Here is a 57,671-nt window from a genome sequence, read left to right as displayed (position 1 = left end):
CTGAGCCGCTACGGGAGCGGAAAGTATCAAGCCAGTCAATAATGCAGCTAATGTCTTTTTCATTATTAAGATCCCGATGTTGGCAAGCCATAAAACGGCAAGTCGTTAAAAACGAAGTGAGAGGCAGGTTAAACCGCCATCCATTTTTTTAAATTCGCTGGTATCAAGCTGCACAATTGGCATCCCCAGCTTTTCAATTTGTGCCAACGTATAAGGATATCCTCGCGGGGTAATCAGCGTGTCATTGATCCATAAGGTGTTTCCGGCGTATGACTCCGCTTCTGGAATCACAATAGTGTTAAAGTCTGCAAAGGCGGGATGGTGCTGATAATCTTCTGTCAGCAATAAGGTATTGCGGCCCACGTAATTGACAATCGATTTCAGGTGTAACCCGGCACTCACTTCAATCGCGGTCACTTTATAGCCATAGCGCCCTACCGCAGCACTGAATTCGCTAATGCCCGCCTCATCGGTACGCGACGTCAGCCCGATGAAAAACTGCTTATCCACCAATAACACATCACCACCATCAAGGTGTCCGTGGTGACTCATGCGGAAAACCGGGCGGTCGGTAAACAGCGGCTCAATGGTGTCCACTTCGCCCTGCCGGCTGGGTGCGCCGGGGTGAGTTATCACCGCCAACTCCGGCATCACCACCGCGGTATCTTCGACAAAATGCGCATCAGGATAAGCAGGTGCGGCGGGTAAAATGGTCACTTTCAGGCCCAGATGCAGCAATGTATCCACATAAGCCAAAAATTGTTGGCCGGTGATAGCAATGTCCGGCGCGCCCAGTTGGGAGGTTGTCTGGCCGCGACCACAGGTATCAGCAGGAAGTCTGGCAATGGCTTGAGTAAAGTGCATAAGCGGTTCTCATGATTGGGGGCGAAACTATTGATCTGATTATTAAACAGATACTGTCACCAATCAGGTTGAATAAGCTCACTGCGGCTATACATTTGCGCTGTATATTGTCACCAAGGCGACCTATTCAGCTGTCGCGCATGACAGAACAGTCGGCCTCTAGCGGCTTTAGTTATATACTGAAGCTATATACTGAATGTTATGACACAAAGCTGTTTATATTGACCTAATAAGGGCATCAAATGAAAAAGTTAACCCTCGTGATGCTAACGCTATTACTGGTGGCCTGTGCCAATACCGGCCACGTCGGGGTGAGTGGCGGTTCGAGCGGCATATCCAGTATCAGTATTGGCACCGGCGTTCGGAGATAGGCTGGTTTCCCAGCCCCACTAAATCGCCGGATACTTTGCCCGTTATTGCACGGGATATTAACGGAACGGCGGCTCGTTAAAGGTTCGTAATTTACGAGAATGCAGTTGGTCACCTTCTGCGCGCAGTAAATCTATTGCCCGAATACCAATCTGCAAATGTTCGGAAATAGCGCCCTCATAGAAATGGTTTGCTTGCCCCGGTAATTTTATTTCGCCATGCAGCGGTTTGTCTGAGACACAAAGTAATGTGCCGTAAGGCACTCTGAATCGATAACCTTGCGCCGCAATGGTGGCACTTTCCATATCAACCGCTACCGCCCGACTTAGGCTAAAACGCAGGGCCGAGGCGGAGAAACGCAATTCCCAGTTGCGGTCGTCGGACGTGACCACGGTTCCGGTACGCAGCCGCTGTTTAACTTCAACACCCGGCATTCCACTCACGGCTTTGGTTGCGTCATATAACGCGCGTTGGACTTCGGCAATGCTCGGGATCGGGATATCCGGTGGCAACACCGCATCCAACACATGGTCATCACGCAAATAAGCATGCGCCAGAACGTAATCGCCAATGGCCTGACTTTCGCGCAAACCGCCACAATGCCCTATCATCAGCCACGCGTGTGGCCGCAGCACCGCCAGATGGTCGCAAATAGTTTTGGCATTGGATGGGCCGACCCCAATATTCACCAGCGTAATACCGTGCCCGCTTTCGGCGATTAAATGATAAGCCGGCATTTGGTATTTTTTCCACGCCAGGTCAGAGGTGGTCTTCTCGGGATCTGCATTTTCCGCGGTGATAAAGCTGCCACCGGCGCAGGATAAGGCTTTGTAAGGGCTGGAGGGGTCGAGAATCTGCTCGCAAGCCCAACTGACAAACTCATCTACATAGCGGCTGTAATTGGTAAACAGAATATAGGGCTGAATATGCTCAGCCGGAGTGCCGGTGTAGTGTTTGAGCCGGGCTAGCGAAAAATCAGTTCGCAGTGCATCAAAATGCGATAGCGGGAAATCGGCACCGGCAATATCAATACCATCCGTAATGCCATCACCGATTTTGGCCAGATCAGTGGTCGGGAAATGCTGGGCCAGCCCTGCGGTCATTGACCGGTCAAGAATAAGGTCAGAGCCATCGATAACAAAAGGATATGGCATTTCTTGTTGTGACGGTGTCACTTCGAACACTGCACCATACTCAGTTTCAAGCAATGTCAGTTGCTCGGTGAGATATTCTCTAAATAATGCGGGCCGGGTTATGGTGGTGCTGTATTGGCCGGTGCGCGAGAAACGCCCGTAAGCTCGAGTGCGCTGATGGTCACGGAATCGGCCATCCCAACTGACACTCAGTTGGGGATACGAAAATAAACCTTTCGCCCTGTCACCAACATCCGGCAAAGCGCCATCACGAATATAGGCACTGATAGCATCACGCAATGCTGCGAGCGCCGCTTCGTATAACGTTTCCAGTTTTTCTATCGCCTCAACGGCCGAGAGATGAGTTGTAGCTTGTGATTGATTCAAGGTATCTCCTTTCAATACGTGTCAGGCGGTGTTCAGCTTACTCAATAAATACAGATAGAAATAGAAATATGCGCGTTAATCTGTTCACTGTGTCACTTCTCATAAATAACGTACCATTTTGGCACTTATTCCCGCGTTTGATTCCCTCTCTACGGCACTAAAATAGTCGCTGTCGCAGATAAAACTTTATTTTCTGCTTTGAAAAGGTCTCTTTTGCGTGGCGAAATCATTTTTACGCAGTGGTAGTTTGGACGATATTCTGGCGTTGGGTGAGAACGGGCAGCCCGTTTATGCTTCCGCACTTCAGATTAGAGAGGCGTTACGCCTTAAAAAACAGCAACCTATTGCTGATTGCTTGGCTATTCCTCAGCTCAATGAGCAAGGCGATCGTATTGACTGGTATGCCCCGATTGAAGGGAAAGTGACTTCATGGATTGCGGCCAGTACCACTGAGCGAAAATCCGCCATCAAGCAACTGGCGGCCTGTTTATCCAGTGCCAATGAGTTATGCCAGCGCGCGCAAAAATCTGATAACGCCGCCCAGCGGCTATTGGGTGTGTTGCTGGCCAAAACCCTGCAATTTCCCGACCCAAATCATGTTTACTTAGTGGCAGGCAAACCGGTACTGACTTTCTGGGGATTTGTTGGTCAGGATCAGAAAACCCGGACTGACCCCCTTGATTGTTTACGACAAACGGCTGAAGCAATCGAACCGGCTTTCACCCCCCTGAGTGCTGCGCCCTCGGCACCCATAACGTCATCGGCACCTGTAATACCGCCGGTGGCCGCAACCGCCGAGCCGGTGCCACAAGCCGATATTGCCGCTGCAATACTCCCAGCACCCGCCGCAGAATCAACACCGCCAGCCACAACAGAAAAGAAAAATGCCCGATGGTGGCGATTAAGCTGGATATTGCCGGTTTTGGCATTAATCATCGCCTTAATCGTCCAATTCAGTGGCGGAATGCCAGAAACTGCTTCGGCGGCTCCAGCGCTTAAACCGGCGGTGGTAGCTGAAGAGAAAGCCGAGCCAGAGCAAGCCCCCCAAGTGCAACAAGCCGCTCCGGTGGTCAATCGCCCGGTCACCAAGGTTATTCAGCCCGCGATTGAGCCACAACTTCCGTTGGATAACGCCACTATCATTCCCCCGGCCCCCGTCGTCACCGAACCTGTTGCGGAGCTCACGGCAGCACAAATCAAGAGTGCGCTAATACTCCCGTCGGATGCCGTAAAAGTTGGCTCAACCGCATTCCTTAATGGCAATTGGCGCGTTAGCCCTGATATTAAAGCCGCCCAGACAGGTAAAGCGCCGAGTCTGAAGTATCAGATTAAAAATGGCAAAGGCACCGTAAAAATCACTCACGGTGACAACGTCACCTGCCAAGCAAATATTACCGCCGGGCTAATGAAATCGGGCAATTTGGTGATTAACAGCCGTTATAGAGCGCAGTGTAGTGATGGTTCAAAATATCAAATGCCTGAGATCGTCTGTAAGCAAGGCGTTACCGGTATTGCTGATTGCAAAGGCCGTTACGATGCCAATACAACACTTCCAATGACGATGAAGCGTGAGACTAAATAATATTATGCTGGCAACGATCACTGACTATAAACAGAAAATCACACTGATTCAGAATAGTGGCATCCAGTTTTTGGACTTCGCATTAAAACCTGAATTAGATGGCGAACTACCGAATAAATTTGTGCGTAAAAGTGCCAATGGCCCATTACTGCGCCTCAATTATCATGAAAATAATGGTAAATATTCGCTATTAGTACCCGGTGCTGCCCCAGAGATTGTTAAACCGGAATTTAGTTTTCCAGTGGAGCAATCACTAAAACTTCTGAATAAAATTTGGTTACCGCTGCCTTTTTTGCGCTTTAATCCGCCGCGCTCATTTGTTAATGGGCCGGATAATTGGGCCAGAGTACAAATTTTAGTTTTGGATAGCCCAGACCAAGATGGTAATACATTGCGGGTCACGATGGCCTTTGACACCAAAGTTTATGCTGAAGGTCATGCCAATGAATATCTGGCCCCCAATGAAAACGACATCAAAACCGGATTAAGTTTCGCATTGGCTTACCACAATGAAGAATTAGCCGAGTTTCTTGACTTAACTTGGGTCGATGGTTGGTTGCGGGAAGTCTTTATTCAACAAGCTTCCGCGCAGGAAGAACGAACAGCTCGTCATATTAGTGCATCGTTGCGCGAATTCGAATACCAAGCTCACTACCTTAACTTGCTGGAATTACTGGGCAGCCAAGTGGGTGTGCCTGAAATAAAAATAAATACCAGCACGTTGCAAGAACCAGCGGTTAGCGTTGATCTTATTTTGGATGTCGGTAACTCACACACCTGCGGTATTTTGGTGGAAGACAGTGCCGATGAAAGTCATGGTCTTAAACAAACCTATGAATTGCAAATTCGCGATTTGAGTGAACCTCACCATCTCTATAACGAATTATTTGAAAGCCGAGTTGAGTTCGCGCAAGCGAAATTCGGCAAGCAGAATTTTTCCGTAGAAAGCGGCCGTGATGATGCTTTTATCTGGCCGTCAATAACTCGTGTTGGCAGCGAAGCCAGCCGCATGGCATTACACCGTTTGGGTACTGAAGGGTCTACCGGGATTTCCAGCCCACGCCGTTATCTGTGGGATGAAGAAACCTATACCCCAGGTTGGCGATTTAATGAAACACAAAACGAACAAACACATGAGCCGCTGGCGACCGCATCGCCGCTGACTAATCTTGTTAATGATGATGGCCAGCCCCTGTATAGCATGCCGATGGATGAACGGCTGCCGGTATTCTCGCCGCATTATAGCCGCAGCTCATTGATGACGTTTATGTTATCCGAGCTATTAGCGCAGGCGCTGATGCACATTAACAGTGCCGCCCAGCGCTTGAAAATGACTCATGCCAACGCCCCACGGCAGCTACGGGCCATTATCCTGACCTTGCCCTCAGCCATGCCAAAACCCGAGCGCGAGATTTTCCGCCGGCGGATGAATGAGGCTATTGCTCTGGTTTGGAAATCAATGGGTTGGCATCCGGCAGATGATAATTTTGTGTCCGAACAAGACCGCGCTAAATGTCAGGTTCCGGTGCCTTCGGTCCAGATGGAGTGGGATGAGGCCACCTGTGGCCAGATGGTGTATCTGTATAACGAAACGCAAGTTAACTTCGGTGGCCGTACTGCTGCTTTTTTTGCCAGTATGGCGCGGCCCGATAAGCAACTTGATGCCGGAGAAACCGCCGGAAAAACCTTACGCATCGCGTCAATTGATATTGGCGGCGGCACGACAGACTTGGCCATCACCCAATATTGGCTGGATGATGGCATGGGGAATAATGTCAAAATTAGCCCTCGTCTGCTATTTCGCGAAGGGTTTAAAGTCGCGGGCGACGATATTTTATTAGATGTTATCCAGCTTTATATTTTACCCGCTCTTCAGGCCCGACTTAAGAAAGCGGTCGTTGCCAATACTGATGTTCTGATGGATAAGTTATTCGGCAATGATGGCCGGATGGATGGGCAATCGGCATTGCGTCAGCAAGCTACGTTGCAGATATTTATGCCAGTAGGACGGGCAATTCTTGAAGCCTATGAAAGCTTTGACCCACTGGATATTAACGCAGAAATAGACGCCAGTTTCGGTGAGTTATTATCCCAGCGCCCCACCTCGAAAGTATTGGAATATATCAACAGTGAAATCCAGCGCGAGCTATCAGCCGACGCGGGAGAATTTGATATTTTGCAGGTGCCGCTGGTATTGAAATTAAGTAAATTACACGGCGAGTTTTTATCTAACCGGATGAGTATTACGCAAAACCTGCGCTCGTTGTCCGAGGTTGTATCGCTCTATAGTTGCGATGTGCTGTTATTAACTGGCCGCCCTTCGCGCTTCCCTGGGATTCAGGCATTATTTCGCCATCTACAACCGCTGCCAAATAACCGTATTCTTTCTTTGGATGGATACCATACCAGCGATTGGTATCCATTTAATAAACAAGGGCGGATTGATAATCCTAAATCTACCGCCGCTGTGGGTGCCATGCTGTGTTTGCTGTCACTTGATCTACGGCTGGCCGGTTTTTATTTTAAAGCCGGTGATTTTCAGCCTTATTCGACCATTCGTTATCTGGGGATGTTGGACAGCAGCGAAACACTGACAGATGAAAATGTTTATTATCGTGATATCGACCTGGACAGCACTGATTTCACTCTGCCATCCGACACTCGTTTTCAAGTAAGAGGGACATTGTGCCTTGGATTCCGCCAGCTTGATAATGATCGTTGGCCGGCATCTCCCCTCTATACTTTGTCGATTGTGGATCAAGAACTGGCACGTAAAGTCGCCGGTGACAGTGCATTGCATGTCAGATTGAAACTGACTAAAGCGGATAAAAACGTTATTGATAGAAGCGTTATTGATAAAAATAGCAGCCCGGAACGTTTTGAGATAGCCGACGCGGTACTGCAAGATGGCAGCCGTGTTCCATTGCATCATCTGCGTCTCAAGCTAAACACACTAGCCAGCAATGGTTCAGCATCAACCCATTATTGGATTGATAGTGGGAGCGTATTTAAAAAATGAAATCATTAACCAGCCGACAGCTCAATAGCCAGCTTTTACAGGTTACCCAAGGCATTGATCAGACGATTGATTGGATTAACCATACGCGCCAACATGCCCTCCGACTGGATATCGAAGCCGACCAATTGGTGGTCAAATTACGTCGCCATCGTAATAAAGCACGCCATCTGTCTGACATGGCGTTAACCCCCATGAGTATTGGATTTATAGGGCAATCTTCTGCCGGGAAACAGCATCTGATTTCTGCATTGATTGCTGACGAACACGGGCAATTGGAAACCACTCTCGCGGGAAAAACACTCAACTTTTGGCAGCAAATTAAGCCCGGCTATCAATCCAGTGGGCTGGTTGTCCGTTTTAGCCATCAAACGGCGATTAATCATGACAGCCATCCGGTACAACTGTCTCTGCTCAATGAAGTGGATGTTGCTAAAATTGTGGCGAAGGTGTCCTTACAGGATAATCAACAACAAACCCGTAAGCATTCACCGGATGAACAGCATATTACCGACCATCTGCAGCAGTTGGTGATGCGCAAGCAGCCGCAAGCCATTGCCGGCGTTACCCGTGATGATGTCATCAGCCTTTGGGATTATTTAGCTCGCCATGACGCAGTGCGCCAGCGGAGTTTGGATTCGCATTTCTGGCCTATCGCCATTGAATTGGCACCTTATTTAAGTATTGATGACCGGGCTATTTTATTCTCACTACTGTGGGCGGAGTCAAAGCCGCTGACTGATACTTATCGCCATTTTTCCTATACTTTGCAGCACTTAGGTGGCGCACCGCGAATACTAGCACCTCTTAGTGTGATCGTTGACAATATGCTGTTGCCGGCCAACGGAGTCATGAATGTCGCTGCGCTTAACTACCTCAATACCCCTGCAGATACCGATATACAAGTGCTGCCGCTGAAAGACAACAATGCTGGCAACCCAGTGACGTTGTCACTTGCGGAATTAACACTCCTGTCAATTGAGTTACAGATTCCCTTGCCAATGTCTGCTGTCGAAAATGCATTTGAATCCATTGATTTATTGGATTTCCCCGATTTTAGCGACGAATTTGAGATCCCAACTCAGCTTGAGCATCAGTCGTATCCATTGGCATCTTCGTTGTCACATGCCAAGAACGCCTATCTACTTGAGCGCTATACCGACAAGCAACAAATAAACCTGTTATTGGTATGTAATGCAGCCAGCAGCCGTGCCGAAGTCAAAGCCGTGGGCAAAACACTCGATTATTGGGTTAAACAGTCTCAGGGCGAAAATACACAAGTGCGTTCGCGCCGAAATCCGGGGCTTATCTGGGCGTTGACACCTTTTGATCAGCGAATTACTTCAGATGGTGTGAAGAATCATGACGAAGCAGTACAGCGCTATGTTGGTAACCCCGGTGACAGTTGGGGCACTATGTTGGCATTAGATACTCGTGGCATTGAGCGAATGGTGGCTTATCTGACACAAGAAATTCGCCGTGACATTAAGGCTGAACGTATTTCCGAGCAACTTAATGAAATACAACGAGATCTGACAGACAATGTGCTGGCGGGCTGGTCTCAACCTGCCAGTAATGAGTTGCAACAAAAACACCGTATCGCTGAAACACTGCTTAAAGCACTACAAACCCGCACAGGCCTGCATGGCGAGCTATTGGAGCGATTGTTACCCTCGCGTGATGAGTTGCGTGCCTTATATTTGCAGCAGCAAAACCGTGCTGTAGAGCTCGCCACCCCCACCGCAATGAATAACGAGCCATTCAGTATTGGTATTGATATCGATTTATTCAGCGACCAGCCTTTATCTTCTGAACAACCCACCGCAGCGACGACACCAGCGGGCGGCGATTATGAAGCTGAGTACGCCGCGAATGTGCAGCGTTACTGGGTCAATCACCTGCGGCAGTTACCGGATAACAGCCCGCTCATTGAGCTTTTGGGTATCACCAAACCTACCATTGAGCTACTGGTGGCTGAGTTAATAACCGCCAGTATCAGATTGGATATCACCGGGCAATTGGTCAAGATACTGGCCGATAATGAGCAAGTTGGTTTGCACCGTGATACTAAAGCTGATCGCCAGGTGTCTCGTGCCCTGACGGTATTAGGTGATTTCGTTGCATGGCTGGGGTTCTTGCAAATCAATGAAGCCCAGCGGCCAGATAGTCGAATTAATCGAGGCCATAAGATTTTTGCTCAACCACCTAAATCAGTATCTCCTTTAGGGGCATCTCACCGGCTGACCAAACTGGCCCTCACCCCAACTAATAATACGGCATTTTATATTTATGACTGGTTGGTCGGCTTAGGCGAAATGATTATTCACAATGAGGGATATTCGGCCAGCACTGAAATCAGTGAGCAGCATCGTGAACATTTAGCCGCTATATTAGCGTTGATTAAGCAACCCCATATTCATTAAGCCCACTGTCACAGATTACCCTCATTATAAATAGCCTCCATTCCCGATCAGATGTTGGGAATGGAGAGCCGATATTTAGTTTGTTATAATTTCACCACTAACGCTAGGCCGGAAAATATTTTTCAACCAAAGCATAGAGAATAGCCGCCGTTTCAATATCAATATGACCACCGTAGTCCGCAGGCCGAAAGTGTAGCTGAAATGCGCGAACCAGATGCTGATAGCCATCATCACTACTGGCGATGGAAATATCGTAGCCATAAGTATTGAAGTGGCCCAGTAAGTCAGATTTAGTCGGTAATCCTTGCTGAGTAAACTCTTGAGTAAATTTTTCTTTGGTATCAGGGTCATACCAGGCACCAATGCCGTCGTTATACAATTCCAGCCAAGGAAACTTTGGCCCAGGATCACTCTTGCGAGTTGGGGCAATATCTGAGTGAGCCACCACATGTGTCGGCGATATATCAGGGTAGCGCTGTAATATATTTGCCGCCAACTGTTTTACTGCTGCAATCTGGTTTTCTGGATACGGTGGAAAATCAAAAACACCACCCTGTTCAGTAGCTAAGTTGACAATTTCAATCCCGATGGAAGTATCATTAAGATTAGTGCGCCCTGCCCAACTGCTGACGCCCACATGCCAGGCCCGCGCATTTTCATCCACCAGGTTAAATATTCGCATGTCATTAAATCCCGCTTTCTTATAACTCTCATCATTAAGGTCGGGGACTAAGTAATGAACACTGACATTATTGCCAGTTAAGGAATGGATAGAGTTTTCAAAATTCTCGGCGGTGTAGTGCAAGACTAAGAAGCGCACTCGTGAATTAAATGATTTGATAGCGCGAAAATTATTATAGTCAATCATATACATATTGAACTCCTTGTAATTTAAAAATCAGCTAATACATATCAAATAATATTATTTAGTGAGGAGAGATAATGCCAGTTTTATAGCGCTCTCAGCACGACAATCCCGGGTTTATCTTTCACATATTGAATAAAGGGCGAATCAACAACTTTCATATTCTTTTGCAACGAAGAAGCATTACGGAGCATCGGCCCATCAGGCGTCATAATAAAAATACCTGTATGAGTGACATCTAATCCCTCTATTTTGGTATAAATACCAATGTAATCACCGGTTTTTAATTGGCTAACAACAGTTTCATTAATGAACTCCGCCGGGATATAAACAACATCCCGTTTAACGATACCTAATGTCGGAATAAATTCACTACCATCCTTTTTTTGATTCAGGAACTTAGTGACGGTCACGGCATGAGAACTTATCTTTGCAGTAACATCTTGCGCATTTAATGGCGGTTGGTGTGACCAATCAGTGAAGAAATGTTTGCGATTTTTGTAGCTAATATCACTGTTAATATAGCGAGTACTTATAAGCTGCTGCACAAAATCGGTTGTATCTGTAGCCTTCCGCAGCGAGTTAACATAATCAAGATAAGTAAAACAATCCAGCCCTCTGAAATCTATCACTAATTTCTCAGGTTTTGTCGGCGATCCAATCAACATATCCGCTTTATAAGGGGTTCCCAAAAACGCAGCGGAGACTTTATTAATCACCTCTCCGGGATAGCGATGATCCGTTTGTTTAACTTGAGTTTCTATGATGTAAGTGATTCGATTAGCCGTGTAATTATCAATATCGACTTGTTCATGTGCGCTATTTTTCGCGCCACAGCCGGCTAAAACAGCAATTAAAGCCAAAGATAATGATTTATGCATAAGTCCCTTCTGCGTCTTATCAGGTTATTCCATTCAAGCTAAGAACTGCCACCTTAATGTTTAAAATTTAAACAAGGCATAAACAAAACCCGATTCCTTAGAATTTAGCCGTAACAAAAAATGAAGCCGCCTCATTTTTTTGAACTCAAACAAGGTAACAATGGCAATAATAAAAATTTAATTAATTTTGTTTATTTTCAATAGATTAAGAAATAACCTTGCAATGCCTGCTCAAGTCACTCTGTGATCAATCTTAGATTTTTGCACTCTTCTCATTAAGCACTCTTGTACCTTTTTACAAATCGTGTTTATCTTTTAAGGCTTATTACACTTATTGATGAGATACCTCGTGAACTATTCCTCTACTCATTTCGCTCTACTAAACACCGCGCATGTTGACGCGGTAGTCGTCGTGCGCGTGGTAGTGGTGGTGGTCGGCAGCGCGCCGTAACGGGTACCGAATCCAGAAAGATTCCCAAACCCCGCCGGCGCCAGCCGAGCGGGGTTTCTTTTTTGCCCCACTCTGTTAGCCACCGGCCCTGATGAAGGATATAACCATGCGTTATACAGGCGCCCAATTGATAGTTCGTTTGCTGGAACAGCAAGGCATCACCACTGTTGCGGGGATTCCTGGTGGGGCCGCGTTGCCGCTGTATGATGCTCTGGGGCAAAGCCGCATTATTCGCCATGTGTTGGCGCGGCATGAGCAAGGTGCTGGTTTTATGGCTCAGGGCATGGCCCGAGCCTCTGGGCAAACAGCAGTCTGTTTAGCATCCAGTGGCCCCGGCGCGACCAATCTGGTTACAGCGATTGCGGATGCGAAACTCGACTCCATCCCACTGGTTTGTATTACGGGCCAAGTATCATCTTCAATGATTGGGACCGACGCGTTCCAAGAGGTCGACACTTACGGTATGTCGATTCCCATCACCAAACACAATTATTTGGTGCGTGATATTAGCGAACTCGCCCAAGTTATCCCTGCCGCATTCCGTATCGCACAGTCTGGACGCCCAGGCCCAGTATGGATTGATATTCCCAAAGATGTACAAACAGCAGAAATCGAGCTTGATGCCCTGCCAGAGCCAGGTCTCGCTGATAAGCCCTGCCCAGTTGACCCGGTGGCTATTGCACAAGCCGCGCAAATGATTAATCGTGCAGTTCGACCAGTGCTCTATCTGGGCGGCGGGATAGTCAGCTCCGAAGCTCATCAGCAAGCCATACAACTGGCCGAACAAGCCGGTTTGCCAACGACCATGACATTAATGGCATTAGGCACGATGCCGGTTGAGCACCCATTATCATTGGGAATGCTGGGGATGCATGCTGCGCGTTCAACTAACCTTATTATGCAACAAGCCGATTTATTGATTGTGCTGGGGGCGCGATTTGATGATCGTGCCATCGGCAAAGCCGAACAGTTCTGCCCCGATGCCAGTATTATCCATATTGATATTGACCCGGCGGAACTGGGTAAGATTCGTCGGCCACATCTGGCGATGAATGCTGATATTAAACAGGTATTAACCCATTTGCTGCCCTTGGTTGAAACGCAAGCCCGCAGTGAATGGCGTGGCATGGTCAGTGATATGCAGCGCGAATTTCCGTTCAATCAGCCCAATAGTGCCAACCCATTGTGCCACTATGGGTTGATTCGTGCGGCCGCAGAAGCCCTGGATGACGACACTATCATTACCACTGATGTTGGCCAGCACCAGATGTGGGTCGCTCAGGCATACCCTCTGCATCGTCCTCGCCAGTGGTTAACCTCCGGCGGGCTGGGCACCATGGGGTTTGGACTGCCCGCCGCCATTGGCGCTGCACTGGCCAAACCGCAAGCAAAAGTGGTGTGTTTTTCAGGGGACGGCAGCTTGATGATGAATATTCAAGAGATGGCGACCGCAGCAGAAGAGCAACTTAACGTTAAGATTATTTTGATGAATAACCAATCATTAGGTTTAGTTCATCAGCAACAGGAATTGTTCTTCGGTAAAAGAATCTTTGCGGCTGATTACCCTTACCGCACTAATTTTATTCATATTGCTGAAGGCTTTGGCTTCTCGACTTGCGATCTTAATACTGCCAGTGATCCTTATAGCGCATTGCATGAAGCTTTAAACCGCCCTGGCCCCGTCCTTATCCATGCACTGATTGATGTAGATGAAAAAGTGTATCCCATGGTGCCACCGGGTGCGGCAAATATTGATATGATTGGAGGTGAATAATATGACTGGTCAACAAATAGCGCCACAAAAAACCACTTCAGCGCGCGTCACGCTGCTGCTCACCGTGCGTAACCACCCGGGGGTCATGTCCCATATTTGCGGTTTATTCGCCCGCCGTGCATTTAACGTTGATGGGATATTATGTATGCCTTTGGCTGGCGGAGAAGAAAGCCGAATCTGGTTACAAGTCTTAGATGATCAGCGTTTGCAGCAAATGATAAACCAGCTCGAAAAACTCGAGGATGTGCTTCAGGTTTGCCGCTTTGACTCTGAAATGCCTATTTTTGATCAAGTTGAGGATTTAGTCGCGAATCAGCGGTAATACGGCTGTTATCACTGACCGACACTGCTGCGAATAAATGGCAGTGTCGGCCAAGGGTCATATCTTCTATTATTTTTTATTTGCCGTATGCCTTAATGCTAGCCGCTCTATGGCAATAAATATCACATCAATAATAAGGGCGTTACCGACAATATATCGCTAACGCCCCTTACTTCATTAAATAGGATTGAATTACGCCAGCAGTAATTTTTGTAACTCTGCCAGTGAACTGACCTGATAACGCGGCGCAATATTATCATCCGCGATAGCACCGTTGGTATTAAGCCAGCAAGTATCAATGCCAGCATTAATACCGCCCTGAATATCCGAATGGAGGTTGTCTCCTACCATCAGAATATCTTTTTTCGCAGGGTTATTCATTAAAGTGAAAGCATGCTCAAAGATAGCAACATCAGGTTTAGCCGCCCCGACTTGCTCTGAAATAATCAGTGGGGAAAATACATTTCTCAACCCAGTGCGTTCCAATCGGACAGTCTGCAATTCTGTGAAACCATTAGTAATGATGCCCATATTCACTTTACCGATCAGGGCATCAACTAACTCGCGAGCGCCGGGTAATAGTGAACAGATATCTGCCATTGCGACTAAAAATTCACTGTTGAGGCGCGTTGCTGTCACTCCCAGCTTTTCGGCCCACATTTCAAAACGTGTATTTTGTAATTCGGCTGCCGATATCTTACCATCTTGATAATCAACCCAAAGGGGTTTATTAACCAACTGATAATGGTCGAAATCTTGCACAGAGAAATCTACATTAAAGCGTGAAAACATGAGCTTTAATCCTTGATAAGCATCAAAATGGAATAGAGTTTCATCTGCATCGAACAGTATCCATTGGTATTTCATTACTCTCATCTCTCAGACATTATTAGGCGCGTTATGGTAGCGATAATTGTGGCTCAGCTCAAGTCAGGCCACTTTTTCATCTCCCACCCGCTATATTAGTAGTGCGGCTGAAATGTCGCGGTTTATCACAATAGTGGCGTCACCGGTGATGAGCGGATTATCAAACGCGGCCAATACTTTCCGGTTAATATCAACCAAAGCATCATCAAGTTTTATTTCCATATCAGATGCAATATCCACCAATTTATCGCGTTCCCAAGAATCTCGTGAAATCAATAATTTCAAGAATGTTACGATACTTTCAGGCAAATCAGCCGTTATTGCCGCCAGAGATTGCGGGTTAACCTCTTGCGAGGTTTGTGCTTTGACAGCTTCAGTGACAAACAGATTCTCAAGTAAGTTGGCCAACTCCTGGCTTTCCTTTTTCAGCAGATTGACACGATCAGCATCCGTCACCACGTCAACGGCCGTTGACGGCAAACTCAATGTCATTGGTGTTGCTCGGCTATCAAGATCGGCATAAACCCATTTACTGTCCAGCGCAAAACGTTTGTATACTCGCTCGAGAAACTTCACTTCTTGTGGCGTAATTGTCCCCTCAACCTGAATGAGGTGCGCCAGGAAACGTGCAATAACACGGCGATGTTCTAGCGAGAGCGGCTCTAAATTGTTCTTCAGGGCCAACAATGTATTATTTTTTCGTATGCCCGGCTGCAAATAAGCTTTTAAGCGCATACGTTGACCGGGGCTAAGAAAGCCCCAAGCATCAATATGTTTGGTCAATATTATGGATTCAGGTTCGCCGATACGCCCATCCAACATGACCGCGGCACACGCCAGTTCGACAGTCAACATCGTGACACGGTAAGTATCAAGAGTAGCCGATTCAGCAGCCAGCGATTCAATAGGAAATAGTGCAACCGTATCTTGCAAAACAGGGGTGCGATTATCGGCTCTGACATCCGGTTCAATACCCACTTGCAAAGAAGCTAGTGCGCAGGTCAATGCCATCACATGATTGCGCGATAAACGCTCTAATGGTTTTGTCCCGCAGGCGCTACTGAGTTGAAGAAATAGCTCGCCCAACGTGACCATCAATAAACCATAGCCGACTCTGGCTTTGATACTCTCTAATTCGGTTTTTAATGGCACAGACCACAATGCCATCGGCATTAATAGCTGCCCTTCTAGTGACATTTTTTTCTTTGGATTAACACTGGCAAAGCGGTGATAAATAGCAAGATCCCGCTGACATGTTTCAAATATTGCCCGCAGTTTATCTCGATGTGCTTTGCACACTGTGACATTAGGCAGATCAGCAATTTGCTGGAAAAACTCTTGCCCCATTAAACCCGCAGATGCTGGGCGATAGAATATTTGTAGTTTGGTTTTATTGACGGGTAATAAAAATCCATCCCCATATTGCGCTTGGTAGTATTGGCAGAACAAGGTGGAAAAAATATCAGCACAATGTGCCATTGAGATATTTTGGTTGATAGCTGGACAGGCCTGCCCCCACGCAAGTGCCCATAGTGCTGGCAAGGGTTTCTGGTCAAGGGCTAATTGCCCCAATCCAACCAATAGCGCCAACGGCAGCTCAGTTGAGGCCTCTCGTATTTCTGGCGGCGCGGAGAGATAGAGTTTCTCATCTATATTCACCCTAGAGATATAAACTAATAGATTCTGCGCATAATGATTAAATGCATTATTTTTCCCGTAAATATTTAGTAGGCGGTTAATTTCAGCTTCAATGATCGGAAGTTCTTTTTTAGCAATAGGATCTATCGCGGCGTCAATGAGCACTCGATGCTCTAAGCCATAGAAAAATAAGAAAACATAGCCAATATCTGCTGCGGGTGATTTACGGCCTTCCGATAACCACTGTAAATACGCCTTTCTTGCTTCCGGTGAACAAGTTGAGTAATCCGGTGCATTTTCAATCAGTGGTAATGAGATATCTATTTCTTCTGTTGCAACTTCCATGGAGGGGTTAATAAATGCAGGCTCGGCACCGGTACGATTGCTTTTATATTTATTACCAATGTAAATCATACCATCAGGTAAGTTTATTCCCGCAACCACCGCCAACTCACCGGGACGAAGCCACGAGGCGCGGGCTAACGAACCCCGTGAAACGTCGGGCTGTTTTACTTTAGATTTCTTGGCATCGTCAGCAGGCGATTTATTCGCAGACTCATCGGGTACAACCGATTGTTCTGGTTCCAACTGAGACGGGGCAACCTGGTAATCCCCAAGGTCGGGCACCGTCGAGGTTTTTTGCATATCAGTATTAATAGACGGGCGTGGATGCCTCTTAGTGCCCTTAAGATTTTGCCAGACAAAATACATGCATAAGATAGCCGCACTCAGTGCAATCCACACCTCTCTTGGGATACCCGTAATAAGCCCTAAAACGACTATCAGTAGGATAACCCAGCCGGTACCAGTAGATTTTCTCTTAGCCACGATGGTTTATATGCCCCTATCTTAAAATAATAATTTTTATTCTGCCTTTAATGGCAATTTTTAATAAATAACTCTTCTTACCGAGACTTTTCACACAAATAAAGCACAGAAGAAACCTATAAATTGCACTTAAGTCCAATTTATAGGTTAAATAATAAGTCAGAATTTTATTTTAATAATGACTCGTTTGGCAGAACAGCGTACCAAAACGTTCAATAAATCAATTATGCCAGTTCATTATGCATTCAGCTAGCAAAGACTCTGCAACCACTGAATAAACTCCATCGCCTTCGGTTTGTCCAGTGTACGTTTAGGATAAATTAAATAATAAGGTTTGGTTACGGGCAATCTGTGCTCAGATAATTGAATTAAACTGCCTTCAGCTATTTCTTTTTTAATCAAATTTTGCTGCCCCAGTAAAATGCCATTACCCGCTATTGCTGAATCAATTGCCATTGACGTTAGATTATAAATTGGCCCGCGATTAGGAACACTCGCGCCCCATTTTGCTGATAAAAGCCATTCATGCCAATCAGGCAAAAACTGCCCTTCTTTACCCCAATCAACATGGATCATTGGATAATCAATCTTGCGCTGACTCTCTGACCAAGGCGCAGTTAATAAGTTGGGGCTGGCAACAGGAAAGACCCAATCTTGAAATAAAACCGTTTGCTCTTGCTGAGGGTAATGCTCATTACCAAAAGCCAGATAAAAATCAGCAGCAGAACGATTAAAATCTACCGCTGAATGTGTGGCGTGAATATGGATGTCTACATCTGGATATTGTGACAACCACTGTTTGAGATGTGGATTAAGCCATCGACTGGCTAACGCGGGTAATGCAAATATATTTAAGGATAAGTCACCTTTATCCCGCGCAATACCTTGTTGCGCCATACGCAATGTTTCAAATGCTTGTTGCACATAAGCCAAATAAGCACTGCCTTGCGGTGTCAATTCAACACCCGTTTTGGAGCGAGCAAAGAGTTGAATGCCTAAATGCTGCTCTAGCTGGCGAATTTGTTGACTTACCGCAGCAGGGGTTAATGATAGACGCACCGCTGCACTGGCCAGGCTGCCAGTATTAGCTGCGGTTTCAAAGGCTAATATAGCGGTTAATTTTGGCAAGCGAACCGCAGCTGGATTGTTCATTATCCGATCCCTTTCCCATAGCGCATGATGGTGATATCGATAGCCAAACTTAACCTATCAGTAACGTTTTATTGTTATTTTAGCTACAAATTATCCTATACAGTTGAGTATGGAAGCCAAGTAACATTTCGCATTACTGTGGGGAAATATGCAGAAACTCGCTGAAATAATTAATATGACCGCCAATCCTATCAACGACCCGACATTCATTGCACAAAGCAAAAGCACCTTAGAAGCATTCGGGGCATTGGTTTTATCTGATTTCCTATTACCGCAGGCACTGGACAGTATTAAGTGCGAAGGGATAAATCATAAACATCTGGCCTACTACACAGCAAATAAACACAATGTTTACCTGACCAAAATTGATCCGGAATTTGCTGTTGATCATCCTCGGAATAGATTGATAACCTCATCAAAAGGTTGTATTACCGATGAGGACATCCCCTCAAATTCTGCGCTGCGAGCGCTGTATAACGCGACCGACTTTCAAGATTTTCTGTGTGCGGTCTTAGGTGAAAAAAGACTCTACCCTTATGCCGATTCTCTGTCTTCCATCAATTTACATTACGCCAGTCAAGGCCAAGAACTAGGATGGCATTTTGATAACTCATCATTTGCCATCACCTTATTGGTACAAAAACCTTTGGCGGGTGGCGTTTTTGAATACATTGAAGAGATGCGGGATGCCGATAAAGGGGAGATGAATTATTCGGGAGTAGAAAAACTATTAAACCACCAAATTACACCTAAAACGTTAGGTATTGAAGCGGGGGATTTAGTGCTATTTCGTGGCAGGAATGCCATTCATCGAGTCACACCAACACAAGGTGATATCACCCGAATGCTGGTGGTGCTGGCTTATAATGCGCAACCTGATATCTCATTATCTGAAACGGCGCGAATGACATTTTATGGCCGTATTTAGTCTCTAAGGTTGCGGGCATCCTTGCCCGCGATAATAAAACCAACAACTTATTTTAGACTACCCCGGTGGTGACGCTAAAATGACGACTTTCTCCCGGCGGTAACATCAGCAATGTGCCCTTTTCTTTCGCAGCTAAATACCCTTCAGGGCGACAGGTGGCAGGTAAAATAAATGCGGCCACTTTCTGATCACCATTATAAAGTATCCAGCGAGTTCCATAATTAAACTGCTCAGTTGAAAACCGCGTGACAAAGCGATGCCCTTCCGGAGCCAACATAAAGAATTCTGCTTTATCAACATATTGCGAAAGATCATCAGCAAAGAAAACAATTTCCGGATCATAGAACTCGGGTTCATTCAGGTCAGTTAGCCCCGCCGGACGCTCCCTTAATTGCTGATTATATTGCAACCATTGGGGCGTTGGATGAACATGCGCAGGGACTGTCTCACGTAATTTTAGGGCTGAACCCGGTAAATTTTGACGGAAAGTGGCCCCTGGAATATAAGCGTAATTCATATGACACATATATTGGAGAGGCATAGCAATACTGGCTAAATTAGTGACCTTCATTTCAATATCGAATTGCGCGCTACCCGCAGTCAGTCTGACTAACGGCTGAGCGCAATAATGGTCACCAAACCCTTTCACATATTCCACACTGCCCGTCAACGCCAGCTGATCACCGTTAATAAGTAACCAGGCTTGATCTATTTCGGCACAAGGCATTTCACCATGTAATACATGGTCATCTTCAGGTGATGGACAACCGTTACGCAGCAAACCTGAATGGAAAGCAAAACAACCGTAAGTATCGACAATATTCTCTCCGCGCTTGGGCTGAGAAAACATGTTATCCATCTTCAAGTTATGACCATCAAATTCTGCATCCCAAATCATCTGGCCATAATAAGGTAAGACAGTGACATAACCCCGAGAGTTGGTCATTTTTAATGCTTCAATACCTGATGCATATTTAAAACTGGTCACAGTAAAATTATCGCTATGATAAATTTCCTGCTCATGACGACTGAATTGTTCACGAAACAGCGCTATTTTGGCGGTCATTTATGATTACTCCCCGTATAATTAGGATTCATTGTTTGCCAATGTTGCCGCATTGACTCGCTGCTTATTGCGCAGTTCACCCCAAAAATAGAAACCAACGTAGACGAAACACAATAATGACACCATAAAGGCATGTTGCATTGAACCCAAATGGTCAGAGACAAAGCCTTGCAATGCCGGTACGACTGCGGCACCAACGATTGACATGACAATAATGGCCCCAGCAACTTCAGTATATTTATTGTCCACGGTATCCAGAGTGCCGGCATAAATAGTCGCCCAGCAAGGCCCGAATAAGACACTGACAAATACCGCCGCATAAACTGCGGTAAAGTTAGCGACACAGACCACATATAGCAGGGTTAACGCCCCTAAGATGGAATAAGCAATTAATACTTTCTCAGCTTTAAAACGGGTCATTAAGAAATTAGCGACAAATTTACCAATAAAGAAACAAATAAAGCTGTAGATCATAAAGTTTGAAGCATCTCGCTCATTTGATGCACCCAGATTTAATGCCAAACGAATAGTAAAGGACCATACCGCGACTTGCATACCCACATAAAGGAACTGAGCCACAATTCCTTTTTTAAAACGGCTGTTTCCCGCCAGGTATTTCAGTGTTTCTTTTAATGAAGGTTGCGCTACTTTCTTATTACTATCATCTTGCGGTTTGCAATGCGGATAACGCGTAATAACAAACAGCAGCATTACCAGTAATAGGACGAAAATCAGGTATTTATAAGGTTCTAATGTATGTTCTAGCATGCTAAGACGGAATTCATGAATCTGTTCTGGTGTCATGGATGCCATCTGATTTTGTAAACTGTCCCCTTCCTGAAATACCAGATATTTCCCTAATACTATTCCCATCAATGCGCCGATGGGATAAAACGTCTGGCTGATATTAAGCCGCAACGTCGCATAGTCTTTATGACCAATCATGGAACTGTAGGTGTTCGCCGCAGTTTCAAGGAAACTTAGGCCAATGGCAATGGCAAAAATAGCAGCCAGAAACATGGTGTAGGTTGCCATATGCGATGCCGGATAGAACAAAGTGCAGCCGACAATATAAAGGGTTAACCCGATCAATATAGCAACTTTATAACTGCTTTTTTTAATCACTAATGACGCAGGGATAGCTATCAAAAAATAGCCACCATAAAAGGCGCTTTGTACCAGTGCGCTGGCGAAATCACTCAATGCAAAAACACTCTTAAATTGAGTAATTAAAATATCATTCAGACTGGCTGCACATCCCCAAAGCGGGAATAAGCAGGAAAGCAAAATAAACTGGAATAAGGGTGTTTTATTTAAATAGCCATCGGGCAGTTGAACGGTATTAAGGCGCATTTTATTTTCCTTGGTGTAGGGTCTTTAAAAAATCAATAAATTGCGACGCGTCAGGGTAAGAACGTTGCGTTCCTTTGCCGGTGACACTGTATGCAGCAAAAGCAGAAGCCATTTCCATGGCTTTTAATATATTTCCATGCCGGACGTATTCATGGGCAAAACAACCGATGAAAGCATCTCCCGCACCACTGGTATCAATGGCATGGACACTAACCGGCGGCACATGATGTATTTCTTCGCCATGCATCCATAAAGAACCACGATGCCCCAAAGTAATAATCAGATTATGCAGACCTTTATCTAACAAACTGCGCCCTGCCCTATAAATATTATCCAAGCTATCGACGGGCATCCCGGTCAAAATGGCCAACTCCGTTTCATTAGGCATAAAGAATTCACATTGGCAGGCGTAACCAATATCTAATGCTTTGGAGGCTGGCGCTGGATTCAAAATAACTTTGATATTGTTTTGTCGTGCAAAATCAATAGCGGCGTAGACAGTTTCCAGTGGGATTTCAAGTTGTAGAATTATCAGTTGGCAGTTTTTTAAAGTATCAGCCGCAGCTTCAACATCTGCCGGTAATAGGTGATTGTTGGCCCCTTTAATAATCAGAATACGATTTTGAGACGATTTATCGACAAAAATAGGTGCTACACCACTGGAAGTTCCAGCAACCGCTTTGACATGCTGAGTATCAACCCCCGCTTGTTGCAGATTTCTTATGGTGTTTTCAGCAAAAAGATCGTCACCTACGCGGGTAACCATCATCACATTTGCCCCTAATCGAGCCGCCGCGACCGCCTGATTCGCGCCTTTACCTCCACAGCCGATTTCAAAACCGGGTGCTTCTAATGTTTCCCCCACTTGTGGCATTTCATCAATGTAGGTAATCAGGTCAACCATGTTCGAGCCAATGACTGCAATATCCATTGTCCATTCCTCTGTGCTATTTTTTTATTTCTCAATGTTATTTCAATAACATTATCAGAGCTTGAATGTTATGTGTGTGACAAAGATCGCACCAATGAAAGTGAACAATACCGATTAATGGCCTTGGGGGTGAGCTGTCATAATGTTATTATTATAACAATTGGTAAGCGATCATGATGTGAATCGAGGATATTCGTAGGTGAAGGCGCAATAAACAAATAGCAGAAATGAAAAATCCCGGCCATTGCTGCACCGGGACTCTCTACAAGATAGATAGGTATTTATTTAATGGCCATTGCATCGCGCATGGTGAAGAACAGATCAGTTTGGTCGGTCAAGCCAACAACATTTGCAGCATGTGGACCATAAGCCGCTATGCGTAATTGCGTACCGGTATGCCCTTGAGAATCATCTTCAGAATTACCATAGCTGATAGCCATCACTGCGCCATCTTTGGTGGTCAATGCCTGAGTTAAACCTGGAGCTTTGGCATCAGCTTCAATAATTTGGCTGGAATGCGCATGGTCCGCAGTCACGATAACCAGCGTATTGCCGTCAGCACGGGCAAATTCCAATGCTTTTTGGACCGCTTCGTCTAAATCAACAGTCTCGCCAAACTGGCCACAAGGATTGGCTGCGTGATCTTGCTTATCAATAGAGGCCCCTTCAACTTGCAAGAAGAAACCATTTTTGTTGGTTTTTAGTAGGTCAATAGCCTTTTCTGTCATGACAGCCAAGGTAGGGATATCTTTAGTTCGCTCAGCATTGTTTTCACAAACAACTGGCGGTTTGTCCACATTGCCATGATAAGACGCTTTTGGCCCCTGCCAACGAACAGGCATGTTCCCTGGGCTGAATAGACCTAACAGCGGTTTTTGTTGGTCGGCGTGCTTGATTGCATTCAGATCATCAAGGTTTTCGACAATGACATAACCACGGGCCAGAGCCTGATCACGCAATGATTTATCTTTCCATTCACCGGCTTTAGCTAATTGACTGAATGATTTCGAACCGCCGCCTAATGTCACATCTGCGCGCCCTTCAATCATTTGCTCGGTAATGGAGCCACGGCCGCCATTCTCTAATGCGTTAGTGCTGCACTTCTCACTGGTTTCTTCCGGACCGTAACATTTGCGACCAGTAACATGGGCGAATTGTGCCGCAGGAGTCGCATCTTGCAATTCAGCTGTTGAAACGTTACCGGTGGCTTTACCCGCTTTTTTAGCCAGTTCCAATAGCGTGACGTGATCTTTACCAAACACATCCACGCCCAACGCACCATTATAGGTTTTCACACCGGATGACCAGGCGGTAGCAGAAGCCGCTGAGTCAGTCACATAGTCTGGTTTCTGTGTTTTTTTATCTAATGAATAGTGCGTGTATTGCCCTGTCAGCGGCAATGCATCAATCCCTTTAAAGAAACCACCGGCACCCATGGCATAGTTACGTGCAGAAGTAATTTCTGAGTCCCCCATCCCATCTCCAATCAGCAGAATGACATTTTTTGCTGTTGTGTTGGACAGTGAATCACGAAGGGCCTGAGTTTGATCTTCTGTCAAACGGCGAGCACCACCAAATTGGGTAATATCACCGTGGGCGCTGCGATCATATAAACCGGTGGCAGCAGCAACAGCATTGTGGGCGAATAGAGAGCTGCTTAGTATCAGGGTTGATAAGGCTATGCCGGACAAAGTGGATACGCGGTTCTGCATCAGTAGAGTTCCTTGTTGTAAAACAGTAATACAATTTGTATTGATTGGTTACAACGGATACTAGAACAGGCGAATGACGCTTTTATGACAATCGCAATTAATTATTATTTCTTATCTTTCAGTACTATTTGCCCGGACTACTGGCTATCCGCCTCAAAAACAGCGCTAAATCAGGCCACCATTGGCGCGCAGGACTTGCCCATTGATCCAACCGCCATCTTTACCGACTAAAAATGACACGGCCGCTGCGATATCTTCGGGAGTACCTAATCTTTCCAGTGGTGCCATTTTTGCCATTTTCTCAATAAGTTCTGTGGATTTACCATTAAGGAAAAGGTCTGTAGCCGTTGGTCCTGGCGCAACAGCATTAACAGTAATGTTGCGGCCACGCATCTCTTTTGCCAGGATTGCCGTCATAGTTTCAACCGCAGCTTTAGTTGCTGCATAAACAGCATATTTTTCTAACTTCAACCCCACGACGCTAGTTGAAAAATTGACGATTCGGCCGCCATTTCTAAGCCGTTTCGCAGCTTCCCGCATCCCGTTGAAACTTCCTTTTAAGTTAATTGCAATCTGGCGGTCAAAATGTTCATCATCGCTGTCAGCAACAGTACTGAGTGACATTATCCCGGCATTATTCACCAAAACATCAACCCCGCCAAAAGCTGTTTCTGCTTTAGCAAATAATTGAGCAACTGCGGCGGGATCACTAATATCGCCTTTAGCACTCAATGCATTTCCACCTGCTTGTTGAATTTTGCGTACCAATTCCTCAGCTTCATCATCAGCCCGAGAGTAATTGATAAGAACGGCATAGCCATCCCTTGCCAAACGCTCGGCTATTGCCGCGCCAATTCCCCTTGATGCACCTGTCACAATAGCGACCAGCTGAGTGGTGTTCGTCATCATATTCTCCTGAGTGTAAGTTTTGTCATCTGTTTTGGTTCGCGGGCAGCTGGCCTCCCCGCGAAGAAAGGCTAAATTGCTGACGCAGATAAGTCAGGTCGATATTTTCCGTAGCATCCACCTATCATTGCTACACTTTATTGACTTTTCTCGACGGATTGGTAGATATCGATATCAAAATAGCCGTCAGTTCTGCCGTCATTGAGGTAAACCTCATAACAAGCACCTTCTGCTGGGCGATAACCACTTTGCGGCAGATGGTGGTGATACAATTCCCCCCAAGCTTTGGCATAATCATCGTCTGTTACTCGGGCGTGGTACACCGCATATAAACCAGCGGGAATTACCTGCAACTGTAGCTGGCCACTGAGCTCGGCTGGCAAGACATAATCATCAGCGACAGATAATGACACATCTGCTCGCAGCTCCGCCGGAGGATTGGTTTCCGGATTATCCCAGTAAAGTGCTAACCAATCTTTTCCGGGAATTTGATACTGGGTATAAAGTGATGACAACTGGTCAAAACCTTGCGGGATGGTCTCGTGATAAGGCCCGACAAGTCGGATACTCACAACGTGTTGCGAGGGTTTTTCAACAATTTTAAATGTCATATCGCTACCTCAACTTAATGGTTTTCATAAAAATAAGTCACTAAAGGCTCGAATCCATACGGATACTGTACATTCATACAGTATAGCGACATTTTATGACATTTGATTAATTTTTAACCTTGATTGTGAACCGCTTCGCAAAAAATCATCTGCCTGTTCAAGTTGAAGATGGCTAAAAACAGTTATTCCATGGCGGCGCAGCAATGCCGTGGTCACGCCCTGTCCCGCACGTTGAGTGCCATTAAAATGACCATCGTAAATCCGACTGCTGCCACAAGATGGGCTACCTTCAGTGAGAATTGCTAATGTGCACTGGTGCTTTTGTGCCAACTCCAATGCCTGATAAGCCCCTTGCAGGAATTCCCGGCTAACATCATTTCCCCATTGCTCAATCACGCGCGCCTGCCCCTGCAATACCGCCTCGCCATTACCTTGCTGAATTTCAGCCGGTGGACGAGGAACGGGCATTCCGGCGGCCAGCTCAGGGCAAACCAGTACCAGCCGCCCTTCATCCTGCCAGCGCTGAATAATTTCATCATGGACTGACAGAGCACTACCGTTATAACGCACGGGTTTTCCCATCAAACAGGCACTGATCAGGATACGCGCAGGTTTGGATTCCACGAGATGATTAACCTTAGTATTGTGTGATAAATATGAGTGATGAATTAGAAATAACTATAGCCACCGATAATAACTAATTAATAGTGGCCAGTCATAAACCCGGAAAAATAATTGGTGTAAAGCAGATATTTCTCGGGCAATCAATGCGCGCAACTTATTTTGAATGGTTATAAGTGGCTAAGGTTTGCGGTAGCACTCGAGCTAATCGCTGCGCCCATTGTTCCTGCCCATCTTGCTGGGTAATAAGATCCTGCCGAATTTCGATGCCAACATAAGGCAACTGCCGCTGTTCTGCATGGAATGGCAAAGTGAAATCTGTAGCATCAGTCATGGCGTAAGGTTCATTAATCCCGACATTCAGTGAGTCTTCTTGCCGTAGCAACGCCACTAACTGTAATGCAAACGCGGGGTTACGGTTAAATAAAGTGCCAATTTGCCAAGGGCGGGAAATATTTTTGAAAGAAGGTGTAAAGCTGTGCATGGAAATAATAACAGTGGGCAAGCCGCTATCACGGCGCTGATTAAGTGTCTGTGTAATTAAGTCATGATAAGGCTGAAACACCTCAGCTCGACGAGCTTGAGCCTCTTCCACTGTGACGCCAATATTGCGCGGGATCCGCGTATGTTCCGAAATTTCAGGAATGGAGCTGGCAATACCGGGGGTGCGGTTGCAATCAATAACTAAACGCGAATAACACTGATGAATTAATGTTGCATCCAAATACTGGCTAAGCCGTTGCGCAGTCGCCAGTGAGCCAATATCCCAACCAATGTGACGGTCAATTTCCCCTGCCGGTAACCCCAAATCCCCAAGTTGCGCGGGAATGCGCTGCCCGGCATGGTCGGCTAACAAGATAAAAGGTGAGCGGCCCTCCGGGCGTTCAATTGCAGCGGCGGGAGGTTCACCCTCTCGTAATAAAGGAAACAAAGTGGTATTGGACATGAATTGAGTACCTGATATGAATTAATTTTGGCAATAACAGACTTTCATCCTAGCGGTTTACGCCAACTTCGCCCACCCCGACTTTAGACCTAAACTTTATGGATTATGCGATTACCGCCTCAATAAAAGCAGGTTTTTATCTTTCAGCCCTGATAGTCATCTAATGATGTTATCTTTCATGTAATAATCACGGATAAAACTTTCATCAATCCATTTTTCATTAAATGATCTTTTATTAAACAGTAGCAGCAAGGCAGTGGAGACTTATGGAAACGTTTTTGATTGATAGGATGGCAACCCCTCAGGGTGAACTGTTGTTAATTGCAGACGAAGAAAATCGGCTACGCGCCATTGATTGGACCGATCATTATGAGCGACTGATGAAGTTGCTGCGCAATCATTACGGCGTCAACACTTTCACTTTGGTGGAAAAACGTAATCCTGGCGGTTTGTGTGACAGTATGCAGCGCTATTTTGCGGGTGAGTTGAGTGTTATCGACGATTTACCGGTAAAAACCGCCGGTACCGACTTCCAGCGTCAAGTCTGGGAACAATTGCGAAAAATTCCCTGTGGTGAAACCATTACTTATGGTGAGTTAGCAAAACGTATCAACCGCCCCACGGCGTCGCGGGCTGTTGGGATGGCGAATGGTTTGAACCCCATTTCGATTGTTGTTCCTTGTCATCGAGTGATTGGGCAGCAAGGTGCATTGACCGGTTATGCCGGTGGAGTGGAACGAAAACGCTGGTTATTAATGCATGAGGGATATCTTTTAGCACGCTAACTATTGTTGCACTTATCAGACGCAAGAAAAGATGTTAAAATTGACGCATATCAATATTAATGGGAATACCCTATGATCCCGGAAAAACGCGTAATCCGACGTATTCAGTCTGGTGGTTGTGCAATCCATTGTCAGGATTGCAGTATCAGCCAGCTCTGTATTCCTTTTACTTTGAATGAAAACGAGCTGGATCAGCTCGACAATATCATTGAAAGGAAAAAACCTATTCAGAAAGGACAGGCGTTGTTTAAGGCAGGTGATGAACTTAAATCCCTGTATGCCATCCGTTCCGGGACTATCAAAAGTTACACCATTACTGAAGAAGGTGATGAGCAAATTACGGGTTTCCATCTGGCGGGCGATTTAGTCGGTTTTGATGCTATTAGTAACTTGCAACATCCAAGTTTTGCGCAAGCCCTGGAAACATCCATGGTCTGCGAAATCCCATTTGATACGCTGGATGACTTATCCGGTAAAATGCCCAATCTGCGCCAGCAGATGATGCGTTTGATGAGTGGCGAGATTAAAGGTGATCAAGACATGATCTTGCTGCTTTCTAAAAAGAATGCAGAAGAGCGTCTGGCCGCCTTTATTTATAACCTCTCGCGCCGCTTTGCTCAGCGTGGTTTTTCACCGCGTGAATTCCGTCTCACCATGACTCGTGGTGATATCGGCAACTATTTAGGTCTGACTGTAGAAACTATCAGCCGTTTATTGGGCCGTTTCCAGAAGAGCGATATTCTGAGTGTGAAAGGTAAGTACATCACTATCGAGAATACTGAAGCACTGGCAAAACTGGCGGGTAACCCAAGACCCAGTCTGTAAATCGGAAACCAGATCAATATAATTGGTCTGGTTTGTCCCCTCACCTGTCCTCTTTCACTTTCATGGTTTACTCTTTAACTAACATACTGTTAATTCACGGTTGTAAGGAGACTCTATGGCAAAGTATCAGAATATTCTGGTTGCTATTGACCCAAATCAGGATGATCAACCTGCATTAAGACGTGCAGTCTATCTTGTGCGACGCAATGGCGGCACAATCAAAGCATTTTTGGCTATTTACGATCTGTCCTATGACATGACTACCCTGCTGTCACCCGATGAGCGCACGGCTATGCGCAAAGGGGTTATCAGCCAGCGCTCAGCATGGATAAGTGAGCAGTGTCGGTTCTATCTTGATGAAGGGATCCCGATTGAAATCAAAGTGGTATGGCATAATCGTCCCTATGAAGCCATTATTCAGGAAGTCCTGAAATTTAAGCATGATTTGTTGCTAAAAATGGCGCATCAGCATGACCGCCTTGAATCCATTATTTTCACCCCGACTGACTGGCATTTATTACGTAAATGTCCTTGCCCAGTTTGGATGGTAAAAGACCAGCCTTGGCCGGAAAATGGCACCGCATTGGTGGCCGTCAACCTCTCAAGTGAAGATCCCCTGCATGACCCACTTAATCTGCATTTAGTTAAAGAAACCAGAGAACTCGCGGAGCATGTCAATCAAACTGAGGTGCACCTGATAAGCGCTTACCCGGTGACACCGATTAATATCGCCATCGAATTGCCTGATTTTGATCCGAGTGTTTATAACGATGCCATTCGTGGTCAGCATTTAGTGGCAATGAAAGCATTACGTCAGCAGTTTGGTATTGATGAAAAATTTACTCATGTAGAAAAAGGTTTGCCTGAGGAAGTTATTCCTGATCTGGCGGAACATCTGCATGCCGGGGTAGTGGTACTGGGGACCTTGGGACGGACTGGATTATCAGCGGCTTTTATTGGCAATACGACAGAACATGTTATCGATCATCTTAAATGTGATTTGTTAGCGATTAAACCGGAAGGATTTACGTGCCCGATTGAAAGCAATGAAGATCAAGACGATATCGAGTAACCCCCTTTTCTCACATGTTATTCTGATTCTGTTCAAACTCTGATTGAGTCTAAAAAAAGGGCCACCGAAGTGGCCCTTACTCAAAGCGTCGCCATTACAACGCGCGTAAAATCGCTTCCACGCTGTCTTTCGCATCGCCAAATAGCATCTGAGTATTGTCTTTGAAGAACAATGGGTTTTGTACGCCAGCATAGCCGGTGTTCATTGAACGCTTAAAGGCAATAACATTTTGCGCTTTCCATACTTCCAGCACTGGCATACCCGCAATCGGGCTACGCGGATCTTCAAGTGCAGCTGGGTTTACGGTGTCATTAGCACCAATAACCAGCACAACATCAGTGCTTGGGAAATCCTCATTGATTTCATCCATTTCCAGCACCACATCGTAAGGCACTTTAGCTTCAGCCAATAGCACGTTCATATGGCCGGGTAAGCGCCCTGCTACTGGGTGAATACCAAAGCGCACTTTGACACCACGCGCTTTTAGTTTTGCTGTAATTTCAGCAACTGGATACTGCGCCTGCGCAACCGCCATACCATAGCCTGGGGTGATGATGACTGAGCTGGCATTTTTCAGCAGTTCAGCCACTTCTTCCGCATTAGTTTCACGGTATTCGCCCATTTCTTCAGCGTCACCCGTTGAGGAACCATCAGTACCAAAACCACCGGCAATGACACTGATAAACGAACGGTTCATCGCCTTACACATGATGTACGACAGGATAGCACCAGAAGAACCGACTAACGCACCGGTCACAATCAGCAAGTCGTTGCTCAGCATGAAACCTGCAGCAGCAGCGGCCCAACCGGAGTAGGAGTTCAACATTGAAACAACCACTGGCATATCAGCGCCGCCAATGGATGCAACCAAATGCCAACCGAAGCCCAAAGCAATCACGGTCATCAATAACAGTGCAACCACTTGCAGGGCCACGCTATCTGTTTTGACAAACATAATCATCAGTAGGAATGAAACAACCAGCGCCACTAAATTCAATTTATGGCGTTGTGGCAGCATCAGCGGTTTGGATGAAATAATCCCGCGTAATTTACCGAATGCAACGATAGATCCTGTAAATGTTACCGCACCGATAAAGATGCCCAAGAACACTTCGGTCAGATGGATATTCACCATCACGGCATCCATGACTGCCGTGCCATGATCCAGATAGCTGTTGAAGCCAACCAGAACCGCCGCCAGGCCCACGAAGCTGTGCAAAATAGCCACCAGTTCCGGCATTTCAGTCATTTCGACTTTCTTCGCCAGATAAATACCGATTGCTCCACCAATCACCATAGCAATGATAATCCAGGCAACATTACCTGAATCCGGCCCCAGAATGGTCGCGATAAGCGCGATGGCCATACCGGTTACACCGAAAGTGTTACCTTGTCTGGATGTTTCGTGGCGCGACAGCCCAGCCAAACTGAAAATAAATAAAATCGCAGCAACTATGTACGCAGCTGTAACGAGACCACTAGACATTAGTTACCCCTTTGTTTTTATATAACATTGTCTTTATAAACACTGTCTTTATAAACATTGTTTTATCCAATTAGCTTTATCAACTTGCTTGCGCTTGAGGCAAGCTCGGTTTCAGCGAAACCTAGTTTTTACGGAACATTTTCAGCATGCGTTGGGTGACGGTAAAACCGCCAAAAATATTGATGCTGGCAATCAATACGGCAATAAAGGATAAGAAACTCACCCAGCCGCCATGACCAATCTGCAACAATGCACCCACCACAATAATGCCGGAAATGGCGTTAGTCACTGACATCAGCGGTGTATGCAGCGCATGGCTGACGTTCCACACCACGTAATACCCGACCACACACGCCAGCGCAAAGACCGTAAAGTGAGATAAAAACTCTTTCGGCGCGACATTCGCTAACCAACCAAACAGCACGATAACCAGCGCCATAATGATGTATTTAGGCCAAGGCGATGAAGGTTTGGCTTCTTCTTTAACAATTGGGGCAGCTTTAGCGGCCGCAGGTTGTGCTGAAACCTGAATAGGCGGAGCCGGCCAGGTCACTTCACCGGTTTTGACCACGGTAACACCGCGAATAACGGTATCCTCGAAATCAATGTCTATTTCGCCATTCTTCTCTTTACAGAGTAACTTCAGCAAGTTAACGAGGTTTGTCCCATAAAGTTGGGATGACTGAGTTGGTAAACGGCTTGGCAAGTCGGTATAGCCAATGATTTTCACGCCATTCTCGGTCACCGTCACTTTATCCGCCACGGTTAATTCACAGTTACCGCCGGTTTGTGCTGCCAAATCAACAATCACACTCCCCGACTTCATTGAGGCGACCATCTCTTTGGTTATCAAGCGTGGCGCGGGTTTACCTGGAATCAATGCCGTGGTAACAATGATATCGACTTCAGCCGCTTGCGCTGCAAACAGTGCCATTTCAGCTTTGATAAACGCTTCGGACATGACTTTCGCGTAACCGTCGCCACTGCCAGCCTCTTCTTCAAAATCGAGTTCGAGGAATTCAGCGCCCATACTTTGGACTTGTTCTTTAACTTCCGGACGAGTGTCAAAAGCACGAACAATAGCGCCCAAGCTCCCTGCGGCACCAATTGCTGCCAACCCCGCAACACCGGCCCCGATAATCATCACTTTTGCCGGTGGGACTTTGCCCGCCGCGGTGATTTGCCCTGTGAAGAAACGACCAAATTCATGCGCAGCTTCAACAATAGCGCGATAGCCCGCAATGTTAGCCATTGAGCTCAGGGCATCCATGGATTGCGCGCGCGAAATGCGTGGCACAGAATCCATCGCTAATACAGTGACCTGACGATCGGCTAACTTTTGCAGTAATTCTGGGTTCTGAGCAGGCCAAATAAAGCTGACCAAAGTGCTCCCCGCACGCATCAGGGCAATTTCGTCCTCAAGGGGCGCGTTCACTTTGAGGATAAGATCGGATTGCCACACATCGGTGGTATCCGTAATGGTGGCACCCACATCCTGGTACGCCGCATCGTCAAAACTGGCTAAATGGCCAGCTCCGCTTTCAATCGCCACGGTGAAGCCTAATTTCAGCAATTGTTCCACCGTTTTCGGCGTTGCTGCAACACGGGCTTCATTGGCCAACCGCTCTCTTGGTACACCAATACGCATAATGATCCCTTTTACTTGTCTTTGATATAATTTCTATCTGTTTGGTTACTGACAAAACTGCTTAGTTACGGCTCCCTATAACCTACTGAAAATATGACTGATGATCCATATCTGTATGCGGTTCTGAAGCAGTTTCTGCACTAAAACTGGCAGGCGGAAAGAACTCTGTATAATTCACTATAAAAAGAATATTTACTAGCGGCTTGTCCTGCAACTTTGAGCCAAACTAATAAGCTTTGGTATAATAAGGCAACCCAGTCATAGCGCGGCATCAGGTTAGAAAAATGTAAATAAACAGCGCTTATGACGTTAAAGGCATTATTCGTAAAGCTTATCTCGATTCTTAATGTAAAGTGCTCCCTAGCCGAACTTCGGAATTCATATACTTAGTCATATAAATTGCGGAGACACCCAGCATTATTACATGTAATAATCATCTGCTATTCTGTTACACATCAATTGTTCCGCATGTATCAACGTTAATGCGCAAGGCGAAAGGATTTTTTATGAAGCTGAAATACACGATCATCGCGTCGGCATTGCTATCACTCTCGGCGCTTTCTGCTGCACATGCGGCAAAAGAGCTTACACCAGAGCAAGCAGCAGCCATTAAGCCATTTGATCGTATTACTGTGACCGGCAGATTTAATGCAATTAATGAAGCTGCTGATGCGATATCCCGTCGTGCTGATAAATTAGGTGCTGATTCCTTCTATATTCAGGATCTCAACAGCAATAATAATGGCGGCAACTGGCGTGTAACTGCTGATGTTTATCATAAAGATGCAGAGGAAGTGAGCAAAGAGACTCAATATCGTATCTTTAATGGCATCAAAGAATTACCAAAAACAGAAGCTTACGCCTTGCAACCCTATGACACCGTTTCAGTCAGTGGTTTCTTCCGTAGCCAACCTGATATCAACGATGCTATTTCCAAAGCGGCCAAAGAGAAAGGCGCCTACTCCTTCTTTATCGTGCGTCAGGTTGATGCCAACCAAGGCGGGAACCAATTTATCACCGCTTATGTTTATAAAGAAGATGCCGCCAAACGTACCGTACAAAGCCCCGATGTTATCCCTGCAGATTCAGATGCTGGCCGTGCCGCACTAGCTGCTGGCGGCGCTGCTGCTGCAAATGTTGAAATTCCGGGTGTGGCGTCTTCTGGTACGCCAAGTGCTGATGTTGGCCGTTTCTTTGAGACACAATCATCAACCGGCAAACGTTACACTGTCACTCTGAATGATGGTACGCAGATTCAAGAATTGAACAACATCACTGCCGCGCAGATGGTACCGTTTGATTCAGTTACCTTTAGCGGCCATTACAACAGCATGACCGACGTCTCCCATGAAGCGGCGAAACGCGCTGCCGCCAAGGGCGCGAAGTATTACCATATCACTCGCCAATGGCAGAACCAAAGTGGTGGTAACCTGAGCGTTAGCGCTGATTTATTCAAATAAGTTAGCGTGAATCGTCAGACATGAGGGCAGCCTTGGGCTGCCCTTTTTTTATCTGCAGCAGTCACGATTAAACAAATGACACTCGACTGAATAATTTTTTGTCAAAATCGCATAACCAATCATTGCATGATCGCGCCCCACTCCGTAAAATCTCCCCAAAATTTTAGGGCTATTATCTGTCAAGTATCGATAAATTTGCCTCACATAATGCTGCTTACAAGCCAGTAACCATTCATTAATACTCTAAAAACCAGGATCCATAATTGGAAAGAAAACTCGGCCTGACAGCACTTACCGCGCTGGTTCTCAGTTCAATGCTGGGTGCAGGTGTCTTCAGCCTGCCACAAAACATGGCTGAAGTTGCCAGCCCAGCAGCATTACTCATTGGCTGGAGTATCACCGGCGTGGGAATCATTTTTTTGGCATTTGCCATGTTGCTGTTAACTCGGCTGCGCCCTGATCTGGATGGTGGAATATTCACCTATGCTAAAGAGGGTTTTGGTGACCTTATTGGCTTTTTCTCTGCCTGGGGTTACTGGCTTTGCGCCGTTATTGCCAATGTATCTTACTTGGTGATTGTTTTTGCCGCGTTGAGCTTTTTTACCGATAAGTCAGGCCACACAGTGTTTGGTGAGGGCAACACTTGGCAGGCGCTATTGGGCGCGTCTTTCCTTTTATGGTTGGTTCATGCGCTGGTTTTGCGTGGTGTTCAAACCGCCGCCAGTATCAATTTGGCCGCAACATTAGCAAAACTATTACCCATCGGCGGTTTTATTGTATTAGCGGGCTTGGCTTTCAGCCTCGATACATTCAGTTTTGATTTCACCGGCATCGCCCTGCACACCCCGGTTTGGCAGCAAGTGAAAGACACGATGTTAATAACATTGTGGGTTTTTATTGGTGTGGAAGGTGCGGTTGTCGTTTCCGCCAGAGCACGCAATAAAAAAGATGTTGGCCGGGCAACCATGCTGGCCGTGCTTTCAGCATTGTGCGTTTACCTGCTCATCACGTTATTGTCCCTTGGCGTCGTGCCGCGCGCGGAATTAGCCGGCATGCGTAACCCCTCAATGGCCGGCATTATGGTCGAAATGATTGGCCCTTGGGGGGAAGTGATTATTGCCACCGGGCTGATTATTTCCGTATGCGGCGCTTACCTTAGCTGGACAATTATGGCGGCAGAAGTCCCGAAGGTGGCGGCGAAGCATGGCGCATTCCCTAAAATGTTCCAGTATCAGAATAAGCATAATGCTCCGGCTAAGTCACTGTGGCTGACTAACTGTGCCGTACAAGTGGCGCTGATACTTATCTGGCTGACGGGCAGCAATTACAACACCTTGCTGACTATTGCATCAGAGATGATTCTGGTGCCCTATTTCTTGGTGGGGGCATTCTTATTTAAAGTGGCGCTGAAACGTCAGGACTGGCGGTTGATTGTTGCCGCCAGTGGCGCTTGTTTGTATGGTTTGTGGTTGATTTATGCCGCTGGCTTGCTGTATCTGCTGTTATCCGTACTTTTATATGCCCCCGGTTTACTCGTCTTTATTTATGCACGCAAAGGGCATGAAGGCCTCAGGTTGCTCAATACGCTGGAGCGGGCGGCTATTTGTCTGGTATTGATAGCCACCATTCCGGCGACTTGGCTGGCTATGCATTAAATTGAGTGACGGCCAAAATAAAAGTGTAAAATCAAAGGATAAGCCAGTTAAACTGGCTGTCCGATTGGACATACATTGGCAGATAACGAGTATTGGTAAATAGCTAATTACTTTCTGTTATTGAGAGATCCACCGATAAACATTCATCTTGCTGACTGAGCCCCATCGACATTGGGAATTTTTGCTTAATCTCCCCCAATTGCACAGTTTCCAGCGGATAAGGCAATTGGATATCCAACCGTTTTATCCCTTGCTGCTCAGCTAAACGAATCAATCGAATGATATTAGTTTCATCACTAAGTTGGGTTGATAATACCTGAAGCGCCAAAGCGGTAAGCCGCTCCTGCGGAGTTTTCTCTAATTCAGTTTGAGATTTGACGACCATGCCGAAAATCGGCATGACACCATAAATAGCATCAATAAAACTCCAGCGTTTTTTGCAAGACGCGGCCAGAAATTCCGTGTAATCGAAGCAGACTTTTTCACTGTGCGCTGGGACACTAATGTGTTCGCCACTCATCCCTCAGTCCTTAGCTGATCAATACAGCTATTCATTAATCATAAGTATTGATATATAAACGATGGGCACAACTAAATAGAGATGACGATATAATCACTTTCATTAATATAATGAAATGATTTGCCAGTTGTCTACTCATCCGTCATTGGCATTAATAAAGTCACGAGCATAGTATTGCTATCAACAGCGCGCTATGCTGAATTCCGGCACTTTTATAAACTGAAAAACATGACCAAAATAGTGTTTGTCGAAGACGACCCGGAGGTCGGAAAACTGATTGCTGCCTATCTTGGTAAGCATGATATTGATGTGTTTGTCGAACCGCGTGGTGATACGGCACAAGCCGTTATTGAGCATCAACAGCCAGATTTGGTGCTGCTTGATATCATGTTGCCAGGAAAAGACGGGATGACACTGTGCCGTGATCTGCGCCCAAGCTATGAAGGCCCAATAGTGCTGTTGACCTCGTTGGACAGTGATATGAATCATATCCTCTCTCTCGAAATGGGGGCGAATGATTATATCCTGAAAACGACACCTCCAGCCGTGTTATTGGCGCGGTTGCGTTTACATTTGCGTCAGCATAATCAGCAACAAACCAAAGAAGTTATCAGCCCACCAATCACCGGGCATAATGCTATTCACTTCGGTTTACTCTGCATCGACCCGGTCAACCGCCAAGTGAATCTCAGTGATGAAGAAATTACGTTATCGACTTCAGATTTTGATTTGTTATGGGAGCTGGCAACCCATGCTGGGATAATTATGGACCGGGAAGCGTTATTGAAGAATTTGCGTGGCGTCAGTTATGACGGCATGGACCGCAGTATCGATGTGGCTATATCGCGCTTGCGCCGTAAACTCTACGACAACACCCTCGAACCGTTTAGAATCAAGACAGTACGCAATAAAGGCTATCTGTTTGCGCCGAATGCTTGGGAGTCAGTGCGGCAATGAGGAAGCTATTTATTCAGTTTTTCTTATTGCTATTCGTCTGCTTTATGGTGATGGCGATGTTGGTTGGGCTGGTCTATAAAGTCACCGCCGAACGCGCGGGTCGCCAATCATTAGATGATTTGATGAAAAGCTCACTGTCATTGATGCGCAGTGAGTTACGGAAAATTCCGCTCAAAGATTGGAATAAAACTATTGCCACACTGGACTTAAATCTTTCTTTTCAACTACATATTGAACCGCTCGATAAGCGGGATTTGGGTGAGAGATTAAATAAACGCCTGCGTGCGGGTGAAATCATTGCTTTGGATGATGAATATACCTTCCTGCAACGTATTCCTCGCAGCCATTATGTGCTCGCGGTTGGCCCCGTCCCCTATCTGTTTTATCTGCATCAAATGCGGCTGCTGGATTTAGTGCTACTCATCCTAATTGGCCTGTCTTTGGCCCTGCCGGTATTTCTGTGGATGCGCCCACACTGGAAAGATTTACTCAAACTGGAAAATGCCGCCCAGAGATTGGGCGCGGGTTATTTAGACGAGCGAACTCATTTTGACCCCACATCCAGTTTAAGCCGTTTAGGTGTTGCTTTTAACCAAATGGCCGACAACATCAGCACCTTGATTGTGAGTAAGAAGCTGCTTATCGATGGGATTGCGCACGAGTTGCGCACCCCACTCGTTCGCTTGCGTTATCGGTTAGCCATGAGTGATAACCTGACTGAAAGTGAACAATTGGCGCTGAATCATGATATTGGCCAGTTAGAAGCATTAATTGATGAATTATTAACCTATGCCCGGCTGGATCGCCCGCAAGTCTCTCTCAATCTGGAGCCTATCGACTTACCGGCTTGGCTTACTACCAAGGTGATGGACATGCGCTTGATTCATCGCGAGCGCGAGATAGAGCTTGATATACCTCATCGCGGTGACTTTGGTGCTGTCGATCTGCGCCTGATGGAGAGAGTTTTGGATAATTTAGTTAATAATGCTCTTCGCTACTCCACTCAACGGTTGCGGATTGGGTTATGGTTTGATGGCGATAATGCGTGCTTACAAGTTGAAGATGACGGGCCGGGCATCCCACTGGAGGAGCGCGCGCGAGTCTTTGAACCCTTTGTTCGCCTTGATCCTAGCCGTGATCGTGCAACTGGAGGATGTGGATTGGGCCTCGCGATTGTTCATTCCATTGCACAAGCTTATCAGGGAACTATCTCTGTTGACGCCAGTTCCTTAGGCGGTGCCAGCTTCCGATTTTGTTGGCCAGTGAAAAGTCCTGACTCACCGCCTATTGACTCAGATAGTCTGCAATAATAGTCAATACAATCAGTGCTAATAAAAAAATAGCAGATCAAATTTATGGAGTATTTTATGACCACTGCTTACCAACACCTGCGCACCACGTTCACCCGCTTTTCCCGTTTCGAGCACTTGTCGGCTATCGCGGGCTGGGATATGCAAACAATGATGCCGCCCAAAGGTAATCTTGCCCGTTCAGAGGCCATGGCCGAGCTAAATGTGCTGCAACATCAGATTCTTACAGCCCGACAGGTTGGAGAATGGTTGAAACAAGCAGAGCAAGAAATGCTGGGTGAGATTGAGCAAGCTAATTTGCGTGAGATGCGCCGCCATTACAATAATGCGGTATTGCTGCCGGAAGCATTGGTTGAGGCAAAATCATTAGCCGGTGCTCGGTGCGAGCATGCATGGCGACAACAGCGTATTGCTAATGACTGGGATGGTTTTGCAGAAAACTTACGCGAAGTTGTTAAATTGAGCCGAGAAGAAGCTTCAATTCGTGCTCAGGCCGCCGGGACATCAGGCTATGACGCATTGCTGAATCTCTATGAGCCAGGAACAAATAGTGCTGATTTAGACCGCATATTTGGTGACCTTAAACAATGGTTACCCACACTATTGCAAAAAGTGACCACGAAACAAGCGGCTGAGTCCTGCTTGATACCCCAAGGGCCATTTGAGCTGGAAAAACAGCGTCAACTTGGACTCGATGTGATGAAAGTGCTGGGTTTTGACTTCGACGGCGGACGAGTTGATGTCAGTGTGCATCCATTCTGTGGTGGTGTGCCACAAGATGTACGCATCACCACTCGTTATAATGAACAAGAATTTCTCAGTGCATTAATGGGCATTGTCCATGAGACGGGCCACGCGCGTTATGAGCAAAATCTGCCACGTGAATGGTTGGGTCAGCCAATATCACATGCCCGCTCTACTGCTATCCATGAATCTCAAAGCTTACTGTTTGAAATGCAATTGGCTCGCAGTAAAGAATTCCTGCAAGTGATCCGCCCACTGGTCATACGCCAATTTGGTGAACAACCTGCTTTTCAGGAACAAAACTTTACTGCATTGAACCAACGAGTCAAAACCGGCTTTATCCGAGTGGATGCTGATGAAGTTAGCTACCCTGCTCATGTGATTTTGCGCTACGAAATCGAAAAAGCGTTGATCAGCGCGGAAATCGAAGTGGATGATATTCCAGCCCTATGGAATGAGAAAATGCAGCAATATCTTGGCGTTAATACTGAAGGCAACTACCGTAATGGATGTATGCAGGATATCCATTGGACGGATGGTGCCTTCGGGTATTTCCCGACATATACACTGGGTGCGATGTATGCCGCCCAACTTTTCCAAACGGCGCGTGAAGCTATTCCAGAATTAGATAAGAACATTGCTAATGGCGATTTAGCTAGTTTATTCCATTGGTTGCAACAAAATATTTGGCAACATGGCAGCCGTTACTCAACTGCTGAACTGATAACTAAAGCGACAGGTGAACCCCTTAACCCTCGCTTTTTCCGCGAGCACTTAGAGCGGCGCTACTTATAATCACCCGCTGGCGCGAAATTAAATCCTTCTATACTGCTTCTCTCTTGAGAGGCAGTATTTCTCTCCCAAGCTTAAATACCACTTTTGTTTCAAATCTGCACATGGTCACAGAGTTCACTTTTTAAATCACCCTTATATGTATGTTGTAACTAATTTACAGATATTGAAATAGCTGATATCGCATTTTCATTCCCCCTCGGCCAGGTTATTCCTGCGTAAAATAGGCTCAAAAACCGGTGATAAACTCAATATCAAACGGCCTATTAGTCATAGTAATCAACTCTGTACAATCGGTTACAAGCCGAAACCAATGACTCACGGAAGCCACTAGCCATTTACTCTATTCTCATTACAACGACCCAACGGGGCCGATTACAAACAGAACACTGAGGAATAAATCATGAAAACAGTATTAGCTCTGATTGTTGCTGCAACCTTGGGTATGTCTTCTATCGCATTTGCCGCCGACACAGTTGCGCCACCTGCAGCACCAATGGCTACAGCACCCGTTGCACACAATGCCCCAGCCAAAACCATGCATCACAAAACAGCTAAAAAATCGATGAAGAAAGCGGATAAAACTGCACCAGTGCAAAAAGCGCAAGCCGCTAAAAAACACCACAAGAAAGCAACACATACTAAGTCAGCCCCGGCAGTAGTTCCGACCGCAAAATAGTAAGTCGAGAAAGCTCAATCTAGTGCTTCGAGATTGACTTACAACAGCTGAATTCACTCAACACCCGGTTCTCCGGGTGTTTTTTATCGGGAGTGCTGATAATGCTGCGCCGCTATTTATTTGAAATCACTCTGGCTACATTAGTTCTTTGCGGGCTGATCACATTATTTTTTTATTTATAGTCCGGGCGGCTTCGCTGCTCTAAAATTATTGAAAAATCAAATACTGACAACATACCATCTGGCTAATTGTGTCTATAGTTAGCGGTAGGAAAGCTGGTGACGAACAGCTTAATCAGTAGGTCGCAGATTTGTGAATAGCTAACTCTTTTGGGAATAAGGCAGGCAAATTCTTTATGCGTTTATCTTCATTGTTATTATTGAGTCTGTTGCCTCTTTCCGCAGCTCTTGCCCTACCCCCGACTGAAACGCCGAATGATGACACCAGTATTGCCGAGCAAACAACGCTGTTTTTTGGCAAAGATGATCGTACCGAAGTCACTAATAGTTCGGAATGGCCATGGCAAGCAATTGGCCAAGTTGAAACGGCCAGCGGTAATCTTTGCACTGCAACATTAATCTCGCCTCGCCTCGCACTCACAGCAGGCCACTGTGTATTGGCCCCGCCGGGTAAAATTGACCGCGCCGTTGCTTTGCGGTTTATTTCACACGATGGTCACTGGAAGTACCAAATTACTAGTTTGGAAACTTTGGTTGATGCCAAATTAGGCAAGAAACTTAAACCAGATGGCGATGGCTGGATAGTGCCACCCGCAGCGGCGGCTTACGACTATGCTCTTATTCGATTAACCAATAAAAAACCTATTCCAATCAAACCATTGCCATTATGGGATGGAACCGCTAGCGAATTGACCCAAGCGCTTAAACAAGTTGATCGTAAAATAACACAAGCAGGCTACCCACTCGATCATCTCGACATGCTTTACAGCCATGAAAATTGCCTGATCACGGGTTGGGCGCAGCAAGGTGTGCTTTCCCATCAATGTGATACTTTACCCGGTGATAGCGGCTCCCCATTACTACTGAAAAATGACGATAAGTGGTCTTTGATTGCGATCCAAAGTTCTGCTCCTGCCGCCAAAGACCGCTATCTTGCTGATAACCGGGCTTTGGCCGTCACAGCGATAAAAGACCGGCTAAAAACGCTCGCTAATAAAACCGCTAAGACAAGAAAATAATAGTGTGCCCACTCAGTTAACGGCATTTATGGGCTCGCGACTGACCTAACTGCTTATTACTCTTTACCGGTACAATGGGGCTTTTGATTAAACTTAAACACAAAAGTCCCACCTAACGCTGCGGCGTATCGATTCAACGTCGTCAGATTGGGCGAAATAATGCCTTTTTCCATCCGACTAATATTTTGTTTCTTCAGCCCCGCTCTCTGGGCGACTTCTTCTTGGGTCAGATTACATTGCTGGCGGGCGGCCTTAAGCTCCGTCATCAGGGCCTGCCGAATCTGTAAGTCAGAATAAGCGTCATTTACATGAGGATGATTTAAAGCATCTGCTTTAACCTCAGAAAAGGGGACAATGTCAAAATCGTCTTGTTTTTTCATGGCTGTAATCTCCGTTTGAGTTCCTTCATACGCTGATAGGCCAACATTAATGTCCTTCTTGGCGTCTTTTGCGTCTTCTTTTGTAAAATATGAATGATATAAACCTGCCGACCGGCCTGGTAAAAGAAAAACCCCCGCCCGGCGCCCTCCTTAGCACTCACTCTCAACTCTTTCAGCCCTTTTCCTAAATCCCGCACTACAGGCTCTCGCAACTCATGACCATAAGCCTCTAACTCATCAAGCGCCTTAATCAAGGCCGCCTGTATCCCTGGCGGCAACTTCAACAACTCTCTTTGGGCCAACCTCAACAAACTAACCATATACATAAGCAATCCCTGCTCCACAAAAACTCTATCAAACCCACCAAATGTAATCAAACATGGTGACCCACAATCAGACAAACTTTGAACAAGCCGCCTTATCGCCACGGCAGATATACCCGCAGTTAAAGGCCTGGGCAATAACACTGTCATTGAATTAGCCAGTTAATTGTTTTTTTTCGAGGGGCTTTGCATGAAAATTAGCAGCTTTCATCAATGACATAATCAGAATGCATTGGGGTAGCTTAATCATATGAATTTCGAGGTTGAACGCGGGGCAGACCAATGAAAAGCCCCGCGCCTGAGTTCAGGATAATCAGGCGCGGAGGTATTCATTTTCTATTAAGTAGAGAGATGTTCGATAGTTTGCAAAATACGCTTGTCGGAAATGGGGTAAGGTGTCCCCAATTGTTGGGCAAATAAGCTCACTCGCAGCTCTTCAATCATCCAACGAACTTCTTTAACGTCTTCATCTTGTTGGCGTTTAGGCGGCAATTTATGGAGCCATTGCTGCCACATCTGCTGCACATGTTCCACTCGTTGCATTTGGGCACGATCGCGATGAGGATCTACTGCTAACTTTTCCATCCGGCGCTCAATAGCTTGTAAATACCGCAAGGTATCCGGTAAACGTTTCCAGCCATTATTAGTGACAAAGCCGCGATAAATCAGGCCGCCAAGTTGTGCTTTGATATCTGAAAGTGCCAGTGCTTGCGAGATATCAACCCGGCCTTTTAAGCGCTTATTAATACCGAATACGGTGGTGAGTATTTGTTCAACTTGCCGGGCAATATCCACAACCGTTTCGTTTAGCTCTGCGCGTACTTTTTCTTGTAACCGAGCAAAATCAGCCTCTTGCCACACCGGCCCGCCGTATTGCGCGACAAGTTTATCCACTCCGCAAGCAATGCAATCATCAATCAGATCCATCACTTTGCCATAAGTATTGAAATAGAGGCCAAGTTTGGATTTGTTTGGTAGTTTTTCATGTAAGTACTTAATTGGAGAAGGAATATTTAGCAATAGTAACCGCCGAGTCCCCTGCCACATCGCCTGTTGCTGCTGAGATTCCGTATCAAATAAGCGGATTGCAACACTGTCTTTCTCATCAACCAGTGCCGGGTATGCTTTGACTTCGTATCCACCCCGGCGTTGTTCGTAGCACATAGGAAGTGAGCCGAAGCTCCAGATATGTAAGTCATTTTGCTCAATACCGTCATCGGCAACAGCAGAAAGCGTCTCTTGCACCTTCTCTTGCAGTTGTAGCTTTAAGGCCGCAAGATCTTTACCCTCGCGCAAAGTGCGATTTTTATCATCCAGCACCCGGAACGTCATTTTCAGATGGTCGGGCACCTGCTCCCATTGCCAGCTTTCGCGTGACACTGTCACTCCAGTCATGCGCCGCAGCTCACGTTCTAATGCTTCCAGCAGACTGGTTTCCAATGGTGTCGCGCGGGCTAAAAAAGCCTCAGCGTAGTTAGGTGCTGGCACAAAATTGCGACGAACTGGCTTAGGTAACGATTTGATAAGCGCCACCACCAGTTCACGGCGAATTCCTGGAATTTGCCAATCAAAACCTTGTTCCTGAACCTGATTCAGGATTGGCAATGGAATGTGTACGGTGACCCCATCGGCATCAGTACCCGGCTCAAATTGATAAGAAAGCCGTAATTTGAGTGACCCTTGATACCAAAAATTCGGATAATCCAGCGGGTTAACTTTGTTCGCCCCATCCTTGATAAGCATGGTTTTTTCAAAGTTAAGCAGCTCAGGTTGCGTTTGACTGACGGTTTTCCACCAGCTATCAAAATGACGCGCGGAAATAACATCGCGGCCAATGCGCTGGTCATAGAAGCTAAACAGGGTTTCATCATCAACCAGAATGTCGCGACGACGAGATTTATGCTCCAGTTCTTCAACTTCAGCCAATAACTTTAAATTAGCACGGAAAAAAGCATGACGTGTCTGCCAGTCGCCCTCAACCAAACCATGGCGGATGAACAGCTCACGGCACAATGGCGGGTCAATTGGGCCATAATTGATTTTGCGCTCCGCCACGATAGGCAACCCAAATAAGGTCACTTTCTCACTGGCCATCACGGCCCCTTGCGCTTTCTCCCAATGGGGGTCGCTATAATGGTGTTTAACCAAATGTTGTGCCAAGGGTTCAATCCATTCCGGCTCTATCCGAGCAGCAATGCGCCCCCATAAGCGGCTGGTTTCAACTAACTCTGCAACCATGCTCCATTTTGGCGGTTTTTTGAATAAACCAGAACCTGGGAAGATAGCAAAACGCGCATTGCGCGCACCGGTATACTCTTGCTTTTCAACGTCTTTCTGGCCGATATGTGACAGTAACCCAGTCAGAATTGCGGTGTGAACACTGCGATAATCCGCAGCCACGCTATTGACCGGAATACCCAATTCTTTTACAACCTGTCGTAGTTGGGTATAGATATCCTGCCATTCACGCACTCGCAGATAATTCAGGAAATCGCTACGGCATAGTTTACGGAACTGCGCCGATGACAGCGCTTTTTGCTGCTCTTTTAGGTAATCCCATAAATTAACAAATGCAAGGAAATCAGAGTCTTTATCGGCAAAACGACGGTGTTTTTCATCCGAGGCTTGCTGTTTATCTGTCGGGCGCTCACGCGGGTCTTGGATAGACAGGGCTGAGGTGATAATCATCAATTCTCGCACACTGCCACTTTTTTGTGCTTCCAGCACCATTCGCGCCAGACGGGGATCGACCGGTAATTGGGCCAGTTGGCGGCCTAACGGTGTTAATTGCTGATGACCATTACTGGCCGTTTGTATCGCGCCCAGTTCTTCCAGTAGCCGGACACCATCTTGAATGTTGCGTTTATCTGGCGCTTCCACAAAGGGAAAAGCAGCAATATCCCCTAACCCCAAAGAGGTCATTTGCAGAATAACCGAGGCCAAATTAGTGCGCAAAATTTCCGGGTCAGTGAATTCAGGGCGCGAAAGGAAATCTTGCTCGGAATAGAGACGAATGCAAATACCGTCAGACACCCGACCGCAGCGGCCTTTGCGCTGGTTAGCTGAAGCTTGAGAAACCGGTTCAATTGGCAACCGCTGTACTTTGGTTCTAAAGCTGTAGCGGCTGATGCGCGCGGTACCGGGGTCAATAACATACTTGATGCCGGGCACTGTCAGCGAGGTTTCCGCCACGTTAGTCGCCAGTACAATGCGCCGCCCATGGTGTGACTGAAACACCCGATTTTGCTCGCTATTTGATAAACGGGCATACAATGGCAGCACTTCCGTATGGGGCAAATTCTGTTTCATCAGCGCATCAGCGGTGTCACGGATTTCACGTTCGCCACTCATAAAGATCAGAATATCGCCAGGACTTTCACGGCCCAGCTCATCTACGGCATCAAAAATAGCCTGTAACTGATCGCGATCAACATCATCGGCGTCATCCACAATAGGTCGATAGCGCACTTCGACCGGATAGGTGCGCCCCGAGACTTCAATAATTGGCGCATTATTGAAATGGCGAGAGAAACGCTGCGGATCTATCGTCGCTGAGGTGATGATCACTTTCAGATCAGGGCGTTTTGGCAATAACTCGCGTAAATACCCCAAGATGAAATCAATATTTAGGCTGCGCTCATGGGCTTCATCAATAATCAGAGTGTCATATTGCATCAGCAGGCGGTCTTGCTGAATTTCAGCCAGCAAAATACCGTCGGTCATTAACTTCACCAACGTATTCTCACCAACTTGATCATTAAACCGGACTTTATACCCGACACAGCCGCCAAGGGAGGTGTCTAGCTCATCAGCAATACGATTCGCCACTGTACGGGCAGCAAGGCGGCGCGGCTGAGTATGACCAATAACCCCTTTGATACCCCGGCCTAACTCCAGGCAAATTTTCGGTATCTGCGTGGTCTTACCCGACCCCGTTTCACCCGCGACGATGACGACTTGATGGTCGCGGATAGCATTGTAAATATCCTGTTTCTTCTGACTGACAGGTAAATTTTCAGGATAAGTTATCGCCGGACAAGCCGCCCGACGGCTGATAACCCGCTGCATTGCAGCCGCAATTTCAGCGTCTATCTCACGGGTAATGGCCTCTACAGCGGCTGGATTATGGACTTTTTGTGCGCCTTGCAGCCGACGCCGCATGCGCTGTTGGTCACGGAGCATCAACTCACCGAGTTGGGAGGACAATGCTGCGAGTGAAGATTTCACGTTCAGTATTCCTTGTTGCGCCAGCCCCGGCAAACAGCGGAGGCCTAATTTCTTTCGCTATATTAATAAGCGTGTATTGCGCAATAGGGTAACACAATCGACTTTTTCCCCCTATATTCAGCACACTTATCCTTTAGTGCTGGCTGATAATGTGTTGCCGGTGGGGTGAGTTACAAACATGTCACTTCATCAAGAGATTTTAAGGTGTATTCACTTATGTGATGTGCCAGAGATTGCGTGGTCAAATCACTTTTATTCACCGCCATGTCGTCACTCAAGATTTGTACTTTAACATTGCCGTTTTCCTTGGTGATTAATGCCATCGCATTACCTACTCGCACCTCACCATCATTAATAGTTCGATTTTGGTTGTAATCAAATACACTGGGATTGCCTTCAACCTGTTCGCCATGCCCGCAATAGGTTAAAGAGTAGAAATCAAAGTTATTAGCTAAAAAATTGACCAACATTTGGTTATTTGGCATTGAGTCGAGTTGAATATTTTGACTGGCATTCAATGCACTGTGTGCATCGATAATTGAACGAACACCATCACTACTTGTTTCCCACTCTGAGGTGTCATTTCCATTTTGCCCCGCATGGTAAATAAAAAAGGCATTATTTTTAATAGCATAGGCCATAGTACAGCCAGACAACTCACCTGCACTAATTAACCATGTTGACCCCTCCTCAATCTGCGATAAATCAAATTGGCAGCCGATAGTTCCCCTGTCGCCATTATCGACAGTGAGTACTTTCAAATTGTCATCAAAATGCTGCTGATTAAAATAATTACCGAGAGGTAACCCTGGAATTAATTCTGCGGACTGAGTGGCTGACCCCATGAAATACGTTATCCCAGGATGGGGTTTGGCTGTGTTCTTAACCACCTGTTGCGCCTTGCTATCAAAATGCACTTGGTTAATCCTCATCGGCAGGTTTGTATTAGCTTTACTGGCCGCAATAACCCCCTTGCCCACCAAAGGCTCAATATTTCCGCTCATAATTGCTTTTTTATCATTTGTCAGTATTAAGCGCTGCTGAGGTGTGACCTCAGAAATTACATGATTAAATTTTGTATCTTGACGAAAAGCCGCTGTCGCGGCCAGATGAGAGCCAACAATGACATGGCTTTGTTGCACCTGTTTGCGCAGATTGCTGCCCGGATTATTTGGCTTATTACGAATGCTTTTGATATTTTTTAAAATTGATTTTTTTGCAGTATCGCGCTGTTTTTTTATATTGTGTGATTTAGTGGAAAGCCCGACGGGCGAATGGTGAACACGGCTAATTCTTTGAGCCACCACACTTTTAGCGCCCTCGCCATCATCCGTTGTACGATGAAAATTATAATCTGATAATAATCTGTATGTATCACTTCTATTGATATAGCTCATTTTTTCTCCATGATTCATTTAGCTACGAGCATTGCGCCATATGATGGAGTACCCAAATACAGATTCCGGACGTGGTCGTAGTCATAACCGCCAACAGATTAATATCGATTTAATGAAAAAACTTACATAAAACGATAGCGACCTAATTGCTATACCCTAAATAATTCAATCTGTTGGACGGTAGTCAGGAAGGCTCTCACTTTATTTCATTCAATAAAATCGAACAAAGAACGCAAAATATTGCGCTATCACTAATAGAGAAAGTTGAATAAAGTGTATCTCATTGAAAGGGCGTATCGCCTAAGTCTCTGTTACCTCTTAAGGAATTACGATGAGCAAAGTTCTGGTTCTGAAATCAAGCATTCTGGCAACTTATTCACAATCTAACCAATTAGCTGACTTTTTTGTTGAACAATGGAAAGCGACTCACGCGGGTGATGAAATCACAGTTCGTGACTTGGCTGCTCAGCCGATTCCGGTATTAGATGGCGAACTGGTAGGTGCTTTACGCCCTTCAGACGCGGCGCTGACACCACGCCAACAAGAAGCGCTGGCCCTTTCTGATGAACTGATTGCCGAATTGCAAGCTAATGACGTGATAGTGATGGCTGCGCCAATGTATAACTTCAACATTCCAACTCAGTTGAAGAACTACTTTGACCTGATTGCTCGTGCTGGCGTGACTTTCCGCTACACCGAAAAAGGCCCAGAAGGCCTGATTACTGGCAAACGCGCGATTATTTTGACCAGCCGCGGTGGGATTCATAAAGACACCCCGACTGACCTGGTTGTTCCTTACCTGCGCCTGTTCCTCGGCTTTATCGGGATTACCGATGTCGAGTTCGTGTTTGCAGAAGGTATTGCTTATGGCCCTGAAGTGGCGACCAAAGCACAAGCTGATGCTAAAGAGTTACTGACTCAGGTTGTTAGCGCTTAATGAATGACTTTTGCGCCAAGGCGGGTGTCTTCGCTAATGCGTAACTGAAGTAACCTTGTATTACCCTCGTATTACCCAAGAATTAATTTCATTATTGCGCGCCTTCGGGCGCGCTTTTTTATGCTCAGACACCCAACTCTGTTGCTATCAGCGCTGCATCCACTGGCCGTTAATCCCACGCACATATTCCCCCGCCGCTGCGCGGTTAACAAGTTTTTGCCCCGCCAGCTTGGCGACATCCTCAGTTGAAATATGATTTTTCTGCGCCACTTCTTGATATTTATCAGCTCTGGCGATATTGATTTGCTCCACCAGCGCCAGTGTTTCAGCATCTTTCTTCACCGGAGCCAAATAACCACTCAGCGTTTCGCCCACCCGACCTTGCTGCTTTGCCTGTTCTAAGGTCAGGGCAAAAGCCGCAACACTAAACAGCAAACTGCCGCTCAGCACCAGGCAACCCAATATCACGCGAATTAACTTTTGCGTATCACCAATCCAGCCTGAAGTTTGCTTTTTCATTATGGCCCCTTAAAATAGATTGGATTGATTTTTAAGCAAATTTTCCACATCTTTGTCCACTCTGATCTGGATTTCATGCTCAATCTTGACGTTCATATTGATAGTGATCGGTTTTTCCGGGGTTGCAACTTCAAGGCGTAGACAGCCGCTGAGCATAAAAATACCCAGCACGATTGCCACACGTTCCCATGTTAAGATCTTCATTCCTTCGCCCTCGCCGGTATAGATGCTGTTGGTCTCAACGAAATAGTTTGCTGTAACCATTCTTGTAAATTGTCACCAAAACGTAGGCTACGCCAGAGCTGGAAGACATTTTCCTCGTGCTTGTAATTGAGCACTATCTCTCGTTTTGAATTTTTCTGTGTATTAACACCATGAATCTTTGAACGCAACGTCAATTGGCCCAGATTATCGAGACTAACCGTGGCATAAGACTGGTAAATCTCCATATAACGTAGCCAATCAATCGCCGCACCGGCCACAAAATTACTTTCACCAATTGAATTTGCCAGATCCGGGTCCAAGCGCAGTGTCACCATACCATCATTCGCTATCCAGCCATTGCGCACCAGCCACTGCGGATTATTGAGATAAAGCGGCAATTCGCCATTCACTTTTCCAGACATAGCCAGTTGCTTCGGTTTCAGAACAGTAAATAATTCACTGAGATCAATGGCTTTTAATTTTAACACTGCCGCATCATGCTGTGGCAAGCGCAAAGCAGATAAACTCAGATGCCCTTTCAGAATATCCATGCCAACGTTGCTTAAGGTCAATGGGGCTTTCTCTGAATAAGGATAAGTCCCCTGTAAATCCGCAGTGATATTTTGCATTTCAAACAAGTTGGTTATTGCGGCAATTCGCAGCATAACCGGCTCTTTCGGCCCCAACTGCCAGTGATGATTTTCTAAACGATAAGACATCACAAAGTCCAAACCGCTCAGTTCACCGTCTTTCAGCCACATCCCGCCATTATTCACCACCCAATGGCCACCCGCGGTAAAACCTTGATCGCGCGCGGCGGAAAATGCAGCTTGGGCATAAAGCTCGCCATCACGCAGTTTAATCCCCAATTCTTCGGCAATAAGGGGTTGGAATACGGTTAGCGACTGTTTTGGCCACCAGCCATCACCGCGTAAGCGCTCGCCATCCCACCGACCGCGTAATGCAATAGGCCCAATCGCCTGCGCTTGTAAATTCCCTTGCCACAAAAAGCTGTCTGGGCCACGGCCATTCAGTTGCAGCGACAACACCGCGGGCGGCAAATAACCGCCACCATCACTGAATGCCACTTTTTTCGCCCCCAACTCAAGCCCGGCAATAAAGGCCGGATGATGGTTATCTCGTTGCCAGGTCAGGGGTTTGACTAAGGTCAGCCGTGGCGCTTCGACCTTAACTAACCCATATTGCAGCCGGTCAAAACCGGTCGAGAGTTTATCGACAGTAATTAGCGTCCCTTGCCAGCGCCCTTTCCCCGCCATATCCCAGCGCGCGGCCAAGGGTGGCAGACGGCCATTGCCCCAGTACCGCCATTGCCATTGACCTTTATCGGGCCAAAATTCTTGTGCCTGACCATCAAGATGCAGATTGAAATTGCCCCAATAGCTATCCTGCGCATCAACAATGGCCTGTAAACGGCCAGTTACCCCCGCAGACGTGACCTTGACCCCCGCTAAAGGCCAGCGCGCATCTCTGATACGCAATTCTGGCGTCACGTTACCATGCGCGCGCAGTAAAGCGCCGGGATGTAACACCCAGGTCGGGTTTAGTATCGAGCCACTGAGCAAGCCGGGAAGAGTGGCATTCAATATCATGTTTTCCAGATTGGCTTGCCCGCTGAGCTGGAATTTTAAATCGCTGTTTATCATGCTCAGGTTGCCCGGCCCAAGAGTCAGGACGGCATTACCTTTGCCGCTTTTCCCCGAAGTGATAACATTAACTCGGGCCTCAATCGAGGTTTGATCCAGCCCTTGATCCCAATCATACAATGCCAGATTAATGCCTCCACTTAAGGGTTGCTGAGCATATGGCCATTGCCATTGGCCGTTGGCTATCTGAATTTTGTTCGGCGCGATACTCCAAGGCAACCGCGCCAGTGGGGCATCATCACCGCGCTCAGTCAGTGTTAAAACGCCCTCTTGCTGTTGCCAACTCAAATTCAGTAATAATGGTTTAGACAGATAGCCGGTGGTCAATACACCGTCGAGCGCACCTTGTTCTGGCCAATCATCCAATGACAGCGGAATTTTAATTTTGCCACTTAATTCAAAAGGTTGTGGTGTGCCGGGCACCGCAATAGAGAATTGATGCAGACTAAGTTGCTGTTCCTCATCCAGTGTTGCGGTAAAGCTCAATTGTTGGCCCTGATAACGCAACTCTTGGGTGAGTTTTTTATTATCTGATGATGTGAGGGGCTGCTTACCCACGAATGTCAGTTTACCGGCGTATTGCTGCCACGGCGTAATCTGCACATTGCCGATGTTCAGATCAAACGCAGACAGTTGCTGTTGCCAATAGGCTAAATCTTGCGGCGCACTTTCACCACTGTGGGGTAACTTGCTCAAACAGGCCGTATCCACGGCGACAGTATTCGCCCCTAACTGCCAACGCCCGTGGTCGTAACCCACACTCAATTGGTTAATATTGGCCAGCGTGCAATTTTGTACCCGATAGCTCAGTTGTGCGATACGCAATGCGCCAGCATGCCAAACTGGAGGGCGGGCCAAGACAAGTTGGCTCCCCGCGGGCAACCAATATTGTGCAATTTTCGGTAACCACTGCGGCAAAGTTTTCCATAATACCGCCAGAGAAATTGCGCTGATTAATATCAACCAACCCACTATTTTTGCGCATTTAGTCATGACTTGCCTTGTTTTCTCACCAACCCAACATCCTGTGCGCTTTAATCGCGCTAAGCTAAACTACATCTTCAACACGCTAAAGTGCTGCACAATACCATAATAAATAACCATGCTCTTGTAACTCACCCTGAACGACTGCCATTGAAAATTGGAATGAAAACCTTACCTCATTGGCATAGGAAAGTTACAAACGCCCTCTTTAACTTATCATTGTGGTGAATTGTATGATTTATTCGAATCTGTTAGATTGATCACAATATTATGGCGGAGAAATCATGATGAAATTAGCCGTTTACAGTACTAAACAGTATGACCGTAAATACCTCGAATTGGTCAACAAAGATTTTGGCTTTGAATTAGAGTTTTTCGATTTTCTGTTAACCCCCAAAACAGCAAAGATGGCTGCGGGCTGTGATGCGGTATGTCTTTTCGTCAACGATGATGGTTGTCGCGCAACATTGGAAGAATTAAAAGAAGCCGGTGTTGAGATTCTGGCACTGCGCTGCGCGGGTTTTAATAATGTGGATTTGGTTGCGGCGAAAGAGCTGGGTATTCAGGTGGTTCGCGTCCCGGCCTATTCACCTGAAGCGGTGGCTGAACATACCGTCGGTATGATGATGAGCCTCAACCGCCGTATTCACCGCGCTTATCAACGCACCCGTGATGCCAATTTCTCTTTGGAGGGCCTGATTGGTTTCAATATGCATGGCCGCACTGCGGGGATTATCGGTACCGGTAAAATTGGTGTCGCCACCATGCGCATTTTAAAAGGCTTTGGTATGCACTTGCTAGCCTATGACCCTTACCCAAGCCAGGCTGCACTGGAACTGGGTGCGGAATATGTTGACCTCAAAACCCTGTATGCCAAATCTGATGTTATCTCGCTGCATTGCCCGATGACGCCAGAAAACCATCATTTGCTCAATAAACAATCTTTTGAACAAATGAAAGACGGCGTGATGATAATCAACACCAGCCGGGGTGGTTTGATTGACTCTACAGCGGCAATTGATGCGTTAAAACAGCAAAAAATCGGCTCGCTTGGCATGGATGTGTATGAAAATGAACGCGATTTATTCTTTGAAGATAAATCCAATGACGTGATTCAGGATGACGTTTTCCGTCGTCTGTCCTCTTGCCACAACGTGTTATTTACTGGGCATCAGGCATTCCTGACGGAAGAAGCACTGACCAGTATTTCTACTACCACCATGCAGAATATTACTCAATTGAAAAAGGGCGAACATTGCCCAAATATCATCACGGCCTAATTATCCATTAGTGTGCTAATGAGAGGGTGTTTTCGCTACGCCCTCTCACAGCAAAAGGGTTAGCAAGCACTCGGAAATAGGGCCGTCTGTCAACGAGCTGGGCATGCGCCGCGCATTAACGCCGACTCTTCACAACGTTTGCCATCTGATAACTGGCACATTCCTACACTTACGCCGTTGAGCTGTTTGGCAACCGTCAAAACACCCCCCGCATTAGCACAATTGACGGCAGCGGGATTAGACATATTAATATTATGATGAACATTGGCACTGGTGGCTTGTTGTACTGGTTCGTAGGCATCATTGTTATTTAAAGCTGTATCTGTTGAATCATTGCTGCTGCAAGCGGCTAAAAAGAGCACAGCTACGCCCACAAACCAAGATAATGCTTTCATTCTTTTGCTCCGGCATGAGGAATATATAGCGCTATAATAAACTCATATAATAACTGTTATAATTAAAACACAACACAAATAAGCACAATACGCTAATTTAATTTAGTGCGGATCCGCGTTGATATATCAATCAGAGAAAAGAATCAAACACCTACAGGTGGTACAAAAATAAAATGGGAATAATTATGATCACTGATTTACTACTGCGAATTACCCTGGCGGGTGCATTGGGGGGATTGATTGGGCTTGAACGTCAACTACGAGCTAAAGATGCCGGGCTACGGACTCATATTCTGGTCGGCATTGGTAGTGCGATGTTTATGATTGTTTCAAAATATGGTTTTGAAGATTTACTGACATTAGAACACGTCAGTTTTGACCCCAGCCGTGTCGCGGCGCAAGTCGTCAGTGGCATGGGTTTCCTCGGTGCCGGGACTATCATGATTCAAAAGCAGATGGTCAAAGGCCTCACCACTGCCGCCGGGATGTGGGTAACTGCCGCGATAGGTCTGGTGATTGGGAGTGGCCTGTATGAGATTGGTATTTATGGCACGATGGTGACGTTAATCGTGCTGGAGATCTTCCGCCAGTTGAGTAATCGTTTTATCGGCCAGCACCATTTTATTTCGATTAAACTGCTCGCCGACAGTGTGCCACGTATTTTAATTGCCATGCAAAAATTGCAATTGCACCCCATCAATCTGTCAGTTACCCACAAACCTGAAAAAGGTGAACACGATTGTGAACTCATGATGGAAGTGACATTGCCACCAAGAAAAAGTCTGGACCAACTGTATGAGAAGTTATTGGCAGTCGAGGGAATACATCAGGTCGAGATTAAATAGTTGGATTATATGTACTACTGATTAACGTTTTATTTATCCCCTTTCCGCGTTATCTCTCCACTCACGATAACGCGGAAAAGTAGGGATACCCGCATGCCGGTTGAGATGATTAATGCATCGGTGTCTTTGAAAGCAAATTAATCACCAAAACACCGGCAATAATTAATGTCATACCGGCAATCGCCGCCCAATCTAATTTCTGCTGATACATGAATGTCGCCGCCACTGATACCAGCACAATCCCCAATCCAGACCAAATGGCATAAGCAATCCCCAATGGCATGGTTTTGACTACCTGTGATAGCCCCCAAAAAGCGATGCCGTAGCCAATCACAACCACGATTGAGGGCATCAGACGGGTAAAGCCATCAGAGGCTTTTAACATCGTGGTTGCTACCACTTCGGCAACAATCGCCATCATTAAATACATGAAACCACTCATTACCGCTCTCTCATTTTTGTTCTACATTGAGTCAACATTATGCCCGCCGATGATTAAATGGTCATTAAATCTATTGACACTTCACAATTATTTCACAAATAAACTTACCCCCAGCGCAATTATTGCGCGCTGTAGTACTGAGTGGTATCCGATTACAATTAGAAAACTATTTCTAATTGTAATCATTATTATCTGAAACCCGCGATATACCTTTTGCGCTGCTATTCATCTTATTCACGATATCACTTTTCAAGCCAGCGCCACACAAATGCGATAACTGGCAAAAATACTCTCTGCTAGAATTTGCCTATTAGTTCAAATAGCCAGATAGCGGTCAGAGACTGCCCCATTAACACTTTTTGTTTCTGCATGACAAGCAATGTGAAGGTATAAATTAATGATTACAACTGACGGTAACAGTGCAGTCGCTTCTGTGGCCTATCGTGCCAGTGAAGTTATTGCTATCTACCCTATTACACCCAGTTCCACCATGGCCGAGCAAGCCGATGCCTGGTCAGGTGATGGTAAAGTCAATATTTGGGGTGATGTTCCCCGCGTGGTTGAAATGCAGTCTGAGGGGGGGGCCATTGCGACGGTGCATGGCGCGCTGCAAACCGGGGCGCTATCGACCTCGTTTACCTCATCGCAGGGATTGCTGTTGATGATCCCAACACTCTACAAACTGGCTGGCGAACTGACACCGTTTGTCCTCCATGTTGCGGCCCGCACCATCGCGACCCACGCGCTGTCTATCTTTGGTGACCACTCTGATGTCATGGCCGTGCGCCAAACTGGCTGCGCAATGCTGTGCGCCAGTAGCGTACAGGAAGCTCAAGATTTCGCGCTGATATCTCAGGTAGCAACACTTAATAGCCGCATTCCATTTATTCATTTCTTTGATGGTTTCCGCACCTCACATGAAATCAATAAAATCGTGCCGCTGAGTGATGACACACTGCGCCAGTTACTGCCCCAAAAAGGGATTGATGGCCACCGCAGTCGCGCGCTTTCGCCAGATCATCCCGTGGTACGCGGCACCTCAGCTAACCCGGATACCTATTTCCAGTCTCGTGAAGCAACAAACCCTTGGTATAACAATACTTACCAGCATGTTGCTGATGCCATGCAGGCATTTGCTGAGGCCACCGGGCGTGAATATAAGCCGTTTGAATATTACGGCCACCCGCAGGCAGAGCGCGTTATCATTCTGATGGGGTCAGCGAGTGGTACCTGTGAAGAAGTGATTGATAGCCTGTTAACTCGCGGGGAGAAAGTTGGCGTGCTGAAAGTGCGATTATTCCGCCCCTTCAGTGCTGA

The 57,671-nt window shown here is 46.4% G+C and carries 51 protein-coding genes (2 of these 51 cut by a window edge); 23 read left to right on the top strand and 28 right to left on the bottom strand.

From position 1 onward, the window contains the following. Both F0T03_RS10650 and F0T03_RS10645 read right to left on the bottom strand, forming a co-directional pair. Nucleotides 1-63: the 5' end (the start) of an ABC transporter substrate-binding protein gene (locus F0T03_RS10650; protein ID WP_145553468.1), read on the bottom strand. It extends 711 nt beyond the left edge of the window; only the first 63 of its 774 coding nucleotides appear in the window; the start codon lies at nucleotides 61-63; its stop codon lies beyond the left edge, outside the window. Nucleotides 64-105: 42 nt separating this feature from the next. After that, the gene (locus F0T03_RS10645; RefSeq protein ID WP_145553470.1) at nucleotides 106-864 is read right to left on the bottom strand and encodes a dimethylarginine dimethylaminohydrolase family protein; all 759 of its coding nucleotides are present in this window, start codon (nucleotides 862-864) and stop codon (nucleotides 106-108) included. A gap of 242 nt (nucleotides 865-1,106) precedes the next feature. Here F0T03_RS10645 and F0T03_RS21785 point away from each other — a divergent pair, with 242 nt between their 5' ends. Beyond that, on the top strand, nucleotides 1,107-1,235 hold the full coding sequence (locus tag F0T03_RS21785; protein WP_259275165.1) for a hypothetical protein: 129 nt from the start codon (nucleotides 1,107-1,109) through the stop codon (nucleotides 1,233-1,235). Nucleotides 1,236-1,292: 57 nt separating this feature from the next. On the opposite strand, the gene F0T03_RS10640 is transcribed toward F0T03_RS21785, so the two are convergent. Continuing rightward, complete coding sequence (locus F0T03_RS10640; protein WP_145553472.1) at nucleotides 1,293-2,753, bottom strand: AMP nucleosidase; 1,461 nt, start codon at nucleotides 2,751-2,753, stop codon at nucleotides 1,293-1,295. Between the two features lie 217 nt (nucleotides 2,754-2,970). Between F0T03_RS10640 and F0T03_RS10635 the strand changes: the two genes are divergently transcribed. The 3 genes from F0T03_RS10635 to F0T03_RS10625 are packed head-to-tail and all read left to right on the top strand — an operon-like array spanning nucleotide 2,971 to nucleotide 9,774. Then, the gene (locus F0T03_RS10635; protein WP_162526935.1) at nucleotides 2,971-4,335 is read left to right on the top strand and encodes an SrfA family protein; all 1,365 of its coding nucleotides are present in this window, start codon (nucleotides 2,971-2,973) and stop codon (nucleotides 4,333-4,335) included. 4 nt (nucleotides 4,336-4,339) lie between these two features. After that, nucleotides 4,340-7,354: a virulence factor SrfB gene (locus F0T03_RS10630; RefSeq protein WP_159678267.1), complete on the top strand. Its 3,015-nt coding sequence runs from the start codon at nucleotides 4,340-4,342 to the stop codon at nucleotides 7,352-7,354. Further along, the gene (locus tag F0T03_RS10625; RefSeq protein WP_159678265.1) at nucleotides 7,351-9,774 is read left to right on the top strand and encodes a putative virulence factor; all 2,424 of its coding nucleotides are present in this window, start codon (nucleotides 7,351-7,353) and stop codon (nucleotides 9,772-9,774) included. Before F0T03_RS10630 ends, F0T03_RS10625 begins: the two co-directional genes overlap by 4 nt. A 103-nt stretch (nucleotides 9,775-9,877) precedes the next feature. Here F0T03_RS10625 and F0T03_RS10620 read toward each other — a convergent pair whose 3' ends face one another. Together F0T03_RS10620 and F0T03_RS10615 are read right to left on the bottom strand one after the other, a co-directional pair. Next, a complete protein-coding gene (locus F0T03_RS10620; protein WP_145553486.1) occupies nucleotides 9,878-10,648 on the bottom strand; it encodes an N-acetylmuramoyl-L-alanine amidase in 771 nt (256 codons plus the stop codon). Between the two features lie 77 nt (nucleotides 10,649-10,725). Then, a complete protein-coding gene (locus F0T03_RS10615; RefSeq protein ID WP_159678263.1) occupies nucleotides 10,726-11,520 on the bottom strand; it encodes a DUF1460 domain-containing protein in 795 nt (264 codons plus the stop codon). Between the two features lie 337 nt (nucleotides 11,521-11,857). On the opposite strand from F0T03_RS10615, the gene ivbL reads away from it, so the two are divergent. From ivbL to ilvN, 3 genes are all read left to right on the top strand, one after another. Beyond that, complete coding sequence (gene ivbL, locus F0T03_RS10610) at nucleotides 11,858-11,971, top strand: ilvB operon leader peptide IvbL (protein WP_145562003.1); 114 nt, start codon at nucleotides 11,858-11,860, stop codon at nucleotides 11,969-11,971. Between the two features lie 106 nt (nucleotides 11,972-12,077). Continuing rightward, nucleotides 12,078-13,745: an acetolactate synthase large subunit gene (gene ilvB / locus F0T03_RS10605; RefSeq protein WP_162526934.1), complete on the top strand. Its 1,668-nt coding sequence runs from the start codon at nucleotides 12,078-12,080 to the stop codon at nucleotides 13,743-13,745. 1 nt (nucleotide 13,746) lies between these two features. Further along, the gene (gene ilvN, locus F0T03_RS10600; protein WP_159678259.1) at nucleotides 13,747-14,067 is read left to right on the top strand and encodes an acetolactate synthase small subunit; all 321 of its coding nucleotides are present in this window, start codon (nucleotides 13,747-13,749) and stop codon (nucleotides 14,065-14,067) included. 192 nt (nucleotides 14,068-14,259) lie between these two features. On the opposite strand, the gene yjjG is transcribed toward ilvN, so the two are convergent. The 3 genes from yjjG to F0T03_RS10585 form a co-directional block, all read right to left on the bottom strand. Then, nucleotides 14,260-14,934, bottom strand: a complete 675-nt coding sequence (gene yjjG / locus F0T03_RS10595; RefSeq protein ID WP_145553496.1) for a pyrimidine 5'-nucleotidase — start codon at nucleotides 14,932-14,934, stop codon at nucleotides 14,260-14,262. A 90-nt stretch (nucleotides 14,935-15,024) separates the two neighbouring features. After that, entirely contained in the window at nucleotides 15,025-17,400 is a 2,376-nt protein-coding gene (locus F0T03_RS10590; RefSeq protein WP_145553498.1) for a tellurite resistance TerB family protein, read from the bottom strand. Nucleotides 17,401-17,649: 249 nt separating this feature from the next. Beyond that, entirely contained in the window at nucleotides 17,650-18,552 is a 903-nt protein-coding gene (locus F0T03_RS10585; protein WP_159678256.1) for a LysR substrate-binding domain-containing protein, read from the bottom strand. Nucleotides 18,553-18,700: 148 nt separating this feature from the next. Between F0T03_RS10585 and F0T03_RS10580 the strand changes: the two genes are divergently transcribed. Beyond that, nucleotides 18,701-19,480, top strand: a complete 780-nt coding sequence (locus F0T03_RS10580; protein WP_159678254.1) for a HalD/BesD family halogenase — start codon at nucleotides 18,701-18,703, stop codon at nucleotides 19,478-19,480. Nucleotides 19,481-19,532: 52 nt separating this feature from the next. Here F0T03_RS10580 and F0T03_RS10575 read toward each other — a convergent pair whose 3' ends face one another. From F0T03_RS10575 to F0T03_RS10540, 8 genes are all read right to left on the bottom strand, one after another. Continuing rightward, entirely contained in the window at nucleotides 19,533-20,546 is a 1,014-nt protein-coding gene (locus tag F0T03_RS10575) for an aldose 1-epimerase family protein (RefSeq protein WP_159678251.1), read from the bottom strand. 21 nt (nucleotides 20,547-20,567) lie between these two features. Continuing rightward, nucleotides 20,568-21,899, bottom strand: coding sequence for an L-fucose:H+ symporter permease (gene fucP / locus F0T03_RS10570; protein ID WP_145553506.1), 1,332 nt, complete (start codon nucleotides 21,897-21,899; stop codon nucleotides 20,568-20,570). A gap of 1 nt (nucleotide 21,900) precedes the next feature. Next, nucleotides 21,901-22,830, bottom strand: a complete 930-nt coding sequence (gene rbsK, locus F0T03_RS10565; protein ID WP_159678249.1) for a ribokinase — start codon at nucleotides 22,828-22,830, stop codon at nucleotides 21,901-21,903. Nucleotides 22,831-23,111: 281 nt separating this feature from the next. Continuing rightward, complete coding sequence (gene phoA, locus F0T03_RS10560; protein WP_159678247.1) at nucleotides 23,112-24,542, bottom strand: alkaline phosphatase; 1,431 nt, start codon at nucleotides 24,540-24,542, stop codon at nucleotides 23,112-23,114. Nucleotides 24,543-24,707: 165 nt separating this feature from the next. Then, nucleotides 24,708-25,448: an SDR family oxidoreductase gene (locus tag F0T03_RS10555; RefSeq protein ID WP_159680815.1), complete on the bottom strand. Its 741-nt coding sequence runs from the start codon at nucleotides 25,446-25,448 to the stop codon at nucleotides 24,708-24,710. Nucleotides 25,449-25,585: 137 nt separating this feature from the next. After that, nucleotides 25,586-26,059, bottom strand: coding sequence for a DNA gyrase inhibitor SbmC (gene sbmC, locus F0T03_RS10550; RefSeq protein WP_145553513.1), 474 nt, complete (start codon nucleotides 26,057-26,059; stop codon nucleotides 25,586-25,588). Nucleotides 26,060-26,152: 93 nt separating this feature from the next. Beyond that, complete coding sequence (locus tag F0T03_RS10545) at nucleotides 26,153-26,683, bottom strand: 2-thiouracil desulfurase family protein (protein ID WP_145553515.1); 531 nt, start codon at nucleotides 26,681-26,683, stop codon at nucleotides 26,153-26,155. Nucleotides 26,684-26,837: 154 nt separating this feature from the next. Beyond that, nucleotides 26,838-27,626 (bottom strand): N-formylglutamate amidohydrolase, encoded by a 789-nt coding sequence (locus F0T03_RS10540; RefSeq protein ID WP_159678244.1) that lies wholly within the window; start codon nucleotides 27,624-27,626, stop codon nucleotides 26,838-26,840. A 266-nt stretch (nucleotides 27,627-27,892) separates the two neighbouring features. Between F0T03_RS10540 and ogt the strand changes: the two genes are divergently transcribed. From ogt to uspE, 3 genes are all read left to right on the top strand, one after another. After that, a complete protein-coding gene (gene ogt / locus F0T03_RS10535; protein WP_145553519.1) occupies nucleotides 27,893-28,411 on the top strand; it encodes a methylated-DNA--[protein]-cysteine S-methyltransferase in 519 nt (172 codons plus the stop codon). 72 nt (nucleotides 28,412-28,483) lie between these two features. Next, nucleotides 28,484-29,236, top strand: coding sequence for a fumarate/nitrate reduction transcriptional regulator Fnr (gene fnr / locus F0T03_RS10530; RefSeq protein WP_004390269.1), 753 nt, complete (start codon nucleotides 28,484-28,486; stop codon nucleotides 29,234-29,236). Nucleotides 29,237-29,351: 115 nt separating this feature from the next. After that, nucleotides 29,352-30,308: a universal stress protein UspE gene (gene uspE / locus F0T03_RS10525; RefSeq protein ID WP_159678241.1), complete on the top strand. Its 957-nt coding sequence runs from the start codon at nucleotides 29,352-29,354 to the stop codon at nucleotides 30,306-30,308. 94 nt (nucleotides 30,309-30,402) lie between these two features. Here uspE and pntB read toward each other — a convergent pair whose 3' ends face one another. Both pntB and pntA read right to left on the bottom strand, forming a co-directional pair. Next, complete coding sequence (gene pntB, locus F0T03_RS10520; RefSeq protein WP_145553523.1) at nucleotides 30,403-31,794, bottom strand: Re/Si-specific NAD(P)(+) transhydrogenase subunit beta; 1,392 nt, start codon at nucleotides 31,792-31,794, stop codon at nucleotides 30,403-30,405. Between the two features lie 121 nt (nucleotides 31,795-31,915). Then, nucleotides 31,916-33,442: a Re/Si-specific NAD(P)(+) transhydrogenase subunit alpha gene (gene pntA / locus F0T03_RS10515; protein WP_145553525.1), complete on the bottom strand. Its 1,527-nt coding sequence runs from the start codon at nucleotides 33,440-33,442 to the stop codon at nucleotides 31,916-31,918. Nucleotides 33,443-33,948: 506 nt separating this feature from the next. Here pntA and ydgH point away from each other — a divergent pair. Together ydgH and F0T03_RS10505 are read left to right on the top strand one after the other, a co-directional pair. Further along, the gene (gene ydgH, locus F0T03_RS10510; protein ID WP_145553527.1) at nucleotides 33,949-34,902 is read left to right on the top strand and encodes a DUF1471 family protein YdgH; all 954 of its coding nucleotides are present in this window, start codon (nucleotides 33,949-33,951) and stop codon (nucleotides 34,900-34,902) included. A 263-nt stretch (nucleotides 34,903-35,165) separates the two neighbouring features. Continuing rightward, a complete protein-coding gene (locus tag F0T03_RS10505) occupies nucleotides 35,166-36,557 on the top strand; it encodes an amino acid permease (protein WP_159678238.1) in 1,392 nt (463 codons plus the stop codon). 103 nt (nucleotides 36,558-36,660) lie between these two features. On the opposite strand, the gene F0T03_RS10500 is transcribed toward F0T03_RS10505, so the two are convergent. Continuing rightward, entirely contained in the window at nucleotides 36,661-37,077 is a 417-nt protein-coding gene (locus F0T03_RS10500) for a hypothetical protein (RefSeq protein WP_159678236.1), read from the bottom strand. Nucleotides 37,078-37,305: 228 nt separating this feature from the next. Between F0T03_RS10500 and rstA the strand changes: the two genes are divergently transcribed. The 6 genes from rstA (at nucleotide 37,306) to F0T03_RS10475 (ending at nucleotide 42,757) form a co-directional block, all read left to right on the top strand. Then, complete coding sequence (gene rstA / locus F0T03_RS10495) at nucleotides 37,306-38,034, top strand: two-component system response regulator RstA (protein ID WP_145553534.1); 729 nt, start codon at nucleotides 37,306-37,308, stop codon at nucleotides 38,032-38,034. Continuing rightward, nucleotides 38,031-39,344, top strand: a complete 1,314-nt coding sequence (rstB, locus tag F0T03_RS10490) for a two-component system sensor histidine kinase RstB (RefSeq protein WP_159678234.1) — start codon at nucleotides 38,031-38,033, stop codon at nucleotides 39,342-39,344. Before rstA ends, rstB begins: the two co-directional genes overlap by 4 nt. 57 nt (nucleotides 39,345-39,401) lie before the next feature. Further along, the gene (locus F0T03_RS10485) at nucleotides 39,402-40,883 is read left to right on the top strand and encodes a carboxypeptidase M32 (RefSeq protein WP_162526933.1); all 1,482 of its coding nucleotides are present in this window, start codon (nucleotides 39,402-39,404) and stop codon (nucleotides 40,881-40,883) included. 400 nt (nucleotides 40,884-41,283) lie between these two features. Beyond that, the gene (gene asr / locus F0T03_RS10480; protein ID WP_145553540.1) at nucleotides 41,284-41,559 is read left to right on the top strand and encodes an acid resistance repetitive basic protein Asr; all 276 of its coding nucleotides are present in this window, start codon (nucleotides 41,284-41,286) and stop codon (nucleotides 41,557-41,559) included. 101 nt (nucleotides 41,560-41,660) lie between these two features. Then, the gene (gene ydgU / locus F0T03_RS21985) at nucleotides 41,661-41,741 is read left to right on the top strand and encodes a small membrane protein YdgU (RefSeq protein WP_484630309.1); all 81 of its coding nucleotides are present in this window, start codon (nucleotides 41,661-41,663) and stop codon (nucleotides 41,739-41,741) included. Between the two features lie 173 nt (nucleotides 41,742-41,914). Then, nucleotides 41,915-42,757 carry a trypsin-like serine peptidase gene (locus F0T03_RS10475; RefSeq protein WP_159678229.1) on the top strand — a complete coding sequence of 281 codons (843 nt, stop codon included), beginning with the start codon at nucleotides 41,915-41,917 and terminating at the stop codon, nucleotides 42,755-42,757. 56 nt (nucleotides 42,758-42,813) lie between these two features. On the opposite strand, the gene F0T03_RS10470 is transcribed toward F0T03_RS10475, so the two are convergent. The 4 genes from F0T03_RS10470 to F0T03_RS10455 form a co-directional block, all read right to left on the bottom strand. Beyond that, nucleotides 42,814-43,137: a helix-turn-helix domain-containing protein gene (locus F0T03_RS10470; protein ID WP_145553543.1), complete on the bottom strand. Its 324-nt coding sequence runs from the start codon at nucleotides 43,135-43,137 to the stop codon at nucleotides 42,814-42,816. Beyond that, a complete protein-coding gene (locus tag F0T03_RS10465; protein WP_162527028.1) occupies nucleotides 43,134-43,463 on the bottom strand; it encodes a type II toxin-antitoxin system RelE/ParE family toxin in 330 nt (109 codons plus the stop codon). Before F0T03_RS10465 ends, F0T03_RS10470 begins: the two co-directional genes overlap by 4 nt. A gap of 336 nt (nucleotides 43,464-43,799) precedes the next feature. Beyond that, on the bottom strand, nucleotides 43,800-47,687 hold the full coding sequence (gene hrpA / locus F0T03_RS10460; RefSeq protein ID WP_159678225.1) for an ATP-dependent RNA helicase HrpA: 3,888 nt from the start codon (nucleotides 47,685-47,687) through the stop codon (nucleotides 43,800-43,802). A gap of 170 nt (nucleotides 47,688-47,857) precedes the next feature. Beyond that, nucleotides 47,858-49,084, bottom strand: a complete 1,227-nt coding sequence (locus F0T03_RS10455) for a cytotoxic necrotizing factor Rho-activating domain-containing protein (protein WP_246169946.1) — start codon at nucleotides 49,082-49,084, stop codon at nucleotides 47,858-47,860. Between the two features lie 331 nt (nucleotides 49,085-49,415). On the opposite strand from F0T03_RS10455, the gene azoR reads away from it, so the two are divergent. Then, complete coding sequence (azoR, locus tag F0T03_RS10450; RefSeq protein ID WP_145553548.1) at nucleotides 49,416-50,021, top strand: FMN-dependent NADH-azoreductase; 606 nt, start codon at nucleotides 49,416-49,418, stop codon at nucleotides 50,019-50,021. A 147-nt stretch (nucleotides 50,022-50,168) separates the two neighbouring features. Here azoR and F0T03_RS10445 read toward each other — a convergent pair whose 3' ends face one another. Genes F0T03_RS10445 through F0T03_RS10435 form a run of 3 tightly spaced genes read right to left on the bottom strand, consistent with a single transcriptional unit; the run spans nucleotide 50,169 to nucleotide 53,401 of the window. Then, nucleotides 50,169-50,540 (bottom strand): YdbL family probable chaperone protein, encoded by a 372-nt coding sequence (locus F0T03_RS10445; protein WP_159678220.1) that lies wholly within the window; start codon nucleotides 50,538-50,540, stop codon nucleotides 50,169-50,171. Nucleotides 50,541-50,549: 9 nt separating this feature from the next. Next, a complete protein-coding gene (locus tag F0T03_RS10440; protein ID WP_145553552.1) occupies nucleotides 50,550-50,744 on the bottom strand; it encodes a YnbE family lipoprotein in 195 nt (64 codons plus the stop codon). Next, nucleotides 50,741-53,401 (bottom strand): YdbH family protein, encoded by a 2,661-nt coding sequence (locus F0T03_RS10435; RefSeq protein ID WP_159678218.1) that lies wholly within the window; start codon nucleotides 53,399-53,401, stop codon nucleotides 50,741-50,743. Before F0T03_RS10435 ends, F0T03_RS10440 begins: the two co-directional genes overlap by 4 nt. Before the next feature lie 278 nt (nucleotides 53,402-53,679). Between F0T03_RS10435 and F0T03_RS10430 the strand changes: the two genes are divergently transcribed. After that, entirely contained in the window at nucleotides 53,680-54,672 is a 993-nt protein-coding gene (locus F0T03_RS10430) for a 2-hydroxyacid dehydrogenase (protein ID WP_159680813.1), read from the top strand. Nucleotides 54,673-54,761: 89 nt separating this feature from the next. Here F0T03_RS10430 and F0T03_RS10425 read toward each other — a convergent pair whose 3' ends face one another. Next, entirely contained in the window at nucleotides 54,762-55,067 is a 306-nt protein-coding gene (locus tag F0T03_RS10425) for a putative hemolysin (RefSeq protein ID WP_159678216.1), read from the bottom strand. 185 nt (nucleotides 55,068-55,252) lie between these two features. On the opposite strand from F0T03_RS10425, the gene F0T03_RS10420 reads away from it, so the two are divergent. After that, nucleotides 55,253-55,912: an MgtC/SapB family protein gene (locus F0T03_RS10420; RefSeq protein ID WP_159678214.1), complete on the top strand. Its 660-nt coding sequence runs from the start codon at nucleotides 55,253-55,255 to the stop codon at nucleotides 55,910-55,912. Between the two features lie 109 nt (nucleotides 55,913-56,021). Here the strand turns inward: F0T03_RS10420 and F0T03_RS10415 are convergent, their stop codons facing one another. Next, the gene (locus F0T03_RS10415; RefSeq protein ID WP_025378329.1) at nucleotides 56,022-56,354 is read right to left on the bottom strand and encodes a DMT family transporter; all 333 of its coding nucleotides are present in this window, start codon (nucleotides 56,352-56,354) and stop codon (nucleotides 56,022-56,024) included. A 397-nt stretch (nucleotides 56,355-56,751) separates the two neighbouring features. Here F0T03_RS10415 and nifJ point away from each other — a divergent pair, with 397 nt between their 5' ends. Continuing rightward, a protein-coding gene (nifJ, locus tag F0T03_RS10410) for a pyruvate:ferredoxin (flavodoxin) oxidoreductase (RefSeq protein WP_159678212.1) crosses the window boundary here: on the top strand, nucleotides 56,752-57,671 show its start. The gene runs 2,614 nt beyond the window's last position; 920 of the gene's 3,534 nt are visible here — the first part of the coding sequence; it begins with the start codon at nucleotides 56,752-56,754; its stop codon lies off the right edge, out of view.

Origin of the sequence: Yersinia canariae, from assembly GCF_009831415.1 — a bacterium.
Classification (GTDB): domain Bacteria; phylum Pseudomonadota; class Gammaproteobacteria; order Enterobacterales; family Enterobacteriaceae; genus Yersinia; species Yersinia canariae.
The sequence above is the reverse complement of the archived record's forward strand: the minus strand, read 5'-3'. Positions and strand labels throughout refer to the sequence as shown.

What these genes read in the sequence shown, in the direction of transcription:
- F0T03_RS10500 (WP_159678236.1), bottom strand. Translation starts at nt 37,077, where the DNA reads ATGAGTGGCGAACACATTAGTGTCCCAGCGCACAGTGAAAAAGTCTGC.
- F0T03_RS10430 (WP_159680813.1), top strand. Translation starts at nt 53,680, where the DNA reads ATGAAATTAGCCGTTTACAGTACTAAACAGTATGACCGTAAATACCTC.
- F0T03_RS10455 (WP_246169946.1), bottom strand. Translation starts at nt 49,084, where the DNA reads ATGAGCTATATCAATAGAAGTGATACATACAGATTATTATCAGATTAT.
- uspE (WP_159678241.1), top strand. Translation starts at nt 29,352, where the DNA reads ATGGCAAAGTATCAGAATATTCTGGTTGCTATTGACCCAAATCAGGAT.
- F0T03_RS10445 (WP_159678220.1), bottom strand. Translation starts at nt 50,540, where the DNA reads ATGAAAAAGCAAACTTCAGGCTGGATTGGTGATACGCAAAAGTTAATT.
- F0T03_RS10555 (WP_159680815.1), bottom strand. Translation starts at nt 25,448, where the DNA reads ATGACGAACACCACTCAGCTGGTCGCTATTGTGACAGGTGCATCAAGG.
- ivbL (WP_145562003.1), top strand. Translation starts at nt 11,858, where the DNA reads ATGAGATACCTCGTGAACTATTCCTCTACTCATTTCGCTCTACTAAAC.
- rstB (WP_159678234.1), top strand. Translation starts at nt 38,031, where the DNA reads ATGAGGAAGCTATTTATTCAGTTTTTCTTATTGCTATTCGTCTGCTTT.
- F0T03_RS10435 (WP_159678218.1), bottom strand. Translation starts at nt 53,401, where the DNA reads ATGACTAAATGCGCAAAAATAGTGGGTTGGTTGATATTAATCAGCGCA.
- F0T03_RS10420 (WP_159678214.1), top strand. Translation starts at nt 55,253, where the DNA reads ATGATCACTGATTTACTACTGCGAATTACCCTGGCGGGTGCATTGGGG.
- F0T03_RS10485 (WP_162526933.1), top strand. Translation starts at nt 39,402, where the DNA reads ATGACCACTGCTTACCAACACCTGCGCACCACGTTCACCCGCTTTTCC.
- F0T03_RS10625 (WP_159678265.1), top strand. Translation starts at nt 7,351, where the DNA reads ATGAAATCATTAACCAGCCGACAGCTCAATAGCCAGCTTTTACAGGTT.
- ogt (WP_145553519.1), top strand. Translation starts at nt 27,893, where the DNA reads ATGGAAACGTTTTTGATTGATAGGATGGCAACCCCTCAGGGTGAACTG.
- F0T03_RS10540 (WP_159678244.1), bottom strand. Translation starts at nt 27,626, where the DNA reads ATGTCCAATACCACTTTGTTTCCTTTATTACGAGAGGGTGAACCTCCC.
- fucP (WP_145553506.1), bottom strand. Translation starts at nt 21,899, where the DNA reads ATGCGCCTTAATACCGTTCAACTGCCCGATGGCTATTTAAATAAAACA.
- pntB (WP_145553523.1), bottom strand. Translation starts at nt 31,794, where the DNA reads ATGTCTAGTGGTCTCGTTACAGCTGCGTACATAGTTGCTGCGATTTTA.
- ilvB (WP_162526934.1), top strand. Translation starts at nt 12,078, where the DNA reads ATGCGTTATACAGGCGCCCAATTGATAGTTCGTTTGCTGGAACAGCAA.
- F0T03_RS10465 (WP_162527028.1), bottom strand. Translation starts at nt 43,463, where the DNA reads ATGTATATGGTTAGTTTGTTGAGGTTGGCCCAAAGAGAGTTGTTGAAG.
- azoR (WP_145553548.1), top strand. Translation starts at nt 49,416, where the DNA reads ATGAGCAAAGTTCTGGTTCTGAAATCAAGCATTCTGGCAACTTATTCA.
- F0T03_RS10470 (WP_145553543.1), bottom strand. Translation starts at nt 43,137, where the DNA reads ATGAAAAAACAAGACGATTTTGACATTGTCCCCTTTTCTGAGGTTAAA.
- F0T03_RS10620 (WP_145553486.1), bottom strand. Translation starts at nt 10,648, where the DNA reads ATGTATATGATTGACTATAATAATTTTCGCGCTATCAAATCATTTAAT.
- F0T03_RS10645 (WP_145553470.1), bottom strand. Translation starts at nt 864, where the DNA reads ATGCACTTTACTCAAGCCATTGCCAGACTTCCTGCTGATACCTGTGGT.
- F0T03_RS10440 (WP_145553552.1), bottom strand. Translation starts at nt 50,744, where the DNA reads ATGAAGATCTTAACATGGGAACGTGTGGCAATCGTGCTGGGTATTTTT.
- ydgH (WP_145553527.1), top strand. Translation starts at nt 33,949, where the DNA reads ATGAAGCTGAAATACACGATCATCGCGTCGGCATTGCTATCACTCTCG.
- F0T03_RS10575 (WP_159678251.1), bottom strand. Translation starts at nt 20,546, where the DNA reads ATGACCGCCAAAATAGCGCTGTTTCGTGAACAATTCAGTCGTCATGAG.
- ilvN (WP_159678259.1), top strand. Translation starts at nt 13,747, where the DNA reads ATGACTGGTCAACAAATAGCGCCACAAAAAACCACTTCAGCGCGCGTC.
- F0T03_RS10425 (WP_159678216.1), bottom strand. Translation starts at nt 55,067, where the DNA reads ATGAAAGCATTATCTTGGTTTGTGGGCGTAGCTGTGCTCTTTTTAGCC.
- pntA (WP_145553525.1), bottom strand. Translation starts at nt 33,442, where the DNA reads ATGCGTATTGGTGTACCAAGAGAGCGGTTGGCCAATGAAGCCCGTGTT.
- F0T03_RS10580 (WP_159678254.1), top strand. Translation starts at nt 18,701, where the DNA reads ATGCAGAAACTCGCTGAAATAATTAATATGACCGCCAATCCTATCAAC.
- F0T03_RS10585 (WP_159678256.1), bottom strand. Translation starts at nt 18,552, where the DNA reads ATGAACAATCCAGCTGCGGTTCGCTTGCCAAAATTAACCGCTATATTA.
- F0T03_RS10475 (WP_159678229.1), top strand. Translation starts at nt 41,915, where the DNA reads ATGCGTTTATCTTCATTGTTATTATTGAGTCTGTTGCCTCTTTCCGCA.
- yjjG (WP_145553496.1), bottom strand. Translation starts at nt 14,934, where the DNA reads ATGAAATACCAATGGATACTGTTCGATGCAGATGAAACTCTATTCCAT.
- phoA (WP_159678247.1), bottom strand. Translation starts at nt 24,542, where the DNA reads ATGCAGAACCGCGTATCCACTTTGTCCGGCATAGCCTTATCAACCCTG.
- sbmC (WP_145553513.1), bottom strand. Translation starts at nt 26,059, where the DNA reads ATGACATTTAAAATTGTTGAAAAACCCTCGCAACACGTTGTGAGTATC.
- rbsK (WP_159678249.1), bottom strand. Translation starts at nt 22,830, where the DNA reads ATGGATATTGCAGTCATTGGCTCGAACATGGTTGACCTGATTACCTAC.
- fnr (WP_004390269.1), top strand. Translation starts at nt 28,484, where the DNA reads ATGATCCCGGAAAAACGCGTAATCCGACGTATTCAGTCTGGTGGTTGT.
- F0T03_RS10415 (WP_025378329.1), bottom strand. Translation starts at nt 56,354, where the DNA reads ATGAGTGGTTTCATGTATTTAATGATGGCGATTGTTGCCGAAGTGGTA.
- F0T03_RS10630 (WP_159678267.1), top strand. Translation starts at nt 4,340, where the DNA reads ATGCTGGCAACGATCACTGACTATAAACAGAAAATCACACTGATTCAG.
- F0T03_RS21785 (WP_259275165.1), top strand. Translation starts at nt 1,107, where the DNA reads ATGAAAAAGTTAACCCTCGTGATGCTAACGCTATTACTGGTGGCCTGT.
- ydgU (WP_484630309.1), top strand. Translation starts at nt 41,661, where the DNA reads ATGCTGCGCCGCTATTTATTTGAAATCACTCTGGCTACATTAGTTCTT.
- rstA (WP_145553534.1), top strand. Translation starts at nt 37,306, where the DNA reads ATGACCAAAATAGTGTTTGTCGAAGACGACCCGGAGGTCGGAAAACTG.
- asr (WP_145553540.1), top strand. Translation starts at nt 41,284, where the DNA reads ATGAAAACAGTATTAGCTCTGATTGTTGCTGCAACCTTGGGTATGTCT.
- F0T03_RS10615 (WP_159678263.1), bottom strand. Translation starts at nt 11,520, where the DNA reads ATGCATAAATCATTATCTTTGGCTTTAATTGCTGTTTTAGCCGGCTGT.